Source organism: Nocardia niigatensis NBRC 100131, assembly GCF_000308655.1.
GTDB lineage: Bacteria > Actinomycetota > Actinomycetes > Mycobacteriales > Mycobacteriaceae > Nocardia > Nocardia niigatensis.
In genome coordinates this window covers 54,908-110,751 of sequence record NZ_BAGC01000038.1, presented here as the reverse complement: position 1 = coordinate 110,751, position 55,844 = coordinate 54,908, and the positions used below count along the sequence as shown (strand labels likewise).

Annotated in this window: 55 protein-coding genes, 2 tRNA genes and 1 pseudogene (1 of these 58 cut by a window edge); 26 read left to right on the top strand and 32 right to left on the bottom strand. The window is 69.2% G+C overall.

Annotation, left to right across the window (positions count from 1 at the left end):
- Nucleotides 1-139 precede the first annotated feature (139 nt).
- From ON33_RS11820 to secG, 4 genes are all read left to right on the top strand, one after another.
- Nucleotides 140-215, top strand: a tRNA-Asp gene (locus ON33_RS11820).
- Between the two features lie 4 nt (nt 216-219).
- Nucleotides 220-291, top strand: a tRNA-Phe gene (locus ON33_RS11815).
- Between the two features lie 33 nt (nt 292-324).
- A complete protein-coding gene (locus tag ON33_RS43980; RefSeq protein WP_281033210.1) occupies nt 325-459 on the top strand; it encodes a hypothetical protein in 135 nt (44 codons plus the stop codon).
- Between the two features lie 130 nt (nt 460-589).
- Nucleotides 590-823, top strand: coding sequence for a preprotein translocase subunit SecG (gene secG / locus ON33_RS11810; RefSeq protein ID WP_040858416.1), 234 nt, complete (start codon nt 590-592; stop codon nt 821-823).
- A gap of 68 nt (nt 824-891) precedes the next feature.
- Here secG and ON33_RS11805 read toward each other — a convergent pair whose 3' ends face one another.
- Complete coding sequence (locus tag ON33_RS11805; RefSeq protein WP_051151928.1) at nt 892-1,233, bottom strand: hypothetical protein; 342 nt, start codon at nt 1,231-1,233, stop codon at nt 892-894.
- A complete protein-coding gene (locus ON33_RS11800; RefSeq protein WP_040858414.1) occupies nt 1,226-1,513 on the bottom strand; it encodes a hypothetical protein in 288 nt (95 codons plus the stop codon). The genes ON33_RS11805 and ON33_RS11800 overlap by 8 nt, the downstream gene beginning before the upstream one ends.
- A 147-nt stretch (nt 1,514-1,660) precedes the next feature.
- Here ON33_RS11800 and ON33_RS11795 point away from each other — a divergent pair, with 147 nt between their 5' ends.
- Entirely contained in the window at nt 1,661-2,326 is a 666-nt protein-coding gene (locus ON33_RS11795) for a DUF1361 domain-containing protein (RefSeq protein ID WP_040858412.1), read from the top strand.
- Nucleotides 2,327-2,345: 19 nt separating this feature from the next.
- Here ON33_RS11795 and fadD8 read toward each other — a convergent pair whose 3' ends face one another.
- From fadD8 to ON33_RS11780, 3 genes are read right to left on the bottom strand one after another with little or no spacing between them, the layout of a single operon-like run.
- Nucleotides 2,346-3,953 carry a fatty-acid--CoA ligase FadD8 gene (fadD8, locus tag ON33_RS11790; protein ID WP_040858410.1) on the bottom strand — a complete coding sequence of 536 codons (1,608 nt, stop codon included), beginning with the start codon at nt 3,951-3,953 and terminating at the stop codon, nt 2,346-2,348.
- A 22-nt stretch (nt 3,954-3,975) separates the two neighbouring features.
- Entirely contained in the window at nt 3,976-5,169 is a 1,194-nt protein-coding gene (locus tag ON33_RS11785) for a thiolase C-terminal domain-containing protein (protein ID WP_040858408.1), read from the bottom strand.
- Between the two features lie 44 nt (nt 5,170-5,213).
- Entirely contained in the window at nt 5,214-6,062 is an 849-nt protein-coding gene (locus ON33_RS11780; RefSeq protein ID WP_040858407.1) for an SDR family NAD(P)-dependent oxidoreductase, read from the bottom strand.
- A 53-nt stretch (nt 6,063-6,115) separates the two neighbouring features.
- Between ON33_RS11780 and ON33_RS11775 the strand changes: the two genes are divergently transcribed.
- The 3 genes from ON33_RS11775 (at nt 6,116) to ON33_RS11765 (ending at nt 8,902) form a co-directional block, all read left to right on the top strand.
- A complete protein-coding gene (locus ON33_RS11775) occupies nt 6,116-7,087 on the top strand; it encodes an alpha/beta fold hydrolase (RefSeq protein ID WP_051151927.1) in 972 nt (323 codons plus the stop codon).
- Between the two features lie 91 nt (nt 7,088-7,178).
- A complete protein-coding gene (locus ON33_RS11770; RefSeq protein WP_040858535.1) occupies nt 7,179-8,576 on the top strand; it encodes an amidase in 1,398 nt (465 codons plus the stop codon).
- A gap of 146 nt (nt 8,577-8,722) precedes the next feature.
- Nucleotides 8,723-8,902, top strand: a complete 180-nt coding sequence (locus tag ON33_RS11765) for a hypothetical protein (RefSeq protein WP_040858405.1) — start codon at nt 8,723-8,725, stop codon at nt 8,900-8,902.
- Nucleotides 8,903-8,972: 70 nt separating this feature from the next.
- Here the strand turns inward: ON33_RS11765 and ON33_RS11760 are convergent, their stop codons facing one another.
- The 4 genes from ON33_RS11760 to ON33_RS11745 all read right to left on the bottom strand — a co-directional run bounded on the left by ON33_RS11760 (nt 8,973) and on the right by ON33_RS11745 (nt 15,904).
- The gene (locus ON33_RS11760; protein WP_040858403.1) at nt 8,973-10,136 is read right to left on the bottom strand and encodes a lactate 2-monooxygenase; all 1,164 of its coding nucleotides are present in this window, start codon (nt 10,134-10,136) and stop codon (nt 8,973-8,975) included.
- A gap of 365 nt (nt 10,137-10,501) precedes the next feature.
- Entirely contained in the window at nt 10,502-11,296 is a 795-nt protein-coding gene (locus ON33_RS11755; protein WP_040858401.1) for a hypothetical protein, read from the bottom strand.
- Between the two features lie 213 nt (nt 11,297-11,509).
- Complete coding sequence (locus ON33_RS11750) at nt 11,510-12,946, bottom strand: FAD-binding oxidoreductase (RefSeq protein ID WP_245550485.1); 1,437 nt, start codon at nt 12,944-12,946, stop codon at nt 11,510-11,512.
- A gap of 54 nt (nt 12,947-13,000) precedes the next feature.
- Nucleotides 13,001-15,904, bottom strand: coding sequence for an AfsR/SARP family transcriptional regulator (locus ON33_RS11745; protein ID WP_245550484.1), 2,904 nt, complete (start codon nt 15,902-15,904; stop codon nt 13,001-13,003).
- A 224-nt stretch (nt 15,905-16,128) separates the two neighbouring features.
- Between ON33_RS11745 and thrS the strand changes: the two genes are divergently transcribed.
- Both thrS and ON33_RS11735 read left to right on the top strand, forming a co-directional pair.
- A complete protein-coding gene (gene thrS, locus ON33_RS11740; protein ID WP_308417714.1) occupies nt 16,129-17,382 on the top strand; it encodes a threonine--tRNA ligase in 1,254 nt (417 codons plus the stop codon).
- A gap of 177 nt (nt 17,383-17,559) precedes the next feature.
- Nucleotides 17,560-18,978: a wax ester/triacylglycerol synthase domain-containing protein gene (locus tag ON33_RS11735; RefSeq protein ID WP_063710982.1), complete on the top strand. Its 1,419-nt coding sequence runs from the start codon at nt 17,560-17,562 to the stop codon at nt 18,976-18,978.
- A gap of 91 nt (nt 18,979-19,069) precedes the next feature.
- On the opposite strand, the gene pgl is transcribed toward ON33_RS11735, so the two are convergent.
- The 5 genes from pgl to tkt are packed head-to-tail and all read right to left on the bottom strand — an operon-like array spanning nt 19,070 to nt 25,547.
- Complete coding sequence (gene pgl, locus ON33_RS11730) at nt 19,070-19,804, bottom strand: 6-phosphogluconolactonase (RefSeq protein ID WP_040858397.1); 735 nt, start codon at nt 19,802-19,804, stop codon at nt 19,070-19,072.
- Nucleotides 19,797-20,705: a glucose-6-phosphate dehydrogenase assembly protein OpcA gene (gene opcA / locus ON33_RS11725; RefSeq protein ID WP_174391512.1), complete on the bottom strand. Its 909-nt coding sequence runs from the start codon at nt 20,703-20,705 to the stop codon at nt 19,797-19,799. The genes pgl and opcA overlap by 8 nt, the downstream gene beginning before the upstream one ends.
- On the bottom strand, nt 20,702-22,264 hold the full coding sequence (zwf, locus tag ON33_RS11720) for a glucose-6-phosphate dehydrogenase (RefSeq protein WP_040858389.1): 1,563 nt from the start codon (nt 22,262-22,264) through the stop codon (nt 20,702-20,704). Before zwf ends, opcA begins: the two co-directional genes overlap by 4 nt.
- A 2-nt stretch (nt 22,265-22,266) precedes the next feature.
- Nucleotides 22,267-23,397 (bottom strand): transaldolase, encoded by a 1,131-nt coding sequence (gene tal / locus ON33_RS11715; protein ID WP_040858386.1) that lies wholly within the window; start codon nt 23,395-23,397, stop codon nt 22,267-22,269.
- Nucleotides 23,398-23,402: 5 nt separating this feature from the next.
- A complete protein-coding gene (gene tkt, locus ON33_RS11710) occupies nt 23,403-25,547 on the bottom strand; it encodes a transketolase (RefSeq protein WP_040858384.1) in 2,145 nt (714 codons plus the stop codon).
- Nucleotides 25,548-25,825: 278 nt separating this feature from the next.
- Between tkt and ON33_RS11705 the strand changes: the two genes are divergently transcribed.
- Entirely contained in the window at nt 25,826-26,848 is a 1,023-nt protein-coding gene (locus ON33_RS11705; RefSeq protein ID WP_051151926.1) for a heme o synthase, read from the top strand.
- 89 nt (nt 26,849-26,937) lie between these two features.
- Entirely contained in the window at nt 26,938-27,579 is a 642-nt protein-coding gene (locus ON33_RS39525; protein ID WP_083868876.1) for a dihydrofolate reductase family protein, read from the top strand.
- Here ON33_RS39525 and ON33_RS11700 read toward each other — a convergent pair.
- Nucleotides 27,559-28,131: pseudogene (locus ON33_RS11700) on the bottom strand (TetR/AcrR family transcriptional regulator); the annotation flags it as partial. The gene ON33_RS39525 and the pseudogene ON33_RS11700 overlap by 21 nt on opposite strands.
- 72 nt (nt 28,132-28,203) lie before the next feature.
- On the opposite strand from ON33_RS11700, the gene ON33_RS11695 reads away from it, so the two are divergent.
- Nucleotides 28,204-29,157, top strand: a complete 954-nt coding sequence (locus tag ON33_RS11695) for a TauD/TfdA dioxygenase family protein (protein WP_051151925.1) — start codon at nt 28,204-28,206, stop codon at nt 29,155-29,157.
- 244 nt (nt 29,158-29,401) lie between these two features.
- Here the strand turns inward: ON33_RS11695 and ON33_RS11685 are convergent, their stop codons facing one another.
- A complete protein-coding gene (locus ON33_RS11685) occupies nt 29,402-30,268 on the bottom strand; it encodes an alpha/beta fold hydrolase (RefSeq protein ID WP_040858378.1) in 867 nt (288 codons plus the stop codon).
- Nucleotides 30,269-30,388: 120 nt separating this feature from the next.
- Here ON33_RS11685 and ON33_RS11680 point away from each other — a divergent pair, with 120 nt between their 5' ends.
- Nucleotides 30,389-30,631: a PQQ-binding-like beta-propeller repeat protein gene (locus ON33_RS11680; protein WP_157184491.1), complete on the top strand. Its 243-nt coding sequence runs from the start codon at nt 30,389-30,391 to the stop codon at nt 30,629-30,631.
- Between the two features lie 89 nt (nt 30,632-30,720).
- On the opposite strand, the gene ON33_RS11675 is transcribed toward ON33_RS11680, so the two are convergent.
- A complete protein-coding gene (locus ON33_RS11675) occupies nt 30,721-32,097 on the bottom strand; it encodes a hypothetical protein (RefSeq protein WP_040858375.1) in 1,377 nt (458 codons plus the stop codon).
- A 214-nt stretch (nt 32,098-32,311) separates the two neighbouring features.
- Nucleotides 32,312-33,778 (bottom strand): FAD-dependent monooxygenase, encoded by a 1,467-nt coding sequence (locus tag ON33_RS11670; protein WP_040858373.1) that lies wholly within the window; start codon nt 33,776-33,778, stop codon nt 32,312-32,314.
- 80 nt (nt 33,779-33,858) lie between these two features.
- Here ON33_RS11670 and ON33_RS11665 point away from each other — a divergent pair, with 80 nt between their 5' ends.
- Complete coding sequence (locus ON33_RS11665) at nt 33,859-34,467, top strand: TetR/AcrR family transcriptional regulator (protein ID WP_040858371.1); 609 nt, start codon at nt 33,859-33,861, stop codon at nt 34,465-34,467.
- Nucleotides 34,468-34,475: 8 nt separating this feature from the next.
- Here ON33_RS11665 and ON33_RS11660 read toward each other — a convergent pair whose 3' ends face one another.
- On the bottom strand, nt 34,476-35,441 hold the full coding sequence (locus ON33_RS11660; protein ID WP_040858369.1) for a quinone oxidoreductase family protein: 966 nt from the start codon (nt 35,439-35,441) through the stop codon (nt 34,476-34,478).
- A gap of 107 nt (nt 35,442-35,548) precedes the next feature.
- On the opposite strand from ON33_RS11660, the gene ON33_RS11655 reads away from it, so the two are divergent.
- The gene (locus ON33_RS11655; protein ID WP_040858367.1) at nt 35,549-35,899 is read left to right on the top strand and encodes a hypothetical protein; all 351 of its coding nucleotides are present in this window, start codon (nt 35,549-35,551) and stop codon (nt 35,897-35,899) included.
- Between the two features lie 54 nt (nt 35,900-35,953).
- Nucleotides 35,954-36,652: a GntR family transcriptional regulator gene (locus ON33_RS11650; protein WP_245550483.1), complete on the top strand. Its 699-nt coding sequence runs from the start codon at nt 35,954-35,956 to the stop codon at nt 36,650-36,652.
- 70 nt (nt 36,653-36,722) lie between these two features.
- On the opposite strand, the gene ON33_RS11645 is transcribed toward ON33_RS11650, so the two are convergent.
- Together ON33_RS11645 and ON33_RS11640 are read right to left on the bottom strand one after the other, a co-directional pair.
- A complete protein-coding gene (locus tag ON33_RS11645) occupies nt 36,723-37,172 on the bottom strand; it encodes a PTS sugar transporter subunit IIA (protein WP_040858363.1) in 450 nt (149 codons plus the stop codon).
- 5 nt (nt 37,173-37,177) lie between these two features.
- A complete protein-coding gene (locus tag ON33_RS11640; RefSeq protein WP_040858361.1) occupies nt 37,178-37,408 on the bottom strand; it encodes a PTS sugar transporter subunit IIB in 231 nt (76 codons plus the stop codon).
- A gap of 124 nt (nt 37,409-37,532) precedes the next feature.
- On the opposite strand from ON33_RS11640, the gene ON33_RS11635 reads away from it, so the two are divergent.
- The 5 genes from ON33_RS11635 to nagB are packed head-to-tail and all read left to right on the top strand — an operon-like array spanning nt 37,533 to nt 42,654.
- Nucleotides 37,533-38,816 carry a PTS transporter subunit EIIC gene (locus ON33_RS11635; RefSeq protein ID WP_040858359.1) on the top strand — a complete coding sequence of 428 codons (1,284 nt, stop codon included), beginning with the start codon at nt 37,533-37,535 and terminating at the stop codon, nt 38,814-38,816.
- Entirely contained in the window at nt 38,813-39,076 is a 264-nt protein-coding gene (locus ON33_RS11630; RefSeq protein ID WP_040858357.1) for an HPr family phosphocarrier protein, read from the top strand. The genes ON33_RS11635 and ON33_RS11630 overlap by 4 nt, the downstream gene beginning before the upstream one ends.
- Nucleotides 39,066-40,721 (top strand): phosphoenolpyruvate--protein phosphotransferase, encoded by a 1,656-nt coding sequence (gene ptsP / locus ON33_RS11625; protein ID WP_157184490.1) that lies wholly within the window; start codon nt 39,066-39,068, stop codon nt 40,719-40,721. Before ON33_RS11630 ends, ptsP begins: the two co-directional genes overlap by 11 nt.
- Entirely contained in the window at nt 40,718-41,884 is a 1,167-nt protein-coding gene (locus ON33_RS11620) for an N-acetylglucosamine-6-phosphate deacetylase (protein WP_040858355.1), read from the top strand. Before ptsP ends, ON33_RS11620 begins: the two co-directional genes overlap by 4 nt.
- Complete coding sequence (gene nagB, locus ON33_RS11615; RefSeq protein ID WP_040858353.1) at nt 41,872-42,654, top strand: glucosamine-6-phosphate deaminase; 783 nt, start codon at nt 41,872-41,874, stop codon at nt 42,652-42,654. The genes ON33_RS11620 and nagB overlap by 13 nt, the downstream gene beginning before the upstream one ends.
- Before the next feature lie 3 nt (nt 42,655-42,657).
- On the opposite strand, the gene ON33_RS39520 is transcribed toward nagB, so the two are convergent.
- Both ON33_RS39520 and ON33_RS11610 read right to left on the bottom strand, forming a co-directional pair.
- Nucleotides 42,658-42,780, bottom strand: coding sequence for a limonene-1,2-epoxide hydrolase family protein (locus ON33_RS39520; protein ID WP_083868872.1), 123 nt, complete (start codon nt 42,778-42,780; stop codon nt 42,658-42,660).
- A 72-nt stretch (nt 42,781-42,852) separates the two neighbouring features.
- Nucleotides 42,853-43,443 carry a TetR/AcrR family transcriptional regulator gene (locus ON33_RS11610; RefSeq protein WP_040858351.1) on the bottom strand — a complete coding sequence of 197 codons (591 nt, stop codon included), beginning with the start codon at nt 43,441-43,443 and terminating at the stop codon, nt 42,853-42,855.
- Nucleotides 43,444-43,513: 70 nt separating this feature from the next.
- On the opposite strand from ON33_RS11610, the gene ON33_RS11605 reads away from it, so the two are divergent.
- Complete coding sequence (locus tag ON33_RS11605) at nt 43,514-44,338, top strand: class I SAM-dependent methyltransferase (RefSeq protein WP_083868870.1); 825 nt, start codon at nt 43,514-43,516, stop codon at nt 44,336-44,338.
- A gap of 167 nt (nt 44,339-44,505) precedes the next feature.
- On the opposite strand, the gene ON33_RS11600 is transcribed toward ON33_RS11605, so the two are convergent.
- Nucleotides 44,506-44,700 (bottom strand): hypothetical protein, encoded by a 195-nt coding sequence (locus ON33_RS11600; protein ID WP_157184489.1) that lies wholly within the window; start codon nt 44,698-44,700, stop codon nt 44,506-44,508.
- Between the two features lie 15 nt (nt 44,701-44,715).
- Here ON33_RS11600 and ON33_RS11595 point away from each other — a divergent pair, with 15 nt between their 5' ends.
- Both ON33_RS11595 and ON33_RS11590 read left to right on the top strand, forming a co-directional pair.
- The gene (locus tag ON33_RS11595; protein WP_051151923.1) at nt 44,716-45,135 is read left to right on the top strand and encodes a cupin domain-containing protein; all 420 of its coding nucleotides are present in this window, start codon (nt 44,716-44,718) and stop codon (nt 45,133-45,135) included.
- A 10-nt stretch (nt 45,136-45,145) separates the two neighbouring features.
- Nucleotides 45,146-46,018: a class I SAM-dependent methyltransferase gene (locus ON33_RS11590; protein ID WP_040858345.1), complete on the top strand. Its 873-nt coding sequence runs from the start codon at nt 45,146-45,148 to the stop codon at nt 46,016-46,018.
- Nucleotides 46,019-46,025: 7 nt separating this feature from the next.
- Here the strand turns inward: ON33_RS11590 and ON33_RS11585 are convergent, their stop codons facing one another.
- From ON33_RS11585 to mptB, 8 genes are all read right to left on the bottom strand, one after another.
- Entirely contained in the window at nt 46,026-46,412 is a 387-nt protein-coding gene (locus ON33_RS11585; protein WP_040858342.1) for a hypothetical protein, read from the bottom strand.
- Between the two features lie 82 nt (nt 46,413-46,494).
- Nucleotides 46,495-47,346, bottom strand: a complete 852-nt coding sequence (locus ON33_RS11580) for a hypothetical protein (RefSeq protein ID WP_040858340.1) — start codon at nt 47,344-47,346, stop codon at nt 46,495-46,497.
- Nucleotides 47,347-47,632: 286 nt separating this feature from the next.
- On the bottom strand, nt 47,633-48,784 hold the full coding sequence (locus ON33_RS11570) for a serine hydrolase domain-containing protein (protein ID WP_051151921.1): 1,152 nt from the start codon (nt 48,782-48,784) through the stop codon (nt 47,633-47,635).
- A 183-nt stretch (nt 48,785-48,967) separates the two neighbouring features.
- A complete protein-coding gene (locus ON33_RS11565) occupies nt 48,968-49,618 on the bottom strand; it encodes a class I SAM-dependent methyltransferase (RefSeq protein WP_218001408.1) in 651 nt (216 codons plus the stop codon).
- A 47-nt stretch (nt 49,619-49,665) separates the two neighbouring features.
- Nucleotides 49,666-50,643 (bottom strand): COX15/CtaA family protein, encoded by a 978-nt coding sequence (locus ON33_RS11560; RefSeq protein ID WP_040858334.1) that lies wholly within the window; start codon nt 50,641-50,643, stop codon nt 49,666-49,668.
- Nucleotides 50,644-50,741: 98 nt separating this feature from the next.
- Nucleotides 50,742-51,524: an ABC transporter permease gene (locus ON33_RS11555; protein WP_040858332.1), complete on the bottom strand. Its 783-nt coding sequence runs from the start codon at nt 51,522-51,524 to the stop codon at nt 50,742-50,744.
- Nucleotides 51,521-52,453, bottom strand: a complete 933-nt coding sequence (locus tag ON33_RS11550) for an ABC transporter ATP-binding protein (protein ID WP_040858329.1) — start codon at nt 52,451-52,453, stop codon at nt 51,521-51,523. Before ON33_RS11550 ends, ON33_RS11555 begins: the two co-directional genes overlap by 4 nt.
- On the bottom strand, nt 52,450-54,132 hold the full coding sequence (mptB, locus tag ON33_RS11545) for a polyprenol phosphomannose-dependent alpha 1,6 mannosyltransferase MptB (RefSeq protein ID WP_040858327.1): 1,683 nt from the start codon (nt 54,130-54,132) through the stop codon (nt 52,450-52,452). The genes ON33_RS11550 and mptB overlap by 4 nt, the downstream gene beginning before the upstream one ends.
- A 167-nt stretch (nt 54,133-54,299) precedes the next feature.
- Between mptB and ON33_RS11540 the strand changes: the two genes are divergently transcribed.
- Nucleotides 54,300-55,844: the 5' portion of an MMPL family transporter gene (locus ON33_RS11540; protein ID WP_083868868.1), read on the top strand. It continues 609 nt past the right edge of the window; the window shows 1,545 of its 2,154 coding nt (coding positions 1-1,545); it begins with the start codon at nt 54,300-54,302; its stop codon lies beyond the right edge, outside the window.

The window sequence follows — 55,844 nt, the reverse complement described above, 5'->3', positions numbered from 1 at the left end:
CCGGAAGTTCGATCCTTCTCGCCCGTGCTGGAGCGGTGGCCGGCCACCCCAACCATTGGTTGCGCTCGTGGCGTGCAGGGAGGCTGTAACCCTCCCGGTTTCGGGCGCAGGTGGTTCGATCCCATCCGGCCGGACCGATGACGTAGTTGCTCTGTCGGCATGGGCGTCCTGACTGTCGTTCAGGATCCACATCGGTTCGACTCCGACCTGCGCCACCGGCGGTTCGTAGCTCAGTGGGGAGAGCGCCGCCCTGAATAAGCGGAGGTCGGAGGTGCACTGCGCCCGAACCGGCTGTGGTCGATGCCGAAGCTGAGACAATTGATCATGCGAACAAGCACAGTTGTCGTGCTCGCCGTCGCGGCCGCAGTGATGGTCGCTGTGGGCGCAAGCTCGGTCTACTGGCTCGTCTGGTCCGTTCTGGTGGTGGTCGCGAGCGCGTACTGGCTCTTCCGGCGTTGACCAGGCGTCGCGGCGCTCGGTTCGAGATCACCAAGATCATCAGCGGTTCCGGCCGTCCCGCACGGCCCGGACCGTGGTCGGTCCAGGCCTGATTCGGGGTGGGCGGTCTGGACCGCATACACTGTCGGCCATGCGGATGTTCCTGGATATCCTCCTCGTTATCACCAGCGTGCTGCTGGTGCTGCTGGTGCTGCTGCACCGGGCCAAGGGCGGAGGTCTGTCCAGCCTCTTCGGTGGTGGCGTGCAGTCGAGCCTGTCGGGCTCCACCGTTGTCGAGAAGAACCTCGATCGCATCACGATCTTCCTCGGGTTGATCTGGCTGATCTCCATTCTCGGCATCGGCCTCGAAATCAAGTTCTCCTAGCTTCACAGCTCCTGAGATCGCCCGGGCACCCCAAAAGGTGCCCGGGCGATTCGTCGTGCGTGGCCGGGTCAGCGTGGATGGCGCTGTACCGGCGACAGATTCGCCAGGGCGGCGCTGAGGGCCCGGCGGGCGTCGGCGCGGCTGATGGGGGTGTCGTCGTCGAGGGCCGCGAGCTCGATGGTGAGGAAGTCGCGGATCAGGTCGGACATGCTGACGCCGCGATGGTCGGCCTCGGCGCGGATGCGCTGATCCATGGCATAGGGGAGCCGGACCGTGCGCAACACGGTGACAGGAGCGTCGGGGCCGGGGAGATCGGGTTCGGGAGCGTCCTCGTCGACCGTGAGGCTGTCGAGGAAGTCGCGCGCTTCCTCGGCCGTGTGCGGGTAGCCCTGGTCCGGATAGTCAGTCATGGTCCGCCTCCCATTGTTCGAACTGGGCGAGGAGCCGTCCGGTCACCGGCTTCACTCCGATGACCTGCTGGTCCATCTGCGACAGCGGACGCACCACCACCGCCAGCGGCTGCCCCGCGCCGGTGCGGCCCAGGATCATCAGAGCGGGTAGCCCGCCCGTCCCGCGGACCGGTCGCGGCCAGCGCCGGTCCGGGCCGGTCAGGACCCGCATGATCTCCTCGGGTGCGATGCCGAGCCGGGCCGCGACGTCGAGGGCCCACTCGGGAATCTCATATCCCACGGCCGCATAATACGATCGTAAAACAGCTGGTCGCCACCTGTCGACCAGCCTTTCGCGCGCGGCGTGGGCCGAGCGGTGGCAGGAGTGTTGCCCACCGGTGTTGCGAACTCCCGTGACGCGCCGCGCCGAGATCGGCATCATGAACGAATGGACCCGGTGAAGACGGTCGCGCCGAGCCTTGCGGGGGTGCTGGACCGGAATCTGTTCTGGATGGTGTGGAACACCGTATTGGCTTGGATCCCGGTGGCTTTGGCGCTACTGGTGTTTCGTGGCACGCGCGATGATGAACGACGACTACCGATTTCGCCGATGTGGTGGGGCGGAGCGGTGCTGTTGTTGCTGTTCCTGCCCAACGCACCCTATGTGGTGACCGATCTGGTGCACCTGCGCGACGACATCCGCGCGGCGGGCAACGGCCCGGTGGTGACGACGATCCTGCCCGTCTACGGCGCGTTCATCGCCTCCGGCTTCGTCGCCTACTACCTGGTGCTGGCCGAACTCGGCCGCTTCCTGGAGACGCGCGGGCTGGGCGTGTGGCGCACCCCGGTGACGCTCGCGGTCCATTTGCTGTGCGCGATAGGCGTTTTCCTGGGCCGCTGGGTGCGGTTGAACAGCTGGGAGCCGGTAGTGCAGCCGCGCGGCACCTTCGATCGCATGATGCTGGCGCTGAGCTGGAATTGGGCGCCGGTGCTCATCGCGGCCATGTTCGCGGCAACGGCGCTGGGCCACTTCGTGACCCGCGCCGTCGTGGAGGCGGGCGTGAACAGCGCCCGCCGGGGCGCCCGGCTGATCCGAACCCGCAAGTTCGCCTAGCCGAGCGCCCACGGGGCGATCAGGCCAGACCCAGCCGTTCCGCGGCGAGCACGCGGATCGCCTTCTTGTCCGGCTTGCCGAGCCCGGTCAGCGGCAGCTCCTCGATCACCACCACGTGCTTGGGCACCTGCACCGAACCCTTGCGCTGCTTGACCGCGGCCTGGATCTCGGCGGTGACCACCTCCACCGCGGCCGGATCGGCGGCGGTGGCGGGTTCGAGAACCAGCACGGCGGTCACGGCCTCACCCCAGTGCGCGTCGGGCACGCCGACGACCGCGACGGTGAGCACCTTCGGGTGTTCGGAGACAACGTCTTCCACCTCGCGCGGGAACACATTGAACCCGCCGGTGACGACCATGTCCTTGGAACGCCCGACGATGAACAGGAATCCGTCCTCGTCCTGCCGCGCCAGATCGCCGGTGCGCAGCCAGCCGTTCTTGAACGTCTCGGCCGTGACCTCCGGCAGATTCAGGTAGCCGGCGGCGAGCAGCGGCCCGGAGACACAGATCTCGCCGACCTCGCCCTGCGCGACCGGCTTGTCCTCGCTGTCGAGCAATGCCACCCGCACCGCGACCGAGGGCCGCCCGCACGAGGTGAGCCGTTCCTTGTCGTGCTCCTCCTTGCCCAGGTAGCTGATCGCCATCGGCGCCTCGGACTGCCCGAAGTACTGGGCGAAGATCGGCCCGAAGCGATCGATGGCCTCCTGCAACCGATTCGGGTCGATCGCGGACGCCCCGTAGTACACCGTCTCCAGCGACGACAGGTCCCGCGTCCTGGAATCCGGGTGATCCAGCAGCGCGTACAGCATGGACGGCACCAGCATGGTCGCCGAGATCTTGTGTTCCTCGATGGCGCGCAGCACTTCTCCGGCGTCGAAACGCGGCAGCACCACGCACTGCCCGCCCAGCAGCACGACCGGCAGGAAGAACGCCGCGCCCGCGTGCGAGAGCGGAGTGCAGATCAGGAACTTGGGATGCTTGGGCCACTCCCATTCCGAGAGCTGGATCTGCGTCATGGTGTTCATGGTCAGCGCGGTGCCGACCACACCCTTGGGCTTGCCGGTGGTGCCGCCGGTATAGCTGATCGAGATGACGTCGGAGGGCAGCAGTTCCACCGCCTCCACCGGACGCGGCTCGTATTTGTCCGCGGCGGCGAGGATGTCCACACCGACGTCCGCGAGCAGCTCGGGCACCGGGCCCAGCACCAGGACCTTGGTCAGCGTCGGCACCATGTCGACCAGCTCGCGCGCGCGCTGCACGAACGCGGGCACCGGATCCAGGATGAGGGTCGAAATGCCCGCGTCGGCAAGCACATACGCGTGATCGTCGAGACCGCCGATCGGGTGCAGCGCGGTGCGCCGCGAACCCACGATCTGGCCTGCGCCGATGGTGAACAGCACCTCGGGCCGGTTGAGCGCGAGCACGCCGACCGGGGTGCCGGTGGTGACGCCGTGCTCGGCGAAGGCGTCGATGTAGCGGCTCATGCCGTCGAGCACCTCACCGCCGGTGAGGGTGTGGTCGCCGAGGGTGAGCACCGGGCGGTTGCGGTGCCGCTTGAGGCCCGCCACCAGGGCATGGCCATTGTGCACGGGCAGCCGCAGCAGGGTGTCGGGATCGAGTGTGGTCATGACTTCCTCTTCCGTCCGATGGTCATGCCGTGTGGGCCGCGTACAGGGTGACGACGACCGCGCCGCCCAGGCCCAGATTGTGCGCCAGCGCGGTGCGCGCGCCCGCGACCTGCCGATCGCCCGCGAGTCCGCGCAGCTGCCAGCTCAATTCGGTGCACTGGGCCAGACCGGTCGCGCCGAGCGGATGTCCCTTGGAGATCAGGCCGCCCGACGGGTTGACCACCCAGGTGCCGCCGTAGGTGGTGGCGCCGGACTCGACGAGCGCGCCCGATTCGCCCTCGCCGCACAGGCCCAGCGCCTCGTAGGTGATGAGCTCGTTGATGGAGAAGCAGTCGTGCAGCTCGATCACATCCACATCATGAACCCCGATTCCGGCGCGGGAGAACACCTTTCCGGCCGCCGCGCGGGTCATGGGCGCACCGACCACGTCGATCATGGAACCGGTGGAGAAGGCGTTGCCGTCGTCGGTGGCCAGCTCCTGGGCCAGGATCTCGATGGCCTGTCCCTCGAGACCGTTGGCCTTGACGAACTCCTCGCTCACCACGACCGCGGCGGCCGCGCCGTCGGACATGGGCGAGCACTGCGAGCGGGTCAGCGGGCCGTGCACCGGCTTGTCGCCGAGCACCTGCTCGAGGGTGTAGGCATCCTGGAACTGCGCCAGCGGGTTCCGGGTCGAGTGCTCGTGGTTCTTGACCGCGACCGCCGCCAGCTGCTCGGGCGTGGTGCCGTAGCGCTTCATGTGCTCGATGGCGGCATTGCCGAAGAACTGGGTGGTGATCGGCGCGGCGGAGAACTCGAAGTGCTCCTTGTTCACCTTCAGGTGCGCGTCGACCGTGGTGACCTTGGGCTTGGTGGCCGGTCCGGCCATGGCCTCCTTGGTCATCTGCTCGAAGCCGACGGCCAGCGCGACATCGGTGATGCCCGAGGCCACCCACTCACGGGCGAACATGAGCGCGGTGGAACCGGTGGCGCAGTTGTTGTTCACATTGACGATCGGGATGCCGGTCAGGCCGATGTCGTAGAGGGCGCGCTGCCCGGCGGCCGAGGGCTGGAAGACGTAGCCGACCGCGGCGCGCTGCACCTGGTCGTAGGTGACGCCCGCGTCCTTCAGCGCGCCGTTCACGGCCTCGGCGACCATCTCCGGGTAGGTCCACTCGCGGGAACCGATCTTGACGAACGGCGTCATGTTCACGCCGACGACGAAAACGCGTCGCATTGGGTTGTCCACTCCTGTTCTTCGGGAACGTGTTTCGAGGATGTCTAGTCGGCGCGCGGGACGCGGCCGTCGAGGTCGGTGAAGCCGTACGCCTCGGCGAGGTCGGCGACCTTCCAGGCTTTTCCGGTGCGCGCCAGCCGATCCGGGTCCGCCGCGAGGGCGACCACGGCGCGGCCGGCGAAGTGCGGGGTCTCTGCCAGGTCGAGATCGAAGGTGCCCTCTCCGGGCAGGGTGACCAGGCGGCGGCCCTGTGCGTCGGCCGGAACCATTTGCAGCAGTTCGGTGTTCACGATGCCGGGCCAGATCGAGACCGCGGTCGTGCCGGTGCCGTCGAGGTCGTGTGCCATGTCGGCGGTGAGCCGGTCCACGGCGGCCTTGCCGACGCCGTATACCGCGTTGTGCATCTGCCGGATCGCGCCGGGGGAGGACACGCTCACGATCAGGCCCTGTGACTCGATCAGCAGGGGTGCGGCGAAAACGCTTGCCACGTAATGGGATCGGACGCCGATGTCGAAGCCCTCGTCCCACGCCTTGGGCGGCACCTCCCAGAACTTGCGCCCGATCCAGCGGGCCGAGGCGGGGGAGTTGTAGACGTTGTTGACCAGCACGTCGAGCCGGCCCCGCTCGTCGCGGATCTGCGCGAACAGCTTCTCCACGGCCGCGTCGTCGCGGTGATCGCAGACCACCGGCACCCCGATCCCGCCCAGGGCCTCGATGTCGGCGGCGGTCGCGGCCACGGTGCCCGGCAGGTGCCCGGCCGTGACGGTGCGCCCGGTGACGTACACGGTCGCCCCGGCCGCGCCCAGCTCCAGGGCGATGCCCTTGCCGATGCCGCGGCTGGCCCCGGTCACCACCGCGACCTTTCCGGCGAGAATCTTGGGTATTTCGCTCACGACCTCTGGACATTACCTTGAAATAGGAACGTGTTCTAGAAATTGGAGGCGGAGTGGAACTGACGCATCGGACGATCGACACCGGGGAGGTCCGCCTGCACGTGGCGGACAAGGGCGAGGGCTTCCCGGTCGTCTTCTGTCACGGGTTTCCGCACACCTGGTTCATGTGGCACCACCAGCTCGACGCCGTCGCCGCCGCGGGCTACCGCGCCCTCGCCCCCGACCTGCGCGGATACGGCCGTACCGAGGCGCCCGCCGATCCGGAGGCCTACACCAACGCCGCCGTCATCGGCGATCTCCTGGCCCTGCTCGACGACATCGGTGCCGAGCAGGCGGTCTTCGTCGGCCTCGACTTCGGTGCGCAACTGGTGTGGGAACTGAGCCTGCGAGCCCCGGAGCGGGTGGCCGCGGCCGTGGTCCTGAACAACCCGTTCGCCCCGCGCCCGCCGCGGCCCCCGTCGGCCTTCTGGACCAAGGCGGCCGAGCGCCACTTCCTGCACCTGTCCTACTTCCAGACCCCCGGCGTCGCCGACGCCGAACTCGCCGCGGACCCGCGGGGCTTCCTGGCCCGCGTCTACTACTCGCTCTCCGGTGACTACCACTACCTCGACACCTGGAAGAACCCGCCCGGCCTCGGCTACCTCGACGTCCTCCCGCAGGCGCCGGCCCTGCCCTGGCCGTGGTTGTCGGAGGCCGAATTCGACACCCTGGTCCAGGATTTCGAGCGCACCGGCTTCACCGGCGGCCTCAACTGGTACCGCAATCTGGACCGCAACTGGGAGCTCACCGCCGCCTACGCCGACGCCAAGGTCGAGGTTCCCACCTTCTTCCTCTATGGCCAGAACGACCCCGACATGGAGGGCTTCAGCGGCCGCGACCCGCTGGCCACCCTGCGCGCCAATGTCCTCGACCTGCGCGAGGTCGTCGAGGTCCCGGCCGCGGGCCACCTGGTTCAGCTCGAGCGCCCCGACGCCGTCAACACCTTCCTCACCGGCGCCCTGAAGAGCCTGGGACTGCCCGGATAGCCGGAATCGGACTGATGGCCCGGAATTTCGAACCGGGCCACCGTGCGAGCCGTAGATCCTGGTGTGGGAGGCGGGAAAGGAGGCCCGATCCATGGCTGCGCGAGTCCACGCCTTCGGCGACGACGCTCTCGGCGAGCACGACGGGGTGGCCATCGCCGCGCTGATCCGCAGCGGTGAACTGAGCGCGGCCGAGGTCGCCAAGGCGGCCCGGGAGCGGGTGGCGCTGGTGAATCCGGTGCTGAACGCAGTTGTGGTGGAAGCGGATACGCCGCTGGTCTCGCCGGATCGCGAGGCGCTGCTGTACGGGGTGCCGACCTTCGTGAAGGACAACACCGACGTGGCCGGGCTGCCGACCCAGCACGGCAGCGCGGCCTGGCGGGCGCGGCCCGCGAAAGCGCACGGCCCCTTCACGAAACAGTTCCTGAGCACCGGTGTGACCGTGCTCGGCAAGTCCACGCTGCCCGAATTCGGGCTGAACGCGACCACCGAATTCGTGGCTGCCGAACCGACGCGCAATCCGTGGGACACCGAGTTCTCCTCGGGCGCCTCGTCGGGTGGTTCGGCCGCTCTCGTCGCGGCGGGGGCGGTGCCGATCGCGCACGGCAATGACGGTGGCGGCTCGATCCGGATCCCCGCCGCCTGTTGCGGGCTCGTCGGTTTGAAGCCGACGCGTGGCCGCCACCTCGATGGACCGCAGGCCCGGTCCATGCCGATCAACCTGGTCTCCGAGGGCGTGCTCACCCGCACGGTCCGCGACACCGCCACCTATTTCGCTGCGGCCGAACGCTTCTGGCGCAATCCCGCACTGCCGCCGGTCGGGCTCGTCGAGGGTCCCGCCCGGCGGCGACTGCGCATCGGCGTCCTGAGCGACCCCATCACCGGGGCCACCCTGGACCCGCAGATCCGTGCGGTCCTCGACGACACCATCGCGCTGCTGGAGGGCCTCGGCCACCAGGTGCGACCCATCGCCTACCCGGTGGACCTGCGCTTCGCGGAGGATTTCGCCGCCTACTGGGCGATGCTGGCCTTCCTGGCCGGTCTCACCGGAAAGTTGAGCTTCGGCCGGTCCTTCGACGCCTCCCGCCTCGACCCCTTCACCCGCGGCCTGGCTGCCCGCTTCCGCGGCTCCGCCCTGCGCTCACCCTCTGTGCTGTACCGGCTCTCGCGCACCCGCCACGCCTACGCGGCTGCCTTTCGCGATATCGAAATCGTGCTGTCGCCGGTGCTGGCGAGCCTCACCCCGCGCCTCGGCTATCTGAGCCCGGACCAACCCTTCGACGAGGTCTTCGCCCGCCTGCTGGCCTACGTCAACTACACGCCGTTCGCGAATGTCACTGGCGCCCCGGCTCTTTCGCTCCCATTGGGCGCCTCCGATTCCGGTCTTCCCATCGGCGTGATGTTCTCCGCCGCGCACGGTGACGAACGCACGCTCCTCGAACTGGGCTTCGCCCTCGAATCCGCGCGCCCTTTCCCCGGCATCCAGCACTGAGCGAGAGATGGTTGACATCCTCGTCCTGGAGGACCACGATCAGCTGTGCACCGTTGTCTGAACGGTTGCTGAGGAGAGTTCCGTAAGTCGATTGGTTCAACGAGCCCGCTCAGGCCGGGCGAAATCGGATCGATACGGAGGTTTCGATGTCACAGCACAGCAAGGGCAAGAAGTCTGGTAAACAGGCCGCTGGCCGGCGCGAGCAGTACGGTCAGTCGATGCAGGGCCAGCAGATGCAGGGCCGGGACATGCCCGAAGACCAGGAATCCGACCACCTGGCGGCCGCAGGGTCGGGCAGGCGCGAGAAGAAGTCGCGCGGACGGTAGCTGAGCCGGCCCCTCGAGTGTTCGACGATCGGCCCCGCAGTGACGCGGGGCCGATCGCCTGTGCGGGACGCTAGACCGACACCGGCCGCAGCGCCTCGGGCGTCAGATCCTTCAGCGTCGGATATCCGTCCACCGCCATGATCAGGTCCGCCTCGGCCAGCAGGGTGCGCAGCACGTGCACGATGCCGTCGACGCCGCCCAGCGCCAGCCCATAGGCGTAGGGACGGCCGATGCCGACCGCGGACGCACCCAGCGCCAGCGCCTTGACGATGTCCGCGCCGGAACGCACACCCGAATCGAACAGCACCGGCAGCCCGTCGGCCGCGGCCACCACCTCGGCCAGCATGTCCAGCGCCGGGAGCCCGCCGTTGGCCTGGCGGCCACCGTGATTGGAGCAGTAGATGCCGTCCACGCCCAGGTCCTTGACCCGGCGGGCATCCTCGGGGTGGCAGATGCCCTTCACGATCAGCGGCAGCTCGGTCAGTGACCGCAGCCACGGCAGATCCGCCCAGGTCAGCGGATTGCCGAAGACCTGGATCCAGCGCAGGATGGCCGCCTGCGGATCTTGTTCCGGCGATTGCGCCAGGCTCGCCCGGAACACCGGGTCGGTGAAGTAGTTGGCCAGGCAGTGCCCGCGCAGCTGCGGGAAGTTGCCGGTCGACAGGTCACGCGGCCGCCAGCCGGTGACCCAGGTGTCGAGGGTGACCACGATGCCCCGGTAGCCGGCCTGCTCGGCGCGCTCCACCAGGCTGGCGGCCAGCTCGCGGTCGGTGGGGGTGTAGAGCTGGAAGAAGCCCGGGGTGTCGCCGAGTTCGGCCGCGACATCCTCCATCGGATCGACCGTCAGGGTCGACGCCACCATCGGGACGCCGGTGCGCGCTGCGGCCTTCGCGGTCGCCAGATCACCGTGCCCGTCCTGCGCGCACAGCCCGATCACCCCGATAGGGGCCATGAAAACCGGTGCGGGCCAGGTGCTTCCGAACAACTCCACCGACAGATCGCGCTCCTTGGCGCCCACGAACATGCGCGGAATGACACCCCATCGGTCGAAGGCGGCCACATTGGCCCGCTGGGTGCGCTCGTCGCCCGCCCCGCCCGCCACATACGACCACACCGATGGTGGCAGCGCCGACTGCGCCCGCTCGGCCAGCTCCGCGAAGCTCACCGGGTAGGCCGGCACCACCCCGCGCAACCCGTTGAAGTAGATCTCGTTCTGAAAATCACCGAATGCCACGCGCAACCTCCTTGTTCGCGCACCCGCCGGAGCGCCCCGTCATTCTGCCAGCCGAGGTTACCGACTGGTAAGAAACGAGTGGGAAGCGCCGTGATGTCAGCACCGAACCTGTTCCCGGACACCGAGATACGACTCTGAAGCCGAAGCCGAAGCCGAAGCCGAAGCCGAAGCCGAAGCCGAAGCCGAAGCCGAAGCCGAAGCCCGCGCGCGGACGGGCATGGTCCGCGCCTGCTGCCATACCCTGACGAAGCTGGCAGGTCCGCCCGCGTACGGGGTGACGAATCCGCCTGCGGCGTAGACGCGTTCGGCGGTGCGAGGAGAATCCCAGCCGTGGATGCTGCGGACACCGTGGTGGTTCGCGGCGTTCAGAAGTTCGCGTTGAGGTACTCCGCCGCATGGGTCGTCCACAGCATGCCCGTGCCCGGCATGTTGTGCCCGGAGTACAGCACGTGCTGCCCGTCCGGCCACGGCGTCAGATATCCGATCAGCCCGCGCACCGCCGCCTCGTACCGATTCAGGTTCGCCACCGGATTCTGCATCAGGAATTCCAGCAGCTCATGGAAGATCACCGGGGTCAGATTCCCGATCCGCGCCCCCTCGACCAGCGAGAACGGCGAGATCGCGGTATTGATGGCCCGCAGCGGCGAATCGCCGGGGGAGGAGGTGATGATGTCGTCGGGATTCGCGTACTCCCGCACATCCACGCCCAGCGGCCACGCCCCCCGCTGCCCGTGCAGCCCGTACGTGGTCGCCGGACACAGATGCCCCACCGACTGCCCCGCCCGCCGCATCGGATTGGCGATGTTCACCACGAACGCGATCTCCAGCGGCGACCCGTCCACATTGGTGTAGGTCCCCGCCCGCGCCCCCTCGAGAATCGTGCTCGCCACGATCCCGCCCAGCGAATAACTCAGCAGCCCGCACACATTCGGCGAATCCTGCAGCGCCTTCACCCCCGCCTGCACCCCCAGCCGCACCGACGTCTCCAGCGACGGCCCCCACGTATCCGGATCCGGCCCGATCGAGGCCGGCCAATCGGGCTCGAAACACCGGAACTTGTCCGGATCCAGCAGCTTGGTCACATCGTGCAACATCCCCGCCGGCATCCCGTCACTGTTCCGCTGCTCCCCGGTGCCTCGCAACGTAATGATGTCGATCATGGTCCTCGCCCTCCGCGCGCCGAACCTTTCGGCTGTACCCGACCCTAGGCCGAACCGGCCCCGAGCTCACGAGTAGCGAACTACTAGTTTCCGAACCCGGGGCGGCCGCGCATACACGGCTCGAGCCGGTGCCCCGGTCCTGGCCTGCCGCACCCCGCGTGGTCTCTCGACCGGTGGCAGGTCCCGCCGGGCGCCGGCTCCGGCCGCCGGCAATCACTGTCCGGGTGCGGTCCAGCGGGCGGCGGGCGAGAACACGCCGGTCGGGTCGTAGCGACGGTGCGCCTCGACCAGACGATCGCGTTGCGCGGCGGTCCAGGCGGCCATGGTCTCGGCGCTGGCCCGGCCGTGCGGATCCCGCGCGAAGTTCGGTGTCGCTGCCTCGAGACTCCACGGGGACAGCGCATCGATCACGGCTTCCAGCGCCGCGGGGACAGCCGCCGCGATCGGTGGCGCCAGCACACCAACCGTGAGCAGGTTGAAAGCGGCCTGCCGGCCCGCGACCGTCGTCGGGGAGAGCGGCTCCCGCTCGAGCGCACCGCCGAGGGCACGGACCTCGGCCATGGTGATCGGCAGACCGCCCGCCGGCCCGGCGGTTGCCAGCAGCGCGTCGATGGCCGCATCGGGCAGCTCGCTGAGCAAGGTCGAGCGATCGGTCGCCGGCATCGGGTCGACCGGGTCGTTGTGGATGGAAGCGATTGCCGCGTAAGGCATTTCGGCGACCGTGTCCAACAGTGGTGCCGCCACCGGCCGCATCGGCGCGAGCAATGCCGCACCCTCGGCAGGGTCGCCGACATGGGCGTAGCGCAGGTGCAGCACCGTGGCCCCGCGCAGCGGCTCCGGAATCTCCGGCAGCGGAGGCAGATGCAGGATCGCCACCGAACTGGTCACCGTCTCCGGCACGGTTGACATCCAATTCCGCCAGGCCCGCAGCACGGTCGCCGCGTCCTCGAACCGGAAGGTGAGACCGCCGCCGTACAGCGTGCGGATCGGGAACAGCCGGAAGGTCATCTGCGTGACGATCCCGAAGGCCGCGCCGCCGCCCAGCAGAGCGCGGAACAGCTCGGGTTCGTTCTCGGGCGTGACCCGCCGCAGGGTGGCGTCCGCGGTCACCACCTCCATGGCGGTGACATGGTCGGCGGCGAAACCGTACGTGCGCGCGATCGGGCCCAGACCGCCGCCGAGCGTGTAGCCCACGACACCGACGCCGGTCGAGGACCCTGCCAGCGCGGCGAGTCCGAAGGGCGTGGCCGCGTCGAGCACTTGCTGCCAGCGCACACCCGCGCCGACGGTCGCGGTGCGCTGATCCGGGTCGATCGACACCGCGTCCAGCAGCGCGGTGTCGATGAGCACGCTGTCCGGCGGCGTCGGGGTGGCCCCGTGCCCGGTGGCCTGTACCGCGATCGTGTAGCCGGTCGCGGTCGCGGCGCTCACCGCGGCCGCGACATCGGCGGCGCTGGTGGCCACGACGATGGCCGCGGCGCGATGCTCGGTCGCGACATTGAACCCGGCGGCCGAGAGCCGGTACCCCTCCTCGCCGGGGGTGTGCACGTCACCGGCGACCGCCGCGCGCAGGCGTTCGGCGAGCGCGGCGCTCGTCATCGGCTGCGGCCGGGTTCCGGTCGGTGCGGGCGGATCGAAGACGCTGGACAATGTGGCTCCTGAAAGTCGATGGTGCTGATCGATGTCCAGGAGATCGCATCGCGCTTAGCGCGAACTTAGCTCCCGCTCAGCGTCGCTCGCGGGTTCCGCGCCGATAGCGCTGACCAGCGCGTTGACCTCGTCCCGGGTCATGGTCGCACCCGCGGCCAGGCCCGCGGCGAAATCGGCGGCGGGCAACGCCGCCCGGACCGCGGCGGCCTCGCGGGGCGCGTCCATCGGATCCATCACCTCCGGCAGGAATCCGATGCGACCACCCAGCGCCCGCACGGCCCCGAGCAGGCGGGCACCGTCGGCGGGGCGGTGACTGCGGGCGGCGAGCGCAGCGGCCAGATGCGCCATCACCAGCCAAGAGGTGACATCCCCGTCCGATTCGAGGGCGGTCTGCATGGTGCGCAATGCCGTTCGAGCGTCGGCCTCGTCGCCGGTGTCCATCGCACAGCGAGCCAGGGTCCACGAGGCGGAGGCGACCGGCCAGCGGTGTCCACAGCGTTCGGCGACCGAAACCGCTTCGCGCAATGCCTCTCTCGCCGCGTCCGGGCGATTCGCGAATCGGAGGATCATGCCCTCGATCATCAGAGCCTCGGCCAGCTGCCATGGCCGTCCGGCCGCGGCAGTCGCGGTCACTGCAGCCCGGGCGGCGTCGGCCCACTCGGTTGAGGGCGCGACGACCGCGCGCATGTAGATGGTCCACGAACGCATCCACGCCGCGGTGGCCCGATCACCCGCGTCGGCTGCCGCCCGCGCCGCCCGCTCGGTCGCTTCCGCGCCCCGGACCGGGTCACCCGACAGGTAGTACAGCCCGCCGAGCCCGGCCAGCGCGGCCGACAACGTCGACCGGTCGACCTCGTGCCCCGCCGCTTCACTGGCCGAGAGCCCGCTCGTGATCGCCGCGATGCCCTCCTCGATGAACCCGCACCGATACCAGAACCAGTACAGGGCTGCCGCGAGCTGAAGTACGTAGCCGGGTTCACCGGCCGCGAACGCGGAGGCGATAGCGCTGCGCTGCTCGGCGATATCGGCGCCGAGCGCGTCCAGCATCTGCGCTGACCGCGCGTCGCGCAGCTGCGCCGATCCGGCTCGGGACCGTTCCAGCACGGTGCGTCGGTGGGCGGCCCGCACCCGCTCCAGCTCGTCGGCTTCGCAACGCGCCAGGGCGAATTCGCGAATCGACTGCAGCATCCGATACCGCCGTGGCGATGACGCGGGCTGAACACGCAGCAGCGATCTCCGCACCAAGCCTGTCAAGGGCTCGAGCACGGCCATGGGTGAGGACACGCCGTGCACGGCGGCCGCGGCGTCGATGTCGAAACTGCCGGCGAAGACGGCGACGTCACGCAGCAACCGCGCCTCGCCGGGATCGAGCAGGCGGTAACTCCAGTCGATGGTGTCGGCCAAGCGGCGCTGGCGGGCGGGCGCGGTACGCGCGCCCCCGGCCAGCAGGGTGAATCGGTCGGCCAGGCCGTCGGCGATCTGCTGTTCGGACAGCACCCGCAGTTGGGCGGCGGCCAGCTCCACCGCGAGCGGAATACCGTCGAGGTCGGCGCAGATCCGCCGTACCGGTTCGCGCACCCGCTCATCGAGTGTCCAGCCGTCGACCACGCCGGCGGCGCGGGCGGCGAACAGGTCGACGGCGTCGGCCTCATCCAGCGGCGCGATCTCGATGACACGCTCGCCCTCGACCGTGAGCGGCTCTCGGCTCGTGGCCAGGATCCGGACCTGCGGGCAGCGGGTCAACAGGGTGTGCACGAGGGCGGCCACCTCGTCGAGGAGATGTTCGCAATTGTCCAGCAGCAGCGTGCATTCCCGTGTCGCGAGGACCTCCGCGAGCCGATCCGCGGAGCTCGCGCCCCGGACCTGCACCGCCGCGGCCACGGTCGCGGCGACCAGTTCGCCAGATTCGACCGGGGCCAGATCGACCCACCATGGGCCGTCCCCGGCAGCGAGCCGGCGGCACGTCTCCAGGGCCAGCCGGGTCTTGCCGACGCCGCCGGTTCCGACCAGCGTCACCAGTCGGCCGTCGCGCACGGTTCGGCCGATGTCGTCGAGTTCGCCTGTGCGGCCGATCAACTGGGTGCGGGGAACCGGCATCGGCGAGACCGTCGCCACCGCGGGCGTGACGGCCGGTGCGGGTCTCACGGATCCGCGCAGCAGATCCTCATCGTGGCGCAGGATCGCGGTCTCCAGCTCGCGCAGCCGGACGCCCGGCTCGACGCCGAGTTCGGCATCGAACAGGCGGCGAATGTCCCGTAGCGCCGCGAGGGCATCGGACTGTCGCCCGGCTCGGTAGCGGGCCAGCACCGCCAGCTCCCAGGCCCGCTCGTCGAGCGGATGAGCCGACACCAGCGCCTCCGCGTCGGCGAGCGCGGCATCGACGCGCCCGGCATCGAGCCGCAACTCCACCAGGGCCTTGCGCGCCCGCAGCTCGAGCGCGGTGAGCCGGGCGATCTCGGGCCGCACGAAATCCGCGTCGGCCACATCCGCGTACGGCGCACCGCGCCATTCACTCAGCGCCAGTTCGTAAGCTCGCAGTCCGCCTTCGGAATCTCCTGCCGCGCAGGTGGATTCGGCAAGCGCGATCCACTCGGCGAATCGGTGCGCGTCGATCCGGTCCGCGGTCAGATCCAGCAGATAGCGGGTGCCGCGTCGAGAGATCACGCCCTCCGAGCCCCGGCGGCGGTCGGGCCCGAGCCGATCACGCAACTTCGAGATACCGAAGTGCAACGAACTCATCGAGGGATCCGCGGCGTCGTGCCACACCTGCTCGAGCAGCCGGTCGGCCGACACCTCATGCGGGAACGCGGCGACCAACGCGGCCAGCAGGGTCCGCTGCCGAACCCCGCCGAGGTCGACCGGCCGCCCCGCGACGGTGGCCGCCAACCCGCCCAGCACACTCAGCCGAACCTGCGCCCCGGGCACCTCAGCATCCACATCACTCCGCGTGTCACCCACGGAATCACCTCACTACAGCTCTTTCGCAGCAATCTATCGTGGCGGGCGGGTGGTACCGCACACCGACGTGGGTTCGGTCGCGGGTATCCCGTTGCGTCGGGAAATATCTCGCGGGTAATGTCGCCGAGATGCAGCCAATTCAGTTCACTACGACGCCGGACGATATCCCGGCGGACTGAATGCTGTTCTGATCAGAGCCCCGGGCGGATGCCCGGGGCTTTCGCGTGTGGTCATCCGCCCTCGATAACGAGGAGATCCACGTGTACGACCATCGGAAGCTGGGCCGGGAACTCGGGCTGTTCGACACCGATCCGCTGATCGGGGCCGGACTGCCGTACTGGTTGCCGGACGGCGCGATCGTGCGGCACAGTCTCGAGGAGTACATCCGGGACGCGGAGCGGGCGGCCGGGTACCAGCATGTGTACTCGCCCGTGCTCGGGAAGCGTGAGCTGTACGAAATATCGGGGCACCGGGCGCATTACGACGACGACATGTATCCGCCGATGGACATCGGTGGCGAACAGGTCCTGCTGCGTCCCAGCCTGTGCCCGCATCACGCGCTGATGTATCGGTCGCGCTCGCACAGTTATCGCGAACTTCCGCTGCGCATGGCCGAGCTCGGGGCCATGTACCGGTCCGAACTGTCCGGTGTGCTGGGCGGTCTGACCCGGGTGCGGTGCATTCATCTCAACGACGCGCACATCTTCTGCACCCTCGATCAGGTTGCCGAGGAGGCGGCGGGCGCGCTCGCGCTCATCGGGTCGGCCTATCGGGCCTTGGGTATCACCGGCGCCCGCTACCGGCTGTCACTGCCCGGGGCGGGCGGGAAATACGTTGCGGCGCCGGAGATGTGGCGGCGGGCGAGCAGGATCCTGGGCGAGGTGCTCGACAGGTCGGGTGTGCCGTACGAATCCGCGGAGGGCGAGGCCGCGTTCTACGGACCGAAGATCGACGTCCAGGTCAGCGATCACGCCGGCCGCGAATCGACCCTGTCCACCGTGCAGGTCGATTTCTATCAGCCAGAGCGGTTCGACCTGCGGTACGTCGGCGCCGATGGCGCCAAGCACCGTCCGGTCATGGTGCATCGCAGCATCATCGGCAGCGTCGAGCGAGCGGTCGCCCACCTGATCGAGCATCACGGCGGTGCCTTCCCGGCCTGGATGGCACCGGTCCAGGTGGCGGTGCTGCCGGTCTCCGCGGCTGAGGAGCCCGCCGCCGCCCGGCTCCGCGACGACTGTCTGTCCGCGGGTCTGCGCGTCCGGGTGCTGAATGCCGACGTGGGTAGTTTGGGGGCGCGTGTACGCGAAACCCGCCTGGTGCCCTACCAGTTCATCCTCGGTCCGGCCGAAGTCTCCCGCGGCGATGTGGCCGTCCGGCTGCGAGACGGACGCCGTCTGCCCGGCCGATCGTCCGGCGATGCGGTCGCGCGGGTACAGGCGTTGGTCCGAGCCCACGCCGCCCGCTTGTGGGCTGACTGATCCCGGCGGCCGACGGCAGTGGCTTTCGCCCATTCGGTCGTCGGCCATGGACCCTACTCGAGCGCCACGAACGGCGATAACGTCGTCGAATGGGAACCGGATGCCGCGCGGCGGGAGAATCCGGTCACGGCAAGGAGTTCGAGGTGATCGGCAATGGGGCCACAGCAGACGACTCACATGTCACAATCGGACCTGTTCTCCTGGAGCATGGAACAGGACCCGGTGCTCCGCTCGACGATCGTCACCGTGCTGCTCTTGGACACCGAGCCGGACTGGGATCGGCTGGTGCGCATCATCGACCGGGGTACCCGGGTGGAGCCAAAGCTGCGGCAGCGGCTGGTGCCGGTGCCGTTCGGGCTGACACCGCCGCGCTGGGCCGGTGATCCGCAATTCGACCTGCACTGGCATCTCCGCCGGGCGGCGCTGGTGCCGCCCGCGGATCTGGCCACGGTGCTCGAGTTCGCGCGGACCGAGGCCATGACAGCCTTCGATCCGGCCCGCCCGCTGTGGCGGGTCACCCTGCTGAACGGAATGTCCGGTGGGGGAAGCGCGCTGGTGCTGACGCTGCATCACAGTCTCACCGACGGCATCGGCGGTATCCGCATGGCCAGCGAGATACTCGAGTTCGATCGAGCCGGCCGCGAGCGCGGTGCGTTGCCCGCCGTTCCTGCCGGTCCCGGCGGCGGGCTGCGCGACATCGCCGCGTGGAACTGGAGTGTCGGGGTCGCGGTGGCCCGCGCGGGGCTGTCCGGTGCGCCGGCTCTCGTGCGCCGCGCGCTGACGAACCCGGTGCGTGCCGTGCGAGATGGCGTGAACCTGGCGGCCTCGGTGGCCCGGATGGTCAGGCCGGTGACCGCGACCCTGTCCCCGGTGATGACCGAACGGGGCCTCGCCCGGCACCTGACGGTGCTCGATGTACCCGCCGACCGCCTGCACCGCGCCGCCCGCGCTGCCGGCTGCACCATGAACGACGCGTTTCTGACCGCGGTGCTGATCGGTCTGCGCACTTATCATGATCGTCTCGGCACCGGCATCGACAAGCTGCGCGTCACCATGCCCATCAGTCTGCGCCGCCCCGATGACCCGATGGGCGGCAATCGGATCACGCTGGTCCGCTTCGCGCTCCCGCTCGGCATTCCCGAAACCGCGGACCTCATGCGCTCTCTCGACACCGTCATCGCCGGTCAGCGCCGTGAACCCGCTGTCCCGCTATCCGGTGTGATCGCCGCGGCCCTCAACCGGTTGCCCGTCGCTCTCGTCACGGGCATGCTCAAACATGTCGATTTCGTGGCCTCCGATGTTCCGGGCTCTCCGATCCCGCTCTATCTGGCCGGCGCCCGTATCGACCGCATGTACGCCTTCGGCCCCACCATCGGCGCCGCCTTCAATATCACCTTGACCAGCCACGTCGGTACCTGCTGTATCGGTATCAACGCCGACACCGCGGCGGTGCCCCACCCCGACGCCCTGACCGATTGTCTCGCAACGGGTTTCGAGGCAGTCATGCGGCTCGCCGACACGGATGGCGCTACCGGCGAGCCGGCGGACGAACCGGCGTCGCCGCAGCGCACCGATGGAACCGTCGACGTCCCGTGAAGTTGCCGGCCGACGTGGCCGACGTCGACAACGAAAAAACCGGGTGGGCCGCAGCCGGTCGGCGATGCGGTCCACCCGGTCCGGGCAGCGTTCAGCGTGGCAGATCGGAGGCGGCGGTTTCGTCGAGCAGCCAGGTGGTCGATTCACTGCCGATCGCGCCCGCGGCCGGAACATCCAGTGGCGACGCGCCATTGAGGGCAGCGGCGACCGCCGCGGCCTTGGCCGCACCGGAGACGATGAGCATCACGTGACGGGACTTCCGGATCGCGGGGAGCGTCAGGGTGATGCGGACCGCCGGCGGCTTGGGCGAATGAGTTTCCGCCACAACGAGTTCGTGTTCCTCACGCGTGGCAGCGGTGTGCGGGAACAGCGAATTGACGTGGCCCTCGCCGCCCATGCCGAGCAGGTGCAGGTCGAACGCGCCGTGCTCGGCGAGGTAGGCGTGCACGGCCGCCGAGTACTCGCCCGCGGCTTCGAGCGGGTCCGGGTAGTCGCCGCTCGAGGTCTCGGTCGGATGCACCCGGGCCGGGTCGACCGGGACGTGGTCCAGCAGCGCCCGGCGGGCCTGGAGTTCGTTGCGTTCGGCATCGCCGGTGGGGACGAAACGCTCGTCACCCCAGAAGATGTCGAGCTGGGACCAGTCGATGTCGCCGGGGGCCTTGCGGACCCATTCCAGCAGGGCGATGCCGGTGCCGCCGCCGGTCAGGACCACCGAGGCGGAGCCGCGCAGGCGCTGCGCCCCCACCACCTGGGCCACGAACCGCGCGGCCGCGGCCTGCACGAGTTCGTCGGTGGTGGAGAAGGTTTCGACGGCGGGCTTACTCATAGGTCACCCTTTCGATTCCGGTGAGAGCCTCGGCGTAGATGTCGTCCGCGTCGAGGTGGCGCAGCTCCTCGGCCAGGCAGTCCTTGGTCTCACGGCGGGCCAGCGCGAAACGCTGATCGGGTTCGCCGGTGCGGGTGAGCGTCGCGGTGCGGCCGGTCTGCGGGCGCGCGATGGAGATCGACACCGTGGGCCGGTGCATCTCCACCTTGAGCTCGCCGGTGCGCCGCACCACCGGGCAGTCCAGCCGGGCGGCCAGCCAGCCCGCCAGCATGTCGAGCGCCGGCTCCTCCTGCAGACCCGAGATCGTCACCGACTCGACGGGCTCGAACGGCGCCTCGTCCAGCGCCGCGGCCAGCAGCGCCCGCCAATAGGTGACCCGGCTCCACGCCAGATCGGTGTCGCCGGGCGCGTAGGACTGCCGCCGGCCCTTGATGGTCGACTGCGGATCCGAGGCGAAGGTCGCGTCCGTGATGCGGCGGGTCGCCAGGCGTCCCACCGAATCCTTGGACGGGAACTCCGGCGCGCCCCGGGGCCACCACGCCACCACCGGCGTGTCCGGCAGCAGGAACGGAATGACCACACTCGACTCGTGTGGCACCAGATCCCCTTGCAGCCGAAGCACTATCACCTCGGCCGCCCCGGCATCGCCGCCGACCCGGATCTGCGCGTCCAATCGGGTCGCGGCATTGCGGTCACCGCGCGCCAGCACAATCACCCGGCACGGGTGCTCCCGGCTGGCGTCATTGGCGGCGTCGATGGCGTCCTCGGCCTCGGAGCTGTCCAGGGTGCACACCACCAGGGTGAGCACCCGCCCCATTGTCACCACGCCATTGGATTCCCGCAGCTGCACAAGACGTTTCGACACCTCGCGAGTGTCGGTGTCGGGCATGTCGATGATCACGGTCGTCGCCATTCCCGCCCGCTGCGCGCGAGCATCTCGTCGGCGGAATCCGGGCCCCAGCCGCCCGCCTGGTACGGGTCGGGCTTGCCGGTCTGGGCCCAGTACTCGAGCGCGGGATCGAGGATGCGCCAGGACAATTCGACCTCCTCGTTCACCGGGAACAGCGACGGCACCCCGAGCATCACATCCAGGATGAGCCGCTCGTAGGCCTCGGGGGAGTCCTCGGTGAACGCCTCGCCGTAGCTGAAGTCCATGTTCACATCGCGCACCTCCATCGACGACCCGGGCACCTTGGACCCGAATCGCATGGTGATGCCCTCATCCGGCTGCACCCGGACGACCAGCGCGTTCTGCCCGAGCTCCTCGGTCATGGTCTGGTCGAACGGCAGGTGCGGGGCCCGCTTGAACACCACCGCGATCTCGGTGACGCGGCGGCCCAGGCGCTTTCCGGTGCGCAGATAGAACGGCACGCCCGCCCAGCGGCGGGTCTCCACCGCGAGGGTGATGGCCGCGTAGGTCTCGGTGCGGGAGTTGGGGTCGAAACCCTCCTCCTGCAGCAGACCCACCACCGGCTCACTGCCCTGCCAGCCTGCCGTGTACTGACCGCGCGCGGTCGTCTCGTCCAGGGGCGCAACGAGTTTCGTCGCCGAGAGCACCTTGATCTTCTCGATCTGCAGCTGCTTGGGCTGGAAGCTCACCGGCTCTTCCATGGCCGTCAGGGCCAGCAGCTGCAACAGATGGTTCTGGATGACGTCGCGGGCCGCGCCGATCCCGTCGTAGTAGCCCGCGCGACCACCCAGGCCGATGTCTTCGGCCATGGTGATCTGCACATGATCCACATAGTTGGCGTTCCAGATCGGATCCCACAGCTGGTTGGCGAAGCGCAGCGCCAGAATGTTCTGCACCGTCTCCTTGCCCAGATAGTGGTCGATGCGGAACACCGAACGCTCCGGGAACACCGTGTTCACCAGCGCGTTGAGCTCCTGAGCGCTCTTCAGGTCGTGCCCGAAGGGCTTCTCGATCACCACCCGCCGCCACGGTTCGGGCTGTCCCGCGGGCGAATCCGCGGGCTCGGCCAGACCGTTCTTGGACAGCTGCTCCAGCACGATCGGGAAGTCACTGGGCGGAATCGACAGGTAGAAACCGGTATTGCCGCCGGTCCCGCGATCCCGGTCCAGATCCTTGAGGGTGGTGGCCAGCTTGTGGAAGGCCGCGTCGTCCTCGAACGTGCCGCGGACGAACCGCAGGCCCTCCTTCAGCTGCTGCCACACCTCGTCCCGGAAGGGAGTGCGCGACGAGGCCGACACCGACTCGTGAACCAGGTTCGCGAAGTCCTCGTCGGTCCAATCCCGGCGTGCGAAGCCGACCAGGGAGAAACCCGGGGGCAGCAGCCCCCGGTTCGCCAGGTCGTAGATGGCCGGCAGCACTTTGCGCCGCGACAGGTCACCGGTAACGCCGAAAATCACCAAGCTGCACGGTCCAGCGATCCGCGGAACCCGGCTGTCGCGTTCATCGCGCAGCGGGTTCGGCGTCGCGACCGTCGTCGCTGCGCCTGCCACCGTCAGTTTCCTCCCGCCACCTGCAGCTTTTCGGTGGTGGCCACGAGCAGTTCGTCCCAGGAGGCGACGAACTTGTCGACACCCTCGGTCTCGAGGACACCGAACACGTCATCGAGGTCGATGCCGACCGCGACCAGCTGGTCGAAGACCGCCTGTGCCTCGGCCGCCTTGCCGACGGCCGCGTTCGGCTCGATCACGGCGTGGTCGGCGACCGCCTCGAGGGTCTTCTCCGGCAGCGTGTTCACCGTGTTCGGGGCGACCAGTTCGGTCACGTACATGGTGTCCGAGTACTCGGGATTCTTGACACCGGTCGACGCCCACAGCGCGCGCTGCTTGTTGCCGCCCGCCGACGCCAGTTTGACGTAGATGTCGGTGTGGCTGCCGCTTTCGAACACATCCTGGTACGCGGCATAGGCCAGGTGCGCGTTGGCGATTCCGGCCTTGCCGCGCAGCGCCAGCGCCTCCGGGGTGCCGATGGTCTCCAGGCGCTTGTCGATCTCGGTGTCCACGCGGGAGACGAAGAACGAGGCGACGGACTGGATCTTGGCGATGTCGTGCCCGGCGGTGGCCGCGTTGCGCAGACCGTCGAGGTAGGCGCCCATCACCGAGATGTAGCGCTGCACAGAGAAGATCAGCGTCACGTTCACGCTGATGCCCTCGGAGATCACCCGGGTGATGGCCGGCAGGCCGGCCTCGGTGGCCGGGATCTTGATGAACAGGTTGGGCCGGTCCACGATCTTCCACAGCTCGATGGCCTGGGCCACCGTGCCGTCGGTGTCGAAGGCCAGACGCGGGTCGACCTCGATCGAAACCCGGCCGTCCACACCGTTGCTCGCGGCGAACACGTCGGCGAACACATCGCAGGCCGCGCGCACGTCATCGGTGGTGATGGTGCGGATGGCCGAGTCGACGTCCGCGCCGCGGGCGGCGAGCTCGGTCACCTGCTCGTCGTAGGCGTGGCCCTTGGAGAGCGCGCCCTGGAAAATGGTCGGGTTGGTGGTGACGCCGACGACGTTGCGGGAATCGATCAGGCCCTTCAGATTTCCGGACTTGATGCGATCGCGCGACAGATCGTCCAGCCACACCGAAACTCCGGCGGCCGACAGGGCCGCGGTGTTCGTGTTCTGGGTCATGACAACTATCCCTTCACCTTGGCAAGCGAGCGAGTGGCAGCGTCGACGACGGCGTCGGCGGTGATGCCGAATTCGCAGAACAGGGTCTTGTAGTCGGCCGAGGCACCGAAGTGCTCGATGGACACGTTCTCGCCGGCGTCACCGGTGAAACGGTGCCACGGCATCGCGATCCCGGCCTCGACCGTGACGCGGGCCCGCACCGACGGCGGCAGGACCTCGTCGCGGTAGGACTGCTCCTGCGCGTCGAACCACTCGACACACGGCATGGACACCACGCGGGTGCCGATGCCCTGTGCCTCGAGCGTAGCGCGCGCCTCGACGGCGAGCTGCAGTTCCGAACCGGTGGCGATCAGGATTACCTGCGGTGTGCCAGTGGAGGATTCGGCCAGGATGTAGCCGCCCCTGCGGACGCCCTCGTAGCTGGTGCCCTCCTGGATCGGCAGGTCCTGGCGGGTCAGCGCGAGCGCGGACGGGCCGTCCTGGTGCGGGGGCTCGGAGACCAGGAAGTGCGAATGCCGTTCGGCGCTATCGCGTTCCAGGATGGTGCGCCACGCGTAGGTGGTCTCGTTGGCGTCGCCGGGCCGGACCACGTTCAGGCCCGGGATGGCGCGCAGGGCCGCGAGGTGCTCGATCGGCTGGTGGGTCGGGCCGTCCTCGCCGAGGCCGATGGAGTCGTGGGTCCAGACGTAGGTGACCGGGGTGCGCATGAGCGCGCCCAGGCGCACGGCCGGGCGCATGTAGTCGGAGAACACCAGGAAGGTGCCACCGTACGGACGGGTCGGTCCGTGCAGTGCGATGCCGTTCAGGATCGAGCCCATGGCGTGCTCACGCACGCCGAAGTGCAGGGTCCGGCCGTACGGGTTGGCCTTCCACGCACCGGTGGAGATGGACTCCGGGCCGAAGGACGCCGCACCCGGCATGGTGGTGTTGTTGGACTCGGCCAGGTCGGCCGAACCGCCCCACAGCTCCGGCAGCACCGGGGCCAGGGCCGCGAGGACCTTGCCCGACGCCTTGCGGGTGGCCATGCCCTTCGGGTCGGCCTCGTAGGTCGGCAGGGTCTCGGTCCAGCCCTCGGGTAGGCGCCGCTCCTGCAGACGGTCGAACAGCGCCTTGTTCTCCGGGTTGGCGGCGGCCCAGGCGTCGAACTGCTCCTGCCAGGCGGCACGGGCGGCCTTGGCGCGGTCGGCGACATTGCCGCGCGAGTGCGCGATGACCGCGGCGTCCACGTCGAAGCTCTTCTCCGGGTCGAAGCCCAGGATCTTCTTGGTGGCCGCGACCTCGTCGGCCCCCAGCGCGGCGCCGTGTGAGGAACCGGTGTTCATCTTGTTCGGGGCCGGGTAGCCGATGATGGTGCGCAGCAGGATGATCGACGGCTTGTCGGTCACGGCCTGCGCCGCGGCGATGGCGGCTTCGATGCCGGTCACGTCCTCGCCGCCCTCGACGGTCTGCACGTGCCAGCCGTAGGCCTGGTAGCGCGCGGCGGTGTCCTCGGTGAAGGCGATGCGGGTGTCGTCCTCGATGGAGATCTTGTTGTCGTCGTAGAAGACGATCAGGTTGCCCAGCTGCTGCGTGCCCGCCAGTGAGGACGCCTCGGAGGTGACGCCCTCCTCCATGTCACCGTCGGAGGCCACCACGTAGATGAAGTGGTCGAATGCCGAGTTGCCCTGTGCCGCTTGGGGATCGAACAGGCCGCGCTCGCGCCGCGCCGCCATCGCCATGCCGACCGCGGAGGCCAGGCCCTGGCCCAGCGGGCCGGTGGTGATCTCGACGTGGTCGGTGTGGCGGTACTCCGGGTGACCCGGGGTCAGCGAGCCCCACTTGCGCAGGTGCTCGAGGTCGGTCAGCTCGAGGCCCATGCCCGCCAGGTACAACTGGATGTAGAGGGTGAGGCTGGAGTGACCGCAGGAGAGCACGAAACGGTCGCGGCCCACCCAGGCCGGGTCACTGGGATCCAGCCGCATTACCCGCTGGAACAGCGTGTACGCGAGCGGGGCCAGGCTCATCGCGGTGCCCGGGTGGCCGTTGCCGGCGTTCTGGACCGCATCGGCGGCGAGGACCCGGGCCGTGTCGACGGCTCTGGTATCCAGATCGGTCCAGTCGGTGGGGTGGTTCGGCTGAGTGAGCGCGCGGATGTCGTCTGTGACTGACACGACCGAGGTTCTCCTGACCTTCTCGTCAACGATGCGGTTGTGGGCGGGCGGGGGATTCGCTGCGTTCGATCCGGGTGCGACGCGGCCGCACCGATCTACAACCACCCTAAGGGGCGGCGTTTCGTGCTCATACGGGAACCCGCAATCACTGTCCGCCGTGTCTCTGGTTCGTGGCGTTTCCCGGACCTGTTCGTGACTACCCGGTGTGCGCATCGCGAACCGGTCTCGGGCCGCGCCGGGGTGGACCTGGTCGGGAGCATGGTCCGCGTGGGTCTACCATGCTCTGTAGTAGTCACGGCGTGCGAGGAGAAACAGTGGGGATTGGGCAACAGCCGGGTGGCGCTCACGGCTCCTCCGGGGCGGTGCTCGCCGACCGTGTCACGGGCAGTGGCCCGATCGCGGCGGCGACCAGGCGGGTCCTCGCCTACATCGCGCTCACCAAGCCCCGGGTCATCGAATTGCTGCTCGTCGCAACGATTCCCACCATGCTGCTGGCCGATCGCGGCCACGTCGACATCCGGCTCATCCTGGTCACCCTGTTCGGCGGCTGGATGGGCGCGGCCAGCGCCAACACCCTCAACTGTGTGGCCGACGCCGATATCGACAAGGTGATGAAGCGGACCTCCAAGCGTCCGCTGGCCCGCGAGGCCGTCCCGACCCGCAATGCCTTCGTGTTCGGCGTCGCCCTCGGCCTGGCCTCCTTCGCCTGGCTGTGGTGGCAGGCCAACCTGCTCTCGGGCGCGCTGGTCGTGGCGACCATCCTGTTCTACGTCTTCGTCTACACCCTCGGCCTCAAGCGCCGGACCTCGCAGAACGTGGTGTGGGGCGGCGCCGCCGGCTGCATGCCCGCCCTCGTCGGCTGGTCCGCGGTCACCGGCACCATCGGCTGGCCCGCCATCGTGCTGTTCCTGGTGATCTTCTTCTGGACGCCGCCGCACACCTGGGCACTCGCCATGCGGTACAAGGAGGATTACAAGGCCGCGGGCGTCCCGATGCTCCCGGTCGTGGCCACCGAGCGGGCCGTCACCAAGCAGATCGTCATCTACACCTGGCTGACCGTCCTCGCCACCTTCGCCCTGGTCCCCGCCGCCGGCGTCATCTACGCCGCCGTCGCCCTGGTGGCCGGCGCCTGGTTCCTGCTCATGGCCCACCAGCTGTACTCCGGTGTCCGCAAGGGCGAATCCGTCAAGCCCCTCCGGCTGTTCCTGCAGTCCAACAACTACCTGGCCGTCGTCTTCTGCGGCCTCGCCGTCGACTCGGTCCTCGGCTGGCACACGCTGGGCCACATCCTCTTCGGCTGATCCCGACGCGCGTGTCGATTCGGCTCGGCGCCGTTCGATGAGAGGGTAGTGGGCGGAATCGCCGCCCGCTCGCCCGAGAGGACCGCGTCATGCCGAAGCTTCGTGTTCACAATTTCGCCGTCTCGCTGGACGGTTTCGCCGCCGGGCCCGATCAACGGGCCGACGCTCCCCTGGGGGTCGGGGGAGAACGGTTGCACGAGTGGGTTTTCCGGACTCGGTACGGCCGGGAGATGATGGGGGAGACCGGCGGTGAGATCGGGGTCGACAACGACTGTCTCGCCGCGGGGGATCGCAATATCGGGGCGACGATCATGGGCCGCAACATGTTCGGCCCGGTGCGCGGTGAGTGGCCCGACCATTCCTGGATGGGCTGGTGGGGTGAGACTCCGCCGTATGGTCACGACACCTTCGTGATGACCCACTACCCCCGCCCCTCGCTCACCATGAAGGGCGGCACGACTTTCCACTTCGTTTCCGGAGAGCCCGAAGCGGTGCTGAAGCAGGCGTTCGACGCGGCCGCGGGGCAGGACGTGCGGCTCGGGGGTGGTGCGGGGACGGTACGTAGCTTCCTGGCGGCCGGTCTGGTCGACGAGCTACACCTCGCGCTGGTCCCGATCCTGCTCGGCGGTGGTGAGCGGCTCTTCGATGATCTCGGCGCCCTCCCGGGGTACCGCGTCGCGGACATGGTCAGCACGGGGACCGTCACCCACCTGCGGTTCGCCAAGCAGTAGTCGCGCGGCTTCGGTATTGATGGCCTGCTGCAGGCGGTCGCCGGGCAGGTTCTCGAGTCCGGCGGCCGTGCGCAGGAACGGCTCGAACAGTTGCCAGCCGAGGATGAAGGCCGCGACGTGCGCGCCCGCGAGCGCGGGATCGCGGTCGTCGGCGCGATGCTCTCGTGCCTGGTCGATCAGGGTTGTGACGACCGGGAATCGGCTCTGTAGTTGCCCGACCGGGTAGCCGTCGAGGATGCAGCGGGCCAGCACACTCCAGTGCCGGCGCAGCCGCGGATCCTCCGGGGTGAGGATGCCGGTGGCGGCGAGTTCGGCGGTCTCGGCCGAGAGGTGGTCGAGGACGGCCGAGACCAGCTTGTCCTTGGCGCCGAGGTGCCGGAACACCAGGCCGTGGTTCACCCCGGCCCGATCGGCGATATCGCGGATGGAGGTCGCGGCCGGGCCGCGCTCGGCGAACAGGTCCGCCGCGTGGGTGAGGATCGCGGACACCACCTCGTCGCGTCCGGATGGACCGCTGTCGGTTCCGGTTGCTCTTGCCTCTGGTGTAGTCACATGACTACAGTAGCGGATATCGAGTGTAGTCACTCGACTACACTCGCCGTTCGATCAGCAGAGAAGGTCGTCATGACTGTGATCGCCGACAAGGACCCCGCCGCCGGCTTCGCGCCCCGCACGGTTCAGCTGCCCGGATATCCGGTGTGGTCGGGACCGTATTCGCATCTCGCCGTCGAACGCGACCGTCTGGCGGGGCTGGAATGGCAGCACTTCGACGCTCGTCAGGTCGGCGCGACGCTCGGCGCGGAGATCTCCGGCGTGGATCTGACCGGCGAGCTGCCCGACGCGGTGATCGCCGATATCCGCCGGGCACTGCACGAGTACAAGGTGCTGTTCTTCCGCGACCAGCCGCTCACCGCCGAGCGGCACGTGGCCTTCGCCCGCCGCTTCGGCGAGCTCGAGGTCCACCCGTTCATCCCGTCCAATACCGACTGCCCCGAACTCGTCCGGTTCGAGAAGAGCGCCCAGGTCAGCGGATTCGAGAATGCCTGGCATCACGACGTCACATGGCGTGCGCAACCGTCGATGGGCGCTGTCCTGCATGCGATCTCGGTGCCGTCCCTCGGTGGCGACACCCTGTTCGCGGACATGTACGCGGCCTATGACGCCCTCGACGACGGCACCCGCGCCCGCATCGAAACCCTCGATGCCGTCCACGATTTCACGCGCGTCTTCGGTCACGCGCTCGACGAGGAGCAACGCGCGAAGATGCGGGCCGAACATCCGTCGGTCCGTCACCCGATGGTGTGCCGCCACGACGCCACCGGCCGCAAACACCTCTACGTCAACCGCGTCTTCACCGACCACATCCCCGGCCTGGACCTCGACGAGGGCCGCGCCCTCATCGACCGCCTCTGCCGCAGCGCCGATGCCCCCGAACATCAGGTCCGCCTACACTGGGAGCCCGACACCGTCGCCTTCTGGGACAACCGCGCCGTCCAGCACTACGCCGCCAGCGACTACTGGCCGAACGTCCGAATCATGGAGCGCGCCAGCATCATCGGCGCCCGCCCCACCCGCTGACCCGCAGGTCGCCCGGGTGGCGCTGCTCGGCGACACCGCCTCCTGCGGATCGCCGATGACCGGTATGGGCACCGCGCTCGCGCTGCTCGGCGCGTACCTGCTCGCCGGCGAACTCCTCGGTACCCCGGCGGATTTCGCGGGCCCCTGTCAGCGCTACGAGCAGGTGCTGCGGCCGCTGTCTCCGGGGCGCGCCCTGTTTGATCAGCAAACAGGGCGAATACCTCATACCGGACTATTCGTCGCGTCAGCTCTCGTCGAGAACGTCGCGCAGTCGCTGTGCGAAGGCCTCGGGCCGGCCAGGGTAGCCGCTGTCGGCACCGGTGAATCCGCCGTGGTGACTGGGGAATACGACAGTGCTGCTGCCCAGCATGGTCGCGGTGGCCTCGGCGGTGCGGCCGGTGAAGACACCGGCGGACTCCTCGCCCACGGCAATGAGTACCCGGGTGCTCGCCGCCTGCAGCGCCTCTACATCGGGGGCGTAGTCGGTGATCGCCCAGGAGGCTTCCGACAGCAGCGGGTCGCCGCGAGTGCCGTCGTCCTCGGTCGGCATGCCGAACATGGCCGGATCCGCCGGCGGCTGGGCGAAGTAGGCATCGGTGAGTTCGCCCTGCCATGAGGTCCAGGCGATGAAAGCCGCCATGCCCGCGAACATTCCCTTGGCCTCGTACGCGTCGCGAACCGCGGCACGGGCCCGTACCGCGGCCGCGGCGTCGGGCAGCACCGGGATCATCGGCGGCTCGTGCGCCACCAGCGTGGTGACATCGTCCGGATGCGCGGTGACCAGGGCCAGTGCGGTGACCGCGCCGCCGCTGCTGGCGAACAGGTCCACCGGGCCCACGCCGAGCGCGGTGATCAGCGCGTGCACGTCCTCGGCCTGGACGGTCGGTGAATTGTCGGTGCGCCCGTCCTTGCGGATGCTGCGGCCGAGCCCGCGCGGATCGTAGGTGATCACGGTCCGCTCCGGGAAATACGAAGCCAGCGTGGCGAATCCGTCGGCGGTCATGGGCTGGCCGATCATCATGAGCGGCCGGTGCGCGCTCGCGGACGGCGCGGGACCCAGCAGGTCGTAGGCGAGATCGGCTTCGGGGGTTTCAAGGATGTGTGCGGTCATATCGGTAGGGACGGTACCGCGCGGCGGAATTCATCGGTGGCACTGCGGCGGTGTGTCACGATCGCGGAGAAGGGGCCGGGCCGATGGGTACGTGGTGGTGGCGCACGGAACGCGGTGGTGATGGCGCACAGCATGACCCTCGGCGGTCCGGTGTACCGTCGGCCGATCGTGGACGGTGACACGGTCATCGCCGCCACCGGGAACGATTCGGTCTACGCGATCGCCGGCGGCGACATCCGCTGGCGCACCCACCTCGCCGACCCGGCCGCGGATCTCCCATGCGGCGACATCGACCTTGTCGGTGTCACCGGCCGACCGGCGTACGACGCTGCGGCACACCGCCTTTACGCGATGCCGCGCTGAAAACGGCATCCTGGTTCTCGGCGCCATGTCCGGCGTACAGCCGTTCCGGCTTCCCCAGCCCCGCACCGGATTCCGGCACGGGGGAGCGGTCAGTTGCAGGGCTGCAACGGGAAACAGGCGGGCGGCACGGTCGTCTTCGGCAACGTCGGGTCGACCGTATGCGTCGTGGTGGTCGCCTCGACGACGGCGGAGCGCGCCGGCTGCTGCTTGCTGGGCGAGGGCGTGGTGTGGCCCGTGCAGGCGATGGCGATCACCAGGATGACGACCGCCAGCACCAGCCCGCCGATGATCGGCAGATCCTTGCGACGCTTCTTCTCGGCCCCGCCGGTGCCCTGCCGCTCGTTCCACAGCGGGAACCGCTGCTCCGGTGGGGGACCGGAAGGTCCCTGCTGCGGCCGGGATTGGGGTCCCGGCCCGAAACCCGGCGGTCCGGGCTGCTGGGGCTGCTGCCCGAACTGTGGCGGACCGGGCGGTACGGGCAGGGGCTGTGTCGGCCTGGCCTGTGGCGGCCGCCCCGCCGCGGCGGCACCCGGGATCGGTGTCGGAGGCGGTGGCGTGCCCCGGCTCGCCGTGCGCGGCTCGGACCCACCCGCGAGTGCGCGGTAGGCCCGCTCGGCGGCGGTCGCCGAAGCCGCACCGGCGATGGCGGCCGCGGCGGCCTTGCCCGCACCGCCTGTCCGGGGTTTCGGATCCTGCTGTACGACAGGACGATCGCCGCCCGCCGGTTCGTCCCCGGATCCTTGTTCGGCCAGGCTGGGTCCGTCCGGGTCTTCGGCGGGCCGGACGGGCTCGGACGGAACCGACGGCACCATCACCTCGGTCGCCCGGTTCGCGAACGGCAACGGGGCGTCCCGCGCCGAGTCCGGCACGGGGAATCCCTCCGAGACCAGATCGGAATAGGTTGCGGCGGCGGCGAACCCGAGCGCTCCCAGCGCCTGCCCGACCTGCCCCGCGTCCCACGACGCCGGAGCGCCCTCGGCCAGCGTGGTGAAATACGCGCGCAGCGAGGACGGCCCGTCGCCGATCAGCACGTCGATACCGGTGGGTAGCGTGCCCTTCTCCAGCTTCACGCGACTGCCCAGTTGCGGCACCAGCAGCACCAGCCCGCTGACGGGCACATGCTCCCGGCCGGGCGCGGAACGCAATTGCCCGGCCAGGTCCACGGTCTGGCGGCGCACCCGCTCGAGTGGATCGGCGTCCCCGTCGATCGGTGCGGGCTTGCCGTCCACGGTCCACGGCTCGTCCTGCGCGCACGACAGCGTCCCGGCGACCCGCTCGGTGAATCCGTGCACGCCGACCACCACACAGGTCTGCGGCGTCCACACCACCACGTCGGCGTCCTGGCACTGCACGACGGCGATGCCGGGCACGGCGTGCGGCCCGCTCCAGGATTTCAGCCAGTTCACCACGGTGCGTTCGGTGCTCGACAGCCGCGACGGGTCGTCGTTACGGACCTTCACCAACATCCCAGAACCACCTCTGACCGATGCGCCTCTACCTGCCGGCCGCCCGAACCCTCGCCGCGACCACCTTACGGGGTCGCGGCACCCTCGCGTGGCCGAAAATGTAACGGTCTCAGCGAATCGTCTTGCGCGGCAGCATGATCATTCTGCACGGTATGCCCGGCGCTGGGGATCGCAGGGGCTTCGGGCTGGTCGCCCGGCACGAGGATTCGCGGCGCTACCGCGCGGTAGGCGTGCTGCGGGATCCGACATATCCGTCAGGACGGACGACGACCCAACCGCTGCCGGCCACGTCGTACGCGCGCCGCGCGGCCCCCTCGGCATCGATGAATTCACCATTGCCCGAAGCGGATTCCGGCCCGGCGACATGGACGGTCCGGAGATCTGCCGCCGCGGATCCGGCCTGATCGGCGGCCATGCCCGGACCGAATGCCAGCAGTGTGGCATGCGGACCGCGGAACAGGTCGAAGAGCCGCACGGGCTTTCCGTCGGCGTCGACCAAGGGCGCGTCCGGGGCGCGGTCACCGGCCCGCAGCCCCGCCGAGTCGTCGCCGGTCTCCCGGTAGCTGATGTCGAGCTGATGGGTGCCCTCGCGATCCATGGCATCCGGATCGCCCTTCACGGTCTTGTCGAGCAGCGCACTGCTCAGACCGAGGATGCGCGCGGCCACGGCGCGGCGCTCGGTCTCGTAGCTGTCCAGCAGCGCCTCGCTCGCGGGTCCCGGATGACGCAGCGCGACTTCGAGTTTCCAGCCGAGGTTGTAGGCATCCTGCACACCGGTATTGAGCCCCTGCCCGCCGGTTGGCGGATGCACGTGCGCGGCGTCCCCGGCCAGGAACACCCGACCGGACCGATACCGCTGTGCGAGACGAACATTCGGCCGCCACACCGTCGACCAGGTCAGATCGCTCAGAATGATGTCGTCCCGCCGGGAGCGTCGCGTGACATGGTCCTGCAGGACCGCGAGCTCCGTGCCGGACTCGGCGCTGAGACCGGTCGCGAACTGGAACTTCCGGCCACCCGGCAGCGGCATCAGCGCGATCCCGTCCATGGGGGAGGTGCTGTCGGCGAACCAGTACCCGACCGAATGATCGAGGACATCCGCGCACACGTCGCCCAGCAACATGCGGATCGACTCATCGGTGGTGCCCTCGAACCGAATTCCCAGCGTCTTGCGCACGATACTGCGCCCGCCGTCCGCGCCGACCAGATAGTCGGCCCGCACGGTCTCGGTCGTCCCCGCACGGTCGAGGGTCACGGACACGCCGGCGTCGTCCGCGCTGAAATCCACCACGGCCGTGCCGGTTTCGACGCGCACCCCGAATTCGGCCAGCCCCTCGCGCAGCACCCGCTCGGTATCGGCCTGGGCCAGCACCCAGGGATTCGGATGCGGCACATCGGGGGTGGGTTCCCGCCAGGCGCTCATGCGCCGTTCCATCGCGAACTGTCCGTCCAGGTGCACCAGCAGCGGCGCCTGGGGCGCGCCCTGCGCGAGTACCGCGTCGAGCACCCCGAGATCGTCGAACACCTCGAGGGTGCGCGGTTGCAGCCCATCCCCGCGCGACCCGGCGAAGAACTCCCCGGCCTTGTCGACGATGCGCACCCCGATGCCGCGACGCGCCAGATCGATGGCGAGGACGAGCCCGGTAGGCCCGGCTCCCGCGATGAGGACCTGCGGATTCATGGCAACTCCAATACTGAATCTGAATTCACTGAATGTGGATTCAGTATTCTGGGTGGTACCTTCCGCTGTCAAGGAGGTGGATGGTGGCAGCCCGCCGCAGTGAGAAATCGGCCGAGACCGAACAGGCGCTCAAGCACGCCGCCCGGCAGCTGTTCGCTGAACGCGGCTACCTCAACACCAAGATCACCGACATCACCGCGGCCGCAGGCCGGGCCGCGGGCTCGTTCTACAACCACTTCGCGAGCAAGGAGGAACTGCTCCAGTCATTGCTGAAGGACCTTGCCGACGAGAGCGATACCTCCGCCGAGGACCCGGCGCACACCGCCGACTTCACCGACCCGGAGTCGGTGCGGTACCACATCGCGAGCTACTGGACCTTCGCCCGCAAGAACTGGCCGGTGCTGCGCGCCGTGCAGCAGGCGGCCCTGGTCAACGACGACTTCGCCCGCATCGCAGCGCGTTTCGCCACCGAGCAGCGCGACGAGGTGGCCGACCACCTCGACGGATTCACCCCCGCCGGCCTGCGCCTACCCGGTTCCGCCGACGCCACCCTGGCCATGATGTTCGCGGCGGCCACCGGCCTGTTGCAGGCGGTGCAGGAGGGTGGCCCGGCGCTCACCGACGAGCAGGCCGTGGACGCCCTCACCCGATTCGTCTACCGCGGCCTCACCGGCCGCGATCTCGGCTGACGAAAACCTCAGGGCACCAGCACGATCGAGCCGGTGGTCCGGCGGCCCTCCAGATCCCGGTGCGCCTGCTCGGCCTCCGCGAGCGGGTAGCTGCCGCCGATCCGGATGCGCAGCGTGCCGTCCGCGATCGCGTTCATGATGTCGCCTGCGCGCCACCGCAATTCGGCCCGATCCCGGGTGTAGTGCACCAGCGTCGGCCGGGTCACGAACAGCGAGCCCAGCGGATTGAGCCGCTGGGGATCGAACGGCGGCACCGGCCCGCTGGCCCCGCCGAACAGCGCCACCATCCCGCGAATCCGGGTGGACGCCAGACTGGCCTCGAAGGTCGAGGCGCCCACACCGTCATACGCCGCTGCCACACCCACGCCGTCGGTGAGTTCCCGCACCCGTGCCGCGATGTCCTCGTCGTAGCGCAGTACCTCGGCGGCCCCGGCCTCGCGCGACAGCTTCTCCTTGTCGTCGGTCGACACCGTGGTGATGACCCGGACCCCGCGCGCCGCCAGCAGCTGTGTCAGGATCAGCCCGACGCCACCGGCCCCGGCGTGCACCAGCACACTCTCGCCCGGCTCGGGCTTGTAGATCGACTCGATCAGGTAGTGCGCCGTCATGCCCTGCAACAGCGCGGACGCCGCGACCGCCGAGTCCACCCCGTCCGGCACCGGAATCGCCACGGCCGCAGGCACGACCACCTGCTCGGCGTAACTCGCGGGCGCGGCCGCCCATGCCACCCGATCCCCGACCTGGAACTCGGTCACATCCGGCCCCACCGCGGTCACCACGCCGCTGCCCTCGGATCCCGGGATATAGGGCACCGCCTGCGGGTACCGGCCGGTCCGAATATAGGTGTCGATGAAGTTGATTCCGCTCGCCTGCGTCCGCACCAGCAACTGGCCCGGTCCCGCCTGCGGGTCCGGCACCTCCACGTACCGCAGGACTTCGGGACCGCCGTGCTCGGAAACCTCGATGGCGTGCATGGAATCAGTCTGACATCGCCCGGTGCGGGCGGTGCGCGGCGGCTCGCGGAATGTGAGATGCGCGGTGGTTCATGGACGCTGAATTACCCGTGGGTAAACTGCAGCGCATGAGCGCTACCGCCGCCCCGGCATCCGAGAAGCTGTCGCCGTCCGTCGTGGATTCCGTGAAGGGATTCGTCGCCGAGCACGGCGGCTCCGCCACCGCGGTGCTGCAGCCCATCGGACGCATCGGCGTCCGCGTCACCCTGGTCGGCGCCGACGGCGTCCTGGGCGACCGCGTCGTCGGGTCCATGGAAGCCGCCAAGAGCCTCGTGGAGACCGTCGCGGGCCTGTCCGAGACCGAGGAGTGGGACCGCGAGCTCATCTCGAAGGTCACCCCCGCGAAGGGCCACTGGGCCAAGATGGCAGGCTGGGTCGCACACCAGAAGCGATTCCCCAAGGCGCGCAACGAGAAGTGACCGCGCCCGCAGCCTGCGGGGGGCGGAAAGGACCGGATCGACGTGTCAGGGCGCGTGACCAAGCAAGCGCAGCTGCGTTCGGCGCTCACCACCCTCTGTGCGAATCTGCGTCCCGGCGAGATGCTGCCCAGCGAACGCCAGCTGTGCGACGACTACCGGGTCAGCCGCATGACCGTGCGCGAGGTGCTGGGCCAGCTCGAATCCGAGGGCGTCATCACCCGCGTCCCCGGTAAGGGCACGTTCGTCGCCGAGCGGGTGGCCCGATCCCGGCTTCACATGGCCTCGTTCACCGACGACATGCGCCGCCTCGGCCGCACCCCGAGCACGGTGGTGCTGCACACCGACCACGCGGTGCCGCCCCCGGCCTCGGCGGCCGCGCTGGGGCTGACCGCGAATACGAAGGCGTATCACCTGGTTCGGCTGCGGCTGGCCGACGGGCTGCCCATGTCCATCGACGACGGCTGGTACCGCGTCGATCTGCTGCCCGAGCTGCTGGATCACGAACTGACACAGTCGCTCTACGCGCTGTTCTCCCGCGAGTACGACTGCCCGATCGACCGTGCCGAGCAGAGCGTGCGCGCGGTGGCCGCCGACGAGCGGCACGCGGGCTGGCTGGGCACCGAAACCGGTTCGCCGCTACTGGCTTTCGACCGGATCTCGTATTCGCGCGACCGGGCCGTGGAGCACGCGCAATCCTGGTACCGCGCTGATCGCTACCAGGTCTACATGACCGTCTCCGCCGAGGACAGCTAGCCCGGTCCGGGACCGTCGAAAACAACTGAGCCGCCACCTGATCGGGCAGCGGCTCAATCAATGTCCCGTGTCACAGCGTGAACAGCACCGAGCCCGTGGTGACCGGACCGGTGTGGGCGTTTCGGGCCGACCCCGGGGCGCTGTCCATGACGACGACCGGCACGGCCGCGCTCAAGCCGAGGCGGCGAACAGCGTTGGGGGAGAAGGTGATCAGCGGATCGCCCGCGGTGACCCGATCGCCCTCGGCGGCCTTCACCTCGAACAGGTCGCCCTTGCCGACGGTGTCGATGCCGACGTGCAGCAGCACGCCGGTGCCGTCGTCGGTGACGATGACCGCGGCGTGCGGGTGCAGCTTCACGATCGAGCCGGTGACGGGGGCGACGACGGTGGTGGCGTCGTCGGTGTCGAGGGGTTCGATGGCCACGCCCGCGCCCACCATCTCGGCCGAGAAGACCGGATCGGGCACCTCGGACAGGGGCATCGCGCGGCCGTCGAGCGGCGCGAGAATCTCGGTGCTCATGGCGCTCAGATCATGTCGTTGATGTCTTCGGCCAGGGCGTCGGCGGTCGGGCCGACCACGACCTGGACCGCGTCACCCATCTTGACGACGCCGTGGGCGCCGGCGGCCTTGAGCGCCTTCTCGTCCACCCGGCCCGCGTCCTTGACCTCGACGCGCAGGCGGGTGATACACCCTTCCACCTCGACGATGTTGTCCGCGCCACCCAGGCCGGCGACGATTTGATCCGCTTTCGACATATTCCCTCCGAGCGTGTCGAGTAGACAAAGCTGGTTATAACCAGTATATGTCTGGTTATAACCAGTCACGGTAGCTGATCGTGAACAGTACCCGGGACTCCAATCGCAAACTGAGGACCACTCCATGGCCGATGCCGTCGAGAGCTCTCGCAAGAAGCTCGATCTATCCGGACTGCAGAAGCTCGGCCGCAGCTTGATGCTGCCGATCGCCACGCTACCCGCTGCCGGCCTGTTGCTCCGGCTAGGACAGGAGGACATGCTCGGCCGGTTCTCGCCGCTGCGCTCGGTCGCCGCCGTGCTCGCCGGCGCGGGCGGAACTCTCATCGACAACCTCCCACTGCTGTTCGCGGTCGGCATCGCCATCGGCTGGGCCAAGAAGTCCGACGGCTCGACCGCGCTCGCCGCGGTCGTCGGCTACCTCGCCTTCACCGGTGTCCTCAAAGCCATGTCCCCGGTCGTGCTGGACGGGAGCTGTGGCCCGGTGCTGGGCTGGCTGTTCCGGGCCGCGCACTGGAACTGCCCGGTCGTCGACGTCGAAAAGGCCCCGGCCGCGCAGCTTGTCAACTTCGGCGTTCTCGGCGGCATCGTCATGGGTCTGACCGCGGCCTCGCTCTGGCAGCGCTTCCACCGCACCCAGCTGCCCGACTACCTGGGCTTCTTCTCCGGCCGCCGGCTGGTGCCGATCCTGACCGCGTGCGCGGCCGTGGTGATCGGCGTGGTCATGTCGTTCATCTATCCCGCCTTCAATGCCGCGCTGACCTGGCTGGGCACCACCGTCGCCGACAACTCGGTAGCCGGTGGCGGCGTCTTCGGATTCGCCAACCGCATGCTGCTGCCGTTGGGCCTGCACCACATCATCAACTCGGTGGTCTGGTTCGTCATCGGCGACTACCACGGCGCGCACGGCGACATCCCGCGCTTCCTGGCCGGCGACCCCTCGGCTGGCACCTTCATGACCGGCTTCTTCCCGATCATGATGTTCGGCCTGCCCGCCGCGGCCATCGCCATCTGGCGGCACGCGCGGCCGGAGCACCGCAAGATGATCGGCGGCATCATGCTGTCCACCGGTCTGACCGCGTTCCTCACCGGTATCACCGAGCCGCTGGAGTTCTCCTTCATCTTCGTGGCCTGGCCGCTGCTGGTGATCCACGCGTTCTTCACCGGCACCGCGCTGGCGCTCACCAATGCCCTCGGCATTCACGACGGTTTCACCTTCTCGGCCGGCGCCATCGACTATCTGCTGAACTTCGGCAAGGCCACCCATCCGCTGCTGCTGATCCCGATCGGACTCGGCTACGCGGTTCTGTACTACGTCACCTTCAGCTTCATCATCAAGCGCTGGAACCTGCCCACGCCCGGCCGGGAACCCGACGAGTCCGATATCGAGAAGGAGAACATCGCAGCATGATCACCCGCACCGCCGTAGTCGCGTCCAAGACCGGACTGCACGCCCGGCCCGCTGCCCTGTTCGCCAAGGCCGCCGGGGAAGCCGGTGTCCCCGTGCGGATCTCGGTCGGCGACAAGGACCCCGTCGCCGCCAACAGCCTGCTGCAGGTGATGACCCTGGGCGTCGAGCAGGGCGACACCGTCACCCTGCACGCCGAGGACGGCGCCGACGCGGCCCTCGATACGCTGGTCACGATCCTGGAGACAGATCTTGACGCGTGAGGTGCGCGGTGTCGCCGCCGCTCCCGGGATCGCCGTCGGATCGGTGAAGTGGCTGGCGCCCGCGCCGGTCACCAGCCCGAACGACCCGCCGGGGAGCGACGTCGAGGCCGAAATCGCCCGTGCGGAGGCCGCTTTCGAGACGGTCGCCGGCCGGTATTCCGCCCAGGCGCTCGACGCGCCGGGCCCGGCGGCCGACATCCTGTTCATGACCTCGGCGCTGGCCGCGGATCCGGCGCTGCTGGATCAGGTGCGCGCCGAGATCCGGGGCGGGACGCCGACCGCGCACTCGGTCACCGAGGCGGTGGCGCACTTCGGCGGGCAGCTGGCCGCGCTCGGCGGCATGATGGCCGAACGAGCGTCGGATCTGAGGGATGTGGGGCACCGGGTGGTGGCCGCGCTGCTCGGCGTCGACCCGCCCGGCATTCCCGACAGCACAACGCCTTTCGTCCTCGCCGCGCAAGACCTGGCGCCCGCCGATACCGCGACGCTGGATCCTCAGCGGGTGATCGGGTTGCTCACCGTGGCGGGCGGGCCGACGTCCCATACCGCCATTCTGGCCAAGGCACTGGGGATTCCGGCCGTGGTCGCGGCGCCGGACGCGGCCGGGATCGCCGAAGACACCGAGGTCGTGCTCGACGGCACGGCCGGTGTGGTCGAGATCGGCCCCGCCGCCGCGCGGCGCGAGGAAGTGCTCGCGCTGCGGGCCCGGCAAGCGGACGCACCGACCGGTCCCGGTCGCACGGCCGACGGCCACGCCGTGCCGCTGCTGGCCAATGTGGGCTCCGTTGCCGATGCGCGGCTGGCGGTCGAACTCGGCGCCGAGGGTGTCGGCCTGTTCCGGACCGAATTCCTGTTCCTGGACCACAAGTCGGCCCCCACCGTGGCCGAGCAGACCGAGCAATACGCCGAGATCTTCCGCGTCCTGGGCGACCGGCCGGTCACGGTCCGCACCCTGGATGCCGGATCCGACAAGCCGCTGCCGTTCCTCGACCTGCCGGACGAGGAGAACCCAGCGCTGGGCGTGCGTGGTCTGCGGTTGAGCAACGTCGATGAGGGGACGCTGCTCGACCAGCTCGCGGCAATCGCAGCCGCGGCCGAGAGCACCGGGACGCCTGTGCGGGTCATGGCGCCGATGGTGGCCACCGCCGAAGAGGCAGGCTGGTTCGCCGTCCGCGCTCGCGACGCCGGGATCCGCACCTGCGGCATCATGGTCGAAATCCCCGCGGCCGCTTTGCGTTCGGAGTACATCGGCGCGGAGGTGGACTTCTTCTCCATCGGCACCAACGACCTGTCCCAGTACCTGTTCGGTGCCGACCGCATGTCGTCGTCGCTGGCGGCGCTGCACAATCCGTGGCAGCCCGCGCTGGCCGCGGCCATCGCCATGACGGTGACCGGGGCCGGTAAGCACGGCGTCCGGGTCGGCGTCTGCGGCGAGTCCGCGTCGCATCCCGAATTCGCCTGTGTGCTGGTGGGTCTCGGTGTCGAGACGCTGTCCATGGCCCCGCGCTCGATCGCCGGTGTCCGTGCCCTGCTCGCCGAAGTCACCCTCGAGCAGTGCAGAGCGGCCGCGGTAGCGGTGCTGTCGGTCCGCACCGCCGACGACGCACTCCGAGCGGTGCGCCGGGTATTGGGGCGAGATAAGTGACGACCACCCTGCGCGGGCGGGTCGTCACCCTCACCGAGGCGGGCGAGCTCGCCGACGGGGTGGTGTCGTTCGACGGGGCGCGCCTCGACTATGTGGGCCCGGCAACGGGATTCGGTGGTCCGCTGCCGGAACCGGCCGATGAGCCGCAGATCATCCTGCCGGGGTTGATCGACGTGCACTGTCACGGCGGCGGCGGATTCGGCTTTCCGGAAGCCGACCCCGAGGGGGTGGCCGCCGCCGCGAACTACCATCGCAGCCGGGGCACCACCACACTGGTCGCCTCCCTCGTGTCGGCCACCGAAGCCGAACTCCGCGATCGTATCGACGTGCTGGGCAAAGCCATCGACGACGGGCTGCTGGCCGGAATCCACCTCGAAGGCCCGTTCATCAGCGAGCACCGGTGCGGCGCCCACGATCCCGCACGGATCCTGGCCGGCGACCCGGCGCTGCTGGAACGTCTGCTCGACCATGCCGGCGGCCGGGTCGTATCGGTGACCGTGGCCCCGGAAACCGCCAACTTCGACGCCCTCGCGGGTGTGCTGGCCGACGCGAATGTGATTCTCTCCCTGGGGCACACCGTCGCCGGCTACGAGCGGTCGGTGCACGCCATGCGCCGCGGGGGGCGGGTGTCCATCACGCACCTGTTCAATGCCATGCCCGGGCTGGCGCACCGCGACGCCAACTTCCTCACCGCCGCCATGGCCGCCGCCGGTCGCGGCGACGTGGTGGCCGAAGTCATCGGCGACGGCGTGCATCTGGCCGACGGCACCGTGCGCATGGTCTTCGACACCATCGGCCCCGCCAATCTGGCCCTCATCACCGACGCCATGGCCGCCGCCGGGCAGCCCGACGGACGCTACCAGCTCGGCAGCCTGGATGTCGTGGTGCGGGACGGGATCTCGCGCATCTACGACCCGGACGGGGAAGGAGTCATCGCCGGGGGCACCGCCACCGCCGCGGAAGTGCTGCGCCGCACCGTGTTCCACGCGGGAGTCGAACTCACCGCGGCGGCCACCGCCGCCTGCGCCACCCCCGCCCGCCTGCTCGGCAGGGCCGGCGACATCGGCGCGCTGGCTCCCGGGATGCGCGCCGACCTGCTGGTCGCCGACCACCACCTCGATCCCGTGACCGTCTACAAGGATGGAGCGCCATGGAACTCGTGATCACCGACAACGCGGCCGAAGCCGGGGTACTGGCCGGTCGCATCATGGCCGACCACGTCCGCCGCGGCGCCCGCGCCATCGGGCTGGCCACGGGATCCTCACCACTGGGCGCGTACCGGGAACTCATCCGGCAGCATCGCGAGGAGGGCCTGAGTTTCGCGGGCGTGCAGGCGTTCCTGCTCGACGAGTACATCGGGCTGCCGCCCGGGCACGCGCAGTCCTACCGGCAGTTCATCCGGGACGAGTTCACCTCACACGTGGATTTCGCCGACGCCGACGTCCACAGCCCCGACGGCAATGCCACCGACATTCCTGCGGCCGCGGCCGCCTATGAAAATGCCATCCTGGAGAACGGGCCCATCGCCGTGCAGATCCTCGGGATCGGCGCGAACGGGCACATCGGCTTCAACGAGCCGGGTTCCTCGCTGCGCTCGCGCACCCGCGTCAAGACCCTGACTCCGCAGACCCGCGAGGACAATGCCCGCTTCTTCGATGACGACCTGGCGCGGGTCCCCACGCATGTGCTCACCCAGGGCCTCGGAACCATCAGCGACGCAGGTCATCTGCTCATGATCGCCGTCGGCGCGGGCAAGGCCGCGGCGGTCGCCGCCGCCGTGGAGGGCCCGGTCTCCGCATTCTGCCCGGCGTCGATCCTGCAGATGCATCCGCACGTCACGGTCATCGTGGACCCGGACGCGGCGGCGCGCCTGAAGGCCATCGACTACTACCGGTTCGCGATGGCGAACAAGCCCTCCTGGCAGAGCTTCTGAGGTCTAGGCCTCCTGCTGCACGGCGGTGAACGGGACCATGTCGAAGTAGTCACGCCACGCCGCGATGCGGCGGTCCCGGACCTCGAATACTCCGGTCACCGGCAGTTCGATCTCTGCCAGGGTCAAATTTCCCGGCCGCTCCGGCGGTGTCGAGGTTGGTCTCGCCGTGAGATGTTCAGCTGTCTTCGTCTCGGTGTTTCAGGACGTCAGCGCTCCACCCAGCATCGCGGTCACCATGGCGTGCACGTCCTCGGTCTCGGGCCGGGGCGCGGTGCGGTCGGCGAAGAGCAGGTGTCCCGATCCGATCAGCGTGCGAGCCAGCAGATCGGTGTCGCAGGTGGCGGCGATCCGGCCGTGCTCGACCTCGGCGGCCAGATATGCGGCGATCAGCCCGGTGGCCTCGGTCAGGAGGGGGATCCCGACCGGCCGGCGCTGCCGCAGCCGGGCGCGCAGCTCATCGCGGAAGGTGACCAGGCTGACGATGGCCACCGCCACCGTCTCGAACACCGCGGTCAGCGCCTCGGTGAGATTGCCGGTCACCGTGGCGTCCCCGGCCCGATCGCCCAGGGCCGAGCCCAGCCGTTCTATCCGGACGATCCGATCCTCGACCAGCTCGGCGAGGAACCCGTCGAAGTCGGCGAAGTGCCGGTGCAGCACCCCCTTCGCGCACCCCGCCTCCGTGGTGACCGACCGGCTCGTCAGCCCACTCGGCCCGTCCCGCAACAGAATCCGCTCGGCCGCGTCGAACAGCTGCTCCCGCGCATCGCGTATGGCCACCCCGGTGGGCACTCCGCACTCCTTTCCGTCTGCCGCGCCCGATTCCTTGCGGAGTGGGCAAGTGCCCACTTAAAGTGGGCGCATGGTCACTCTACCGTCCTCGGAACCCGAACCCGCAGACCAGAGCCCTCATCTAGCCCGGCAGGTGGCCGAATCGTTCGGCATCGACGCCGCCCGCTACGACCGCACCCGCCCGTCCTACCCCGCCGCCATGATCGACCGCATCCTCGCGGCCGCCCCGGGGCAGGACATCCTCGACGTCGGCTGCGGAACCGGCATCGCGGCCAGGCAGTTCCGCGACGCCGGCTGCACGGTGCTCGGTGTCGAACCCGATGCTCGCATGGCCGATTTCGCCCGCGAGACCGGCATCGACGTCGAGATCGGCACCTTCGAGAACTGGGACCCGGCCGGCCGCACCTTCGATGCCGTCATCGCCGGAACCGCCTGGCACTGGGTCGATCCCGTCCTGGGCACCGCCCGCGCGGTGCAGGTCCTCCGCCCCGGCGGCCGCTTCGCCGCCTTCTGGCCCGTAGTCCAGCTGCCACCCGACGCGGCCCAGGCCTTCGCCACCGTCTACCGCCGACACCTGCCGGACACACCTGTCGCGCGGATCGCCGACCGGCCCGCCCTGGAGGTCTACCAGCCGATGCTGGACCTGGTGGCCAAGGGAATCCACGATTCCGGAGCCTTCACCGTCCCCGAACAATGGCGGTTCGACTGGCACCACACCTACACCCGCGACGAATGGCTCGACCAGATCCCCACCCACGGCACCCTGACCCAAACCCCATCCGACACCCTCGCCGCCGTCCTCGACGGCATCGGCGCCGCCATCGACGCGCTCGGCGGCACCTTCACCGCCTCCTACGCCACCGTCGTCATCACCGCCTCTGTCCAGCCCGGCTGATCCCGCACGGGTGCGCTCCGCTGACCCGGGAAGCTCTGCAGGGGTTCATGATCGAGCATCTCGGCCCGATCAGATCGCTCGCTGGGAGGAGCTCGGTCATCGTTGTCGGTGGCCAACTGTCATCTGATGGGGTACCGCCACCCTGGCGCGGTCGTGTCGTCGTCTGGTCAGCTGATGCGGGATAGCTTGTGCGGGTTGGTAATCGAGTAGATCGTCTGGATCCGGTCGCCGGCGGGGTCGAGGTCCACCACCACGGCTGCCAGCGGGCTGTGGTCGGAGAAGATGAGGACGCAGGGGTCTTCGGCAACCCAGCGGTAGTCGATGGCTAGGTTGCCGGCGGGGAGGTCGGCGGAGACGGCCATGAAGACGACCACGATATGACCGGCGGAAAGCTCAGCGCCAACCGCGCGGTCCTGCCCGCCGGCACCGACGGCCCGCCGCCGCACTTCCACTCCACCTCCGCGGAACTGTTCTTCCTGCTGGGCGGCACGTTGCGGGTGCTGGCCGGGGAGGAGATCCTCACCATGGGCGAGGGCGATTTCCTGCTGGTGCCGCCCGCCATGGTGCACGCCTGGGCCGCCCCGGCCGATTCGGCCGCCGATATCCTGATCGTGTTCACCCCCGGCATCGAACGCTTCGAATACTTCCGGATGGGCGAGCGCCTCCGCCGCGGTGAGGTCGATCCGCTCGAAATCCTGCGCACCCAAGAACGATTCGACAATCACTTCGTCGACAGCCCGCTCTGGCGGTCATCCCGGATCACCCCGCCCGCGGGCGAGCTACCGGAGCGGGGTTGATAATGAAACCGTGACCGAGCGTGCAGCGAGCCGGACAGCGATCCTGGTCTGCCAGGGCCGGGCCGTGGCGGACGGGCGAATGGGGATCGGGCGGTTCTCCGACCCGGTCGCGGTCGAACTACTGGCCGACGGCGAACGCGAGCTGGTCGATCTCGTGCGCGCGGGCGCGGTGCCGAAGGGCTTCGGTGCGCGGATGGAATACGAATTGCTCTCCGCCACTTCGGAAGTGCTGGCGGCCCGCACGGTCGCCATCGACGAGGCGGTGCGGGAAAGCGCGCATCCGCAGCTGGTGATTCTGGGTGCCGGGCTCGACGCGCGGGCTTGGCGCATGCCGGAGCTGGCGGGCGTCGCCGTGTTCGAGGTGGACCGTCCCGCGTCCCAGGCGGAGAAGCGGGAGCGGTTGGGCGAACGGGAAGCGATCGGCGATGTCCGTTTCGTTCCGGTCGATTTCGCCGAGGATTCCCTGGGCGCCGCTCTCACGGCTGCGGGTCACGACCGGACCCGGTCCACCACCTGGATCTGGGAGGGCGTCGTCCCCTACCTGACGCCCGCGCAGATCGCCGAGACCGTCGTGGAGGTGGCCGAGCACAGCGCCCCCGGCAGCCGCCTGATCATCACCTACCCGACCCCCAATCGGGTGTACCACTACGGCCGAAAGGCCATGGAGTTGTTGCTGACCGTCTCCGGCCGCACCAACCCCATGGCCCGTGAACCGCAGCGCTCGACCTGGACCCCCGAGGCCATGGCCGCCCTGCTCGCCGAGCACGGATTCGCAGTCACCGGCGACCGCGACCTCCAGGCCGTCTCGGTCGCCGCGGGCATCGAGGGGAAGCGCAAGTCCTTGCGCGCCGACGGGCACGTCGTCATCGCCGATCGGCGCTGACGCCCGCTCAGTTCAGGGTGACGACCCAGGAGCCGTTGCAGCCGCGGTTGGTGTCGCGGTTCGGGTCGTAGTTCCACACCGCCTGCAGGTCCGAGTCCTTCTGGATGTCGAAGTCACCGGTCGGCGACTGGACCGGATCACCGTTGTACAGCAGCAGGCTCAGGTCGTTCGGGTAGATCGTCCACGACCCGTTGTAGCCCGCCGGGTAGTTCATGGTCACCGTGGTCGTGCGGCCGGCGTGGTTCTGCACCACGATGCACGAATACGGGTGATTGGACTGCGCCTGCGCCGGTGCGGCAGCCACCACGATGGCCGCCACCCCGACCGCGGCTGCGGCCACCGGCGCCGCTGCTTTCGCCACCAGACCGCGTGCGCCGCTGGGAACGTTCCACATGATGTCTGACCTCCGTTTGAAATCCACCGCCCGAATGGCTGATCGGATGAGACGAAGTTATCCACCGCTCCCAGCGGGTTTCTTATGAAATCCTTGTCGCCGCGGCCCGCCGGTTGCCGTCCTCCTCCATCGGATCGGCGGCGATCAGAGCGAGGCGTTCCCGCACTCCGGACAGCGAGATGTCCGCGGCCGTGATCGCGACCCCACGGGTCGTGGCCTCACAGTCGGTGAGGCATTCGAGCGCGCGACCACGTGGAAAATCGGGTGAGAGAAGGCTCAGCGCTTCGGCGCACCGGATCCGGAGGTAGGAGTACACGGTGGAGTCGAACATCGCCTCGACGGCAGGGACGGCGTGCGTGTGGCCGAGCCGGGCCAGGGCAGCGACCAGATTGCACTGGTCATGAATGTGGTCGTCGCTGCCGTCGCTGGTTGCCTCCAGATTATCGAACAACCTTGGCGCATCGGACTTTTCGGCGATGTCCACGAGCAGCGACAGCGCGGTGCTGCCGATCGGGCTCGCGATGTCGGCGTGCGCCCGCGCCCATACCGAGGCCCGAGGTGACCGCAGTTGCCGCAACTGCCGGCGCACCGCTGCCCGCACAGCCAGCGTGGCGGCCCCCTCCGCGAGCGCTGCGGTTGCGACCTCCAGAATCAGAGCTTCCCACCGCTCGTCCGTGATCTCCGGGGGCGAATGCTCGTGAACGAGTCCGGATTCCGTGGCGAACCGAAGGACACGTTCGCAGTCGACCGCATCTCGCGTCGTCCGCGCGGACGGCACCTTCGGCCGCCGCGACCACTTCCGCTCCTCGCCGGAGATCACACTGTCGATCTGCCGGCTCCGCACCGCGAATTCCACGAGCGCCTGCAAACCGAAATCGATACCGCCGTCGCCGGTCTCGCCCCGGGGCCGGGACCGGCTACTGGCCGGATCCAACGCCTACTTCGTTGCCTGTCTGCGCGACCGCGGAGTCAAGGCGCTGCTCCTTGAAGTCCTGGCCGAACCCTTGATCGCGGATGAGGTGGCGGCCCGCAACGCCCGCAACGCCGCCCGGATCGAACCCGATTTCGCGGTCCTCGGCTGGCCGCATCCGGCCGAGGGCGCGCGTCCGTGGGTCGGCCTGGTCGCCGAGGCCGCCCTGCACGAACTGCAGGCCGGACGTGAGCAGCCGTCGGTGCGAACCGCATTGTGGCGGTTCCTCCCAACTGACAGCCGGCTCGGTTCAGTCGGCCGCGCAGAGCGCGGTGTCGAAGGCCTGCTGGGCGGCAGCGGTGAGGGTGGCATCCGAGGGCCGAAGATCGGTGATGAGGGTGACGGCGCGGCCGCCGGGGGTCACGGCATCGAAGGTGCGGAAGCCTGGGATCGATCCGCCGTGACCCCACACCTGGATGCCGCATGGTGCGGTGGTGGTGGTCAGCCCGAGACCGTAGGAGTAGCCGGGACGGTTTGTCAGCGGCCGCGGGTTGGCGCGCATGGCCGCGACCTGGTCCGGCGGCAGCAGCTTTCCGTCGAACAGGGCGGTGAAGAAGTGATTCACGTCCGCGCCCGTCGAGACCAGCGCACCGGCGCTGCCCGCCCATGACGAGTCGAAACGGGTGACATCGACCGGCTTGCCGTCCACCGTTTCGTAGCCCCGCGGGTGGGGATCGCGGAGATCGGTGTCGCGGTCGGCGGGGAAGTAGGTGTCGCGCAGACCCAGCCGGTCGATGACGCGGTGCGTGACCTCCTCGGCGACCGGATGGCCGGTCACGCGTTCCACGATCATGCCGACGACGAGGTAATTGGTATTGCTGTATTCGGCTTTCGCACCCGGTTCGAAGTGAGCGGGCAGGGTCATCGCGCCACGGACCAGATCGGCGGTCTCGAAGTGCTTGGTCAGCAGATCATCGGAATCACCTTGGAGCTTGGGCAGTTCCAGGTATTCGGGTAGACCGCTGGTGTGCTGCATCAGATTCCGGACGGTGATCCGGTTGCCATCGATCCCGACGCCCTGCACGACGCCGGGGAGGTAGCGCTCGACGGGCGCGTCCAGCTCCACGGAGCCCTCCGCGACCAGCTGCATCATGGTGGCAGCGACAAATGCCTTGGTATTACTGCCAACTCGCACGTGCGCACCCGGTGGGAAAGGCGCGCTGGTGGCGACGTCTCCGACGCCGGCACTCGCACTCCACTCGCGACCGCCCTCGGTGACCACAACCTGAACCCCGGGAATGCCCGTCGCCACGACACTGTCCAGCGCCTGCCGCACCTCCGTGCGTGCCTGCTCCGACAGCGGCCCCGATGCCTTCGGAGCATTGCTACAGGCCGCCACCCCGCACACCAACCCGACGACCGCCAGCGCCGGCGTCATCCTGCGAACGATGCTGTTGATCATGGCCACCTTCCATCCCCGCGATGGTCCGGACCGATCATGCTGATGTGCAGCCGAATTCGATCGCGGACCTGGTAACGGGAGGGTAGCCTGTGCGGCTCGCTGCGGACATCGCTCTCCGGGCCAATGAGCGGTAATCCCGAAGTCGTAGTGGCAGTCCGGGAGAACCCCCGGTCACAGTCTCCGTCAGGGCCGGTAGTGAGAGGTCACAGCCTCCTGGCCGGTGTAATTCGGCCCGGCGTGGGCATCCGCGCCCACATACTCGAATGCCCAGTGGGGGAGTCCTCGACCGCTGCGCGTCAGTCGGTGGGCACGCGCGTTGTAGGTGAAACCGTTGTCACGGAGGGCTTTGGTGAACGGTCGCCCCAGCGGCGCGCCATCGGGTCGGCGCACCGAGCCGGCCTCGAAATTGGCCGCCAGCAGCCCATCCGGAGTCAGCCATGAGGACAGGCGGGTCAGGGCGGTCAGCTTGTCACCCACATAGTGCAGAGCATGAACACTGGTGATCAGGTCGAACGGCTCGCTGGGCTGCCACTTCAAGACGGAACCGGTGACAAGTGTGACCCCGGGCCGGGAGGGTCCACTGAAATAGTCGACCAGGTCCAAGCCCACGATCTGGTCCTCACCGGAGAGTGATTCACCGGCATCGAACAACGCCCGGGCACTGCCGCACCCGATATCGAGCCACCGCTGCGGCCCGGGCCGGGCGGAGAGCCAGGCGACGGGGTCGAAGCCGAGTTCGCGACGGTAGGCGGGCAGGCGGCGATCGCGGTTCATCGCGGAGTTCGCTACTACCGCAGTCTGTTCCAGCTGAGCGTCGTCGAGAAGATCAGGCACACCAGACATCCTGCCGGGTGTGCCGACTCCGTGCGTGGCGCGAAATGCTAGGCGGCGGCCTTGTCGGCCGCGGCCGGGGCCGAGGTGGGGAGCGGCTCGCGGGTCCGCATGGCGGCCCAGAGGGCGGCGGTGGCCGCGGTGCAGGCCGCCGCGCCGCCGACGTGGAAGGCCACCAGGGCGGCGGGAACGTGCGTGAAGTACTGGACGATGCCGATCAGGGCCTGGGAGCAGACGAGCGCGATGACCACGATGAGCCGGGTCCGGATCGCCTTGTTCATCCCGACCGCTGCCAGGCCGCAGGCCAGGCCGACCAGCAGCGCCAGGTAGGCCACGAGGAGTTCGGCGTGCAGGTGGACCAGCGTGACGATCTCGACCTGCAGGCGTTCGACCGGCTTCTCGACGCTCTTGTCACCCGCGTGCGGGCCGGCGCCGGTGACCAGGGTGCCCGCGATCAGGGTCCCGGTGAGGGCCAGACCGGACAGTGCGGTCAGCAACCGCAGCGGCTTCGGAACCTGAATCGTGTCGATGCCCTCGTCGGGTTCGCCGACCTTGGCCCACAGCAGCGTCGCCAGCCACACCATCAGCATGGACGCGAGCAGGTGCACCGCGACCGTCCACCACAGCAGCCCGGTACGCACGGTGATCCCGCCGATCACCGCCTGCAGCACGGTGCCGCCGGGCATCAGCCACGCGTACACCTGGACCTCGCGCCGCCGACGCGCCCGGGTGACCGCGAGCACGATGGCCGCCGCGGCCAGCGACACCACGAAAGTCAGCATGCGGTTGCTGAATTCGACCACCTGGTGCACCACCGGCACCTCGGCGACCGCGGTCGGCACGAAGCTGCCGGGGAAGCACTGCGGCCAGGTGGGGCAGCCCAGACCCGAGGCGGTGACGCGGACGACCGCCCCGGTCACCGAGATTCCGGCCTGGGACAGGATGACCAGGAAGGCGATGAGTCGCTGCACCCGAAGGGAGGGCATCGGGAACAGGTCGGCAAGTCGCTGGAAGGCGCGAGACAGCACGCACCGATGGTAGCGGGACGGTATTTCGCCCCGTCACCCGCCCTACTACAACGTGTCGTTAAACACCCGGGCGGGCGCGAACTTTCACGCCGGCCGCGTCAGTCGAATTTGAAGAACCGGGTGGCCAGCCACCCCGCGAGCCCGCCCCAGCCCGCCAGCACCGCGAGCCCGTACCAGTCGATGCTGGTGCGCATGGCCTGCTCCAGGCACTCCGACAGCGCCCCGGACGGAATGATCCGCGCGATCAGGCTCACCGCGTGCGGCAGATCGTCGGACATGAACACCAGGCTCGCGGTCCCGAGCATGACGAACCACAGGATGTTCGCCAGCGCCAGCACCACCTCGGCCTTGAGCGTCCCGCCCAGCAGCAGTCCCAACGCCGCGAAGGTCGCGGTCCCGATCGCGATCACCACCGCGCCCAGCAGCAGCCCGCCCAGGGCCGGCCGCCACCCGAGCGCGAACCCGATGGCCCCCAGCAGGATCGACTGCAGCACCACGACGATCAGCACCGCCGAGCACTTGCCCGCGACGACGCCCCACCTCGGCAGCGGCGTCGCCCCGAGGCGCTTCAGCGCCCCGTACCGCCGATCGAATCCAACAGCGATGGCCTGCCCGGTGAACGCGGTCGACATGATCGCCACCATCATCACCGCGGGCACGACCCGATCCACCCGGTGCTCGCCCAGCCCGCTGACCGGCAGCAGGGACAACCCGATCAGCAGCGTGATCGGAATGAACATGGTGAGCAGCAGCTGTTCCCCGTTGCGCAGCAACAGGATCAGCTCCATGCGGGTCTGCGCCGCCAGCATCTTCGCCCGCGTGGTCGGCTGCGGGGCGGGGGAGAAGGTGCCCGCCGCGAATCGGTTCACGGTCTCGGTCATCCGCGCAGCTCCCGCCCGGTCAGTTCGAGGAACACGTCTTCCAGGCGGCGCTGGTCGATGCGAATGTCGGTGGGCAGCACGTCGATTCGCGCGCACCACGCGGTCATGGTGGCCAGCACCTGCGGGGTGATGTCGCCCTGCAGCAGGTAGGAGCCGGGCGCGGTCTCGCGCGGGGTGAAACCCTCCGGCAGCGCTGCTTCCAGCAGTGACAGGTCCAGTTTGGGGGGCGCGGTGAACGCCAGCCGGCCCTCGGCCCCGTGCGAGGTCACCTCGGCGGGCGTGCCCTGCGCGACGACCTGCCCGTGATCGATGATGACCAGCTGGTCGGCGAGCTGCTCGGCCTCGTCCATCATGTGCGTGGTGAGCAGCACGCTGACCCCGTCGCGGCGCAGCGCGTCGATGAGCTCCCACACCAGATGCCGTGCCTGCGCGTCCAATCCGGCGGTCGGCTCGTCGAGGAACACGATCTCCGGCCGCCCGACCAGCGCGCACGCCAGCGCGAGCCGCTGCTGCTGCCCGCCCGAGAGCCGCCGATACGGCGTCCGCCGAGCGTCTTTCAGCCCGAGCGTGTCCAGCAGCCAGGCCGGGTCCAGGGGATTCGCCGAGTAGGAGGCGACGAGGTCGAGCATCTCCCCGGCCTTGGATCCCGGATACGCGCCGCCACCCTGCAGCATGACGCCGATGCGCGGTCGGAGCCGGTCGGAGTCGGCGATCGGGTCCAGGCCCAGTACTCGCACGGTCCCGGCGTCGGGGGTGACGAAGCCCTCGCACATCTCGGTGGTGGTGGTCTTGCCGGCGCCATTGGGTCCGAGCAGGGCCAGCACCTGCGCGCGTTCGATATCGAAGCTGATGCCGTCGACCGCGGTGGTCTCGCCGTAGCGTTTCACGACGCCGTCGACGCGTACGGCGGGTCCGGAAGCTGCGGTCACGATGAGACACCGTAAGGCGTGGGCTGCTGTGACCGAGCCGACACCCCCGGCTGATTGCGCCACGGCAGCACATTTCGGGTCAGGAAGATCAGCGACAGTCCGACGACCAGCGTGGCGATGGCGGATTCGACGATCTGGAAGACATAGAAGTCCGCGCCGCGCGGCATGACCATCACCGATACCACCACCGACAGCACCACCGCGGGCACCCGGAACGCGGGCCGGTTCGCCCACGCCGCGAGGGGCACGATGGCCCATAGCAGGTACCACGGCTGGACCACCGGGAACAGCAGCACGATCGCGCCCAGCGAAACACCCAGCGCGCCGATGGGATTCAAGCGCCCGGTCCACGCGGCGACGAGCATGCGCAATGTCACGAAGCCCGCGATGATCTCGGCGATGGGCCGGGTGATGTCGAGCAGGGCTGTGGTGTGGTCGCCGAGTCCGAGCAGTACGCCCCCGAATCCGGTGATGATCCCGACGGCCGTCGGCAGGGAGAGGTAGCTGCGCACGGTGGTGGCGGTGCCGACGGTATTGACCCAGCCGAATCCCAGCCCGCTGGCGTAGCTCACGAAAAGTGTCGTGACCACGGCTATCACGCCGAGCACGCCGCCGGCGACGAGCACGGGTCTGAGCCCGCGTCCCCACCGCCGGGCCAGAGCCATACCAGCGAATCCGAGGGTCACCAGCGAGATGATCTTCACGGACGAGGACAGCGTGATCAGTACAGTCCCGAATATCAGCAGCGCCCAGGCTCTCTGATCGAAGTCCGGGGCATCGTCGATGGCGCGCAGGCAGAATTCCAGGCCCGCCAGCATGAGCCCGAGCATGAGTGCGTCATTGTGCACGCCGCCGACCAGGTGGAACAGCACCAGCGGGTTGGCCGCGCCCAGCCACAGCGCGCTCACCGGCGCGACGCCGCAGCGCCGTGACAGCCGCGGCAGCGCCCACACCATGAGCGCCACGCCCGCCAGCGCCAGCGCCCGGTGCAGCCATACCCCGAGCACGATGTTGTCGCCGGTGATCTGCGCGATGCCGCGTCCCATCCACAGGAACAGCGGCCCGTAGGGCGCGGAGGTGGACCGCCAGATATTGGGCACATTATTGGTGAGCACATTGTCGAGCCCGAGCCCGTCGACCGGTCCGACCGAGTACGGGTCCATGCCCCGGGCCGCGATTTCGCTCTGTGCCAGATACGAGTACACGTCGTTGCTGAACATGGGCGGCGCGACGCTGAGCGGAATGATCCACAGCAGCAGCGTTCGATCCATCTGCGAACGGCTGAGCCGGTGGCGCGGATCCCCGCCCCAGCCGCCGACGGCGAAGCGGCCCAGCAGCAGCCAGGCCATGATCACCAGGACGGTGCCGATCATGCACATGGCCAGTGTCGAGGTGCCGGCGCGCGCGAAGAATCCGAGCACGCGCATGCCGGAGATCGGATTCTGGTGGACCGGTTGCGCTCCGACGCCCAGCGCCGAGACGGCCATGATCACGGCTCCGGTCGCGCCGAGCAGCCGGATCCGCATCAGTTGCAGGGTTTCGCGGCGGTCCAGGCCGGGACGTTCGGCGTCGTCGCCGTGCAGCACGGCGACGGTGTGATCGGCGGCGGGAACGTCCAGGCCCAGGGCCCGGCGTCCGATATCGATGACTCTGCGCCGCGCGCCTTCCACTACCGCCACAGCTGCGAAGCCTAGTCCGGCGGTGGGCGACCGAGGCCCAGCACATCGCCGTAGACCTGCGTGCGTCGTTGTGATCCGCGGTTGCCGGGCGTTCGCCACTTGACCTCCAATATACCCCTGGGGGTATAGTCTTCACGGATACCCCAGGGGGTATGGAAGGAAGTAATATGCGAAGTCTTACTGTCGGCGTCGCCGACGCTTCACAGATCACGGCCGCCCCCGGCGGTCTCCTGGGCCGTCTCGGGGCCCTCATGGCCGATCGCGCCCGCTGGGTGTTCGGCTTCTGGCTGATCGTCGCGGTGGCGCTGGGCGCGGCCGCGCCCACAGTGTTCGATTCACTCGCCGGCGCCGGATGGCAGGCCAACGGATCGGAATCGGTACAGACCCGCGAGGTCGCGCAGGAGCACTTCGGCGGTAACTCGGCGGCCGCGGTGCAGGTGGTGATCCACTCCGGCGACGCCACCATCGACAGTCCGAAGGCTCAGCGATTGATCGACGAGATCAGTGGAATCCTGCAGCAGGACAGCCGATTCGGTGCGCTCGTCGCTCCCGTGCCCGGCCAGACCGTCAGCCGCGACGGCCACACCGGCATCCTGCTGGCGGGCGCGAACGCGAGCACCGACGACATGGTCGCCGCCGTCACCGACGTCGGACCCCAGCTGAAGGCGCTCTCGTCCGACGGCTTCGAGGTCTATCCGACCGGCGCTTCCGCCCTGTGGAGCGACTTCAACAAGGCCAACCACGAGGCCATGATGAAGGCCGAGATGTTCTCCTGGCCGGTCACTCTCGCGATCATGGTGCTGGCCTTCGGGTCGCTGGTCGCGGCCGGATTGCCGTTGCTGCTGACCCTCACCGGTCTGATCGCCTCGGCGGGTGGCCTGGTGCTGCTCAACCACCTCACGCCGATCTCGGTGTGGGCCATGAACTTCGCGATGATGTTCGCGCTGGCGCTGGGCATCGATTACGCGCTGTTCCTGGTTTCGCGCTTCCGTGACGCGATTCGCAAGTCCGGTGATGCGCGGGCGGCGGTCGCCGAAACCATGGACACCGCCGGCAAAGCCGTGCTGTTGTCGGGCCTGACCGTGCTGGTCAGTCTGTCGGCGGTGCTCATCGTCCCTGCCCCGGCGGTGCGGACCATGGCCGTCGGCATCATGTTCGCGGTGTCGTTCGTGCTGCTGTCCACTCTGACGCTGCTGCCCGCGACGCTAGGCAAGCTGGGTCGCAAGGTCGATGCGGTGTCGTTGCCCCATGTCGCTCGCCAGCCGCATCGCTCACCGCGCTTCGCGGCCTGGGGCGAGCTGCAGCAGCGGCGACCGTGGCCATTCGCCATCGGCGCGCTGATCGTGCTGATCGGCCTGGCGATCCCGGTGTTCGGGCTGAAGGTCGCGATGCCGTCGATCAACGTGGTGCCCCAGGACGCGGCGGTGCGCCAGGGCTACGAGCTCGTGCAACGCGAATTCGGAACGGGCGCACCAGGTATGGTGCAGATCGTCGCACCCGCTGCGGTGGGTGATCAGGCGGCGGCCGCGGCCCGGGCGACCGAGGGCATCGCCGCGGTCACTCCGCCCCAGGCGGCCCCCGACGGCAGTGGATGGGTGATGATGCAGGCCATGCCCGCAGTGGATCCCTCCGATCCGTCGATGGGCACGATCCTCGACACTCTGCGACACGACCTGCCCGAAGGTGCGCTGGCCGGCGGCGCGGCGGCGGAG

Excerpts from the sequence above, each read along its gene's own strand:
- ON33_RS11555 (WP_040858332.1), bottom strand. The coding sequence starts at position 51,524 with ATGACCGAGACCGTGAACCGATTCGCGGCGGGCACCTTCTCCCCCGCC.
- ON33_RS11665 (WP_040858371.1), top strand. The coding sequence starts at position 33,859 with ATGGTGGCAGCCCGCCGCAGTGAGAAATCGGCCGAGACCGAACAGGCG.
- ON33_RS11655 (WP_040858367.1), top strand. The coding sequence starts at position 35,549 with ATGAGCGCTACCGCCGCCCCGGCATCCGAGAAGCTGTCGCCGTCCGTC.
- ON33_RS11765 (WP_040858405.1), top strand. The coding sequence starts at position 8,723 with ATGTCACAGCACAGCAAGGGCAAGAAGTCTGGTAAACAGGCCGCTGGC.
- ON33_RS11630 (WP_040858357.1), top strand. The coding sequence starts at position 38,813 with ATGATCACCCGCACCGCCGTAGTCGCGTCCAAGACCGGACTGCACGCC.
- ON33_RS11695 (WP_051151925.1), top strand. The coding sequence starts at position 28,204 with ATGACTGTGATCGCCGACAAGGACCCCGCCGCCGGCTTCGCGCCCCGC.
- ON33_RS11600 (WP_157184489.1), bottom strand. The coding sequence starts at position 44,700 with ATGGCCGTCTCCGCCGACCTCCCCGCCGGCAACCTAGCCATCGACTAC.
- ON33_RS11640 (WP_040858361.1), bottom strand. The coding sequence starts at position 37,408 with ATGTCGAAAGCGGATCAAATCGTCGCCGGCCTGGGTGGCGCGGACAAC.
- ON33_RS11570 (WP_051151921.1), bottom strand. The coding sequence starts at position 48,784 with ATGATCAACAGCATCGTTCGCAGGATGACGCCGGCGCTGGCGGTCGTC.
- ON33_RS39525 (WP_083868876.1), top strand. The coding sequence starts at position 26,938 with ATGCCGAAGCTTCGTGTTCACAATTTCGCCGTCTCGCTGGACGGTTTC.
- tal (WP_040858386.1), bottom strand. The coding sequence starts at position 23,397 with ATGACCCAGAACACGAACACCGCGGCCCTGTCGGCCGCCGGAGTTTCG.
- ON33_RS11805 (WP_051151928.1), bottom strand. The coding sequence starts at position 1,233 with ATGACTGACTATCCGGACCAGGGCTACCCGCACACGGCCGAGGAAGCG.
- ON33_RS11680 (WP_157184491.1), top strand. The coding sequence starts at position 30,389 with ATGGCGCACAGCATGACCCTCGGCGGTCCGGTGTACCGTCGGCCGATC.
- pgl (WP_040858397.1), bottom strand. The coding sequence starts at position 19,804 with ATGAGTAAGCCCGCCGTCGAAACCTTCTCCACCACCGACGAACTCGTG.
- ON33_RS11605 (WP_083868870.1), top strand. The coding sequence starts at position 43,514 with ATGGTCACTCTACCGTCCTCGGAACCCGAACCCGCAGACCAGAGCCCT.
- fadD8 (WP_040858410.1), bottom strand. The coding sequence starts at position 3,953 with ATGACCACACTCGATCCCGACACCCTGCTGCGGCTGCCCGTGCACAAT.
- ON33_RS11785 (WP_040858408.1), bottom strand. The coding sequence starts at position 5,169 with ATGCGACGCGTTTTCGTCGTCGGCGTGAACATGACGCCGTTCGTCAAG.
- ON33_RS11735 (WP_063710982.1), top strand. The coding sequence starts at position 17,560 with ATGTCACAATCGGACCTGTTCTCCTGGAGCATGGAACAGGACCCGGTG.
- ON33_RS11770 (WP_040858535.1), top strand. The coding sequence starts at position 7,179 with ATGGCTGCGCGAGTCCACGCCTTCGGCGACGACGCTCTCGGCGAGCAC.
- ON33_RS43980 (WP_281033210.1), top strand. The coding sequence starts at position 325 with ATGCGAACAAGCACAGTTGTCGTGCTCGCCGTCGCGGCCGCAGTGATG.
- ON33_RS11675 (WP_040858375.1), bottom strand. The coding sequence starts at position 32,097 with ATGTTGGTGAAGGTCCGTAACGACGACCCGTCGCGGCTGTCGAGCACC.
- ON33_RS11795 (WP_040858412.1), top strand. The coding sequence starts at position 1,661 with ATGGACCCGGTGAAGACGGTCGCGCCGAGCCTTGCGGGGGTGCTGGAC.
- nagB (WP_040858353.1), top strand. The coding sequence starts at position 41,872 with ATGGAACTCGTGATCACCGACAACGCGGCCGAAGCCGGGGTACTGGCC.
- ON33_RS11595 (WP_051151923.1), top strand. The coding sequence starts at position 44,716 with ATGACCGGCGGAAAGCTCAGCGCCAACCGCGCGGTCCTGCCCGCCGGC.
- ON33_RS11660 (WP_040858369.1), bottom strand. The coding sequence starts at position 35,441 with ATGCACGCCATCGAGGTTTCCGAGCACGGCGGTCCCGAAGTCCTGCGG.
- ON33_RS11585 (WP_040858342.1), bottom strand. The coding sequence starts at position 46,412 with ATGTGGAACGTTCCCAGCGGCGCACGCGGTCTGGTGGCGAAAGCAGCG.
- ON33_RS11635 (WP_040858359.1), top strand. The coding sequence starts at position 37,533 with ATGGCCGATGCCGTCGAGAGCTCTCGCAAGAAGCTCGATCTATCCGGA.
- secG (WP_040858416.1), top strand. The coding sequence starts at position 590 with ATGCGGATGTTCCTGGATATCCTCCTCGTTATCACCAGCGTGCTGCTG.
- ON33_RS11755 (WP_040858401.1), bottom strand. The coding sequence starts at position 11,296 with ATGATCGACATCATTACGTTGCGAGGCACCGGGGAGCAGCGGAACAGT.
- ON33_RS11645 (WP_040858363.1), bottom strand. The coding sequence starts at position 37,172 with ATGAGCACCGAGATTCTCGCGCCGCTCGACGGCCGCGCGATGCCCCTG.
- ON33_RS11685 (WP_040858378.1), bottom strand. The coding sequence starts at position 30,268 with ATGACCGCACACATCCTTGAAACCCCCGAAGCCGATCTCGCCTACGAC.
- ON33_RS11705 (WP_051151926.1), top strand. The coding sequence starts at position 25,826 with ATGCTCTGTAGTAGTCACGGCGTGCGAGGAGAAACAGTGGGGATTGGG.
- ON33_RS11670 (WP_040858373.1), bottom strand. The coding sequence starts at position 33,778 with ATGAATCCGCAGGTCCTCATCGCGGGAGCCGGGCCTACCGGGCTCGTC.